The 57671-nt window shown below is 44.9% G+C and carries 58 protein-coding genes (2 of these 58 cut by a window edge); 2 read left to right on the top strand and 56 right to left on the bottom strand.

The window, feature by feature from the left end:
• The 56 genes from OCV24_RS04470 to OCV24_RS04195 all read right to left on the bottom strand — a co-directional run.
• On the bottom strand, nucleotides 1-927 hold the 5' portion of the coding sequence (locus tag OCV24_RS04470) for a heme lyase CcmF/NrfE family subunit (RefSeq protein ID WP_017056902.1). The gene continues 1044 nt to the left of window position 1, outside the view; the window shows 927 of its 1971 coding nt (coding positions 1-927); the start codon lies at nucleotides 925-927; its stop codon lies off the left edge, out of view.
• Nucleotides 924-1406 carry a cytochrome c maturation protein CcmE gene (ccmE, locus tag OCV24_RS04465; protein WP_046224369.1) on the bottom strand — a complete coding sequence of 161 codons (483 nt, stop codon included), beginning with the start codon at nucleotides 1404-1406 and terminating at the stop codon, nucleotides 924-926. The genes OCV24_RS04470 and ccmE overlap by 4 nt, the downstream gene beginning before the upstream one ends.
• A complete protein-coding gene (ccmD, locus tag OCV24_RS04460; RefSeq protein ID WP_017056900.1) occupies nucleotides 1403-1609 on the bottom strand; it encodes a heme exporter protein CcmD in 207 nt (68 codons plus the stop codon). The genes ccmE and ccmD overlap by 4 nt, the downstream gene beginning before the upstream one ends.
• A gap of 14 nt (nucleotides 1610-1623) precedes the next feature.
• Nucleotides 1624-2364, bottom strand: a complete 741-nt coding sequence (locus OCV24_RS04455; protein WP_017056899.1) for a heme ABC transporter permease — start codon at nucleotides 2362-2364, stop codon at nucleotides 1624-1626.
• A gap of 147 nt (nucleotides 2365-2511) precedes the next feature.
• A complete protein-coding gene (gene ccmB / locus OCV24_RS04450; RefSeq protein ID WP_017056898.1) occupies nucleotides 2512-3180 on the bottom strand; it encodes a heme exporter protein CcmB in 669 nt (222 codons plus the stop codon).
• A gap of 1 nt (nucleotide 3181) precedes the next feature.
• Entirely contained in the window at nucleotides 3182-3799 is a 618-nt protein-coding gene (gene ccmA, locus OCV24_RS04445; protein WP_102506086.1) for a cytochrome c biogenesis heme-transporting ATPase CcmA, read from the bottom strand.
• Nucleotides 3800-4078: 279 nt separating this feature from the next.
• Complete coding sequence (locus tag OCV24_RS04440) at nucleotides 4079-4591, bottom strand: DUF2802 domain-containing protein (protein ID WP_150878086.1); 513 nt, start codon at nucleotides 4589-4591, stop codon at nucleotides 4079-4081.
• The gene (locus tag OCV24_RS04435; protein ID WP_017056895.1) at nucleotides 4591-5085 is read right to left on the bottom strand and encodes a chemotaxis protein CheW; all 495 of its coding nucleotides are present in this window, start codon (nucleotides 5083-5085) and stop codon (nucleotides 4591-4593) included. Before OCV24_RS04435 ends, OCV24_RS04440 begins: the two co-directional genes overlap by 1 nt.
• Before the next feature lie 70 nt (nucleotides 5086-5155).
• The gene (locus tag OCV24_RS04430) at nucleotides 5156-6283 is read right to left on the bottom strand and encodes a chemotaxis protein CheW (RefSeq protein ID WP_150878084.1); all 1128 of its coding nucleotides are present in this window, start codon (nucleotides 6281-6283) and stop codon (nucleotides 5156-5158) included.
• Complete coding sequence (locus OCV24_RS04425) at nucleotides 6270-7052, bottom strand: ParA family protein (RefSeq protein WP_017056893.1); 783 nt, start codon at nucleotides 7050-7052, stop codon at nucleotides 6270-6272. The genes OCV24_RS04430 and OCV24_RS04425 overlap by 14 nt, the downstream gene beginning before the upstream one ends.
• Before the next feature lie 10 nt (nucleotides 7053-7062).
• The gene (locus OCV24_RS04420; protein ID WP_150878082.1) at nucleotides 7063-8169 is read right to left on the bottom strand and encodes a protein-glutamate methylesterase/protein-glutamine glutaminase; all 1107 of its coding nucleotides are present in this window, start codon (nucleotides 8167-8169) and stop codon (nucleotides 7063-7065) included.
• Between the two features lie 13 nt (nucleotides 8170-8182).
• Nucleotides 8183-10384: a chemotaxis protein CheA gene (locus OCV24_RS04415; RefSeq protein ID WP_150878079.1), complete on the bottom strand. Its 2202-nt coding sequence runs from the start codon at nucleotides 10382-10384 to the stop codon at nucleotides 8183-8185.
• A 9-nt stretch (nucleotides 10385-10393) separates the two neighbouring features.
• Entirely contained in the window at nucleotides 10394-11125 is a 732-nt protein-coding gene (locus OCV24_RS04410) for a protein phosphatase CheZ (RefSeq protein ID WP_017056890.1), read from the bottom strand.
• Between the two features lie 114 nt (nucleotides 11126-11239).
• A complete protein-coding gene (gene cheY, locus OCV24_RS04405; RefSeq protein WP_008218307.1) occupies nucleotides 11240-11608 on the bottom strand; it encodes a chemotaxis response regulator CheY in 369 nt (122 codons plus the stop codon).
• A 42-nt stretch (nucleotides 11609-11650) separates the two neighbouring features.
• On the bottom strand, nucleotides 11651-12385 hold the full coding sequence (locus tag OCV24_RS04400; protein WP_017056889.1) for an RNA polymerase sigma factor FliA: 735 nt from the start codon (nucleotides 12383-12385) through the stop codon (nucleotides 11651-11653).
• On the bottom strand, nucleotides 12378-13265 hold the full coding sequence (locus OCV24_RS04395; RefSeq protein WP_017056888.1) for a MinD/ParA family protein: 888 nt from the start codon (nucleotides 13263-13265) through the stop codon (nucleotides 12378-12380). The genes OCV24_RS04400 and OCV24_RS04395 overlap by 8 nt, the downstream gene beginning before the upstream one ends.
• Nucleotides 13266-13278: 13 nt before the next feature.
• Complete coding sequence (gene flhF / locus OCV24_RS04390) at nucleotides 13279-14826, bottom strand: flagellar biosynthesis protein FlhF (RefSeq protein ID WP_102506090.1); 1548 nt, start codon at nucleotides 14824-14826, stop codon at nucleotides 13279-13281.
• A gap of 27 nt (nucleotides 14827-14853) precedes the next feature.
• Nucleotides 14854-16956 (bottom strand): flagellar biosynthesis protein FlhA, encoded by a 2103-nt coding sequence (gene flhA, locus OCV24_RS04385; protein WP_150878076.1) that lies wholly within the window; start codon nucleotides 16954-16956, stop codon nucleotides 14854-14856.
• Nucleotides 16957-17198: 242 nt separating this feature from the next.
• A complete protein-coding gene (gene flhB / locus OCV24_RS04380; RefSeq protein ID WP_017056885.1) occupies nucleotides 17199-18329 on the bottom strand; it encodes a flagellar biosynthesis protein FlhB in 1131 nt (376 codons plus the stop codon).
• 9 nt (nucleotides 18330-18338) lie between these two features.
• Nucleotides 18339-19121, bottom strand: coding sequence for a flagellar biosynthetic protein FliR (gene fliR / locus OCV24_RS04375; RefSeq protein WP_017056884.1), 783 nt, complete (start codon nucleotides 19119-19121; stop codon nucleotides 18339-18341).
• Nucleotides 19122-19126: 5 nt separating this feature from the next.
• Nucleotides 19127-19396: a flagellar biosynthesis protein FliQ gene (fliQ, locus tag OCV24_RS04370; protein ID WP_017056883.1), complete on the bottom strand. Its 270-nt coding sequence runs from the start codon at nucleotides 19394-19396 to the stop codon at nucleotides 19127-19129.
• A 12-nt stretch (nucleotides 19397-19408) separates the two neighbouring features.
• Complete coding sequence (gene fliP / locus OCV24_RS04365) at nucleotides 19409-20338, bottom strand: flagellar type III secretion system pore protein FliP (protein WP_170960253.1); 930 nt, start codon at nucleotides 20336-20338, stop codon at nucleotides 19409-19411.
• Nucleotides 20325-20765 (bottom strand): flagellar biosynthetic protein FliO, encoded by a 441-nt coding sequence (gene fliO / locus OCV24_RS04360; RefSeq protein ID WP_017056881.1) that lies wholly within the window; start codon nucleotides 20763-20765, stop codon nucleotides 20325-20327. Before fliO ends, fliP begins: the two co-directional genes overlap by 14 nt.
• Nucleotides 20765-21175: a flagellar motor switch protein FliN gene (gene fliN, locus OCV24_RS04355; protein WP_017056880.1), complete on the bottom strand. Its 411-nt coding sequence runs from the start codon at nucleotides 21173-21175 to the stop codon at nucleotides 20765-20767. The genes fliO and fliN overlap by 1 nt, the downstream gene beginning before the upstream one ends.
• Nucleotides 21176-21204: 29 nt before the next feature.
• Nucleotides 21205-22248, bottom strand: a complete 1044-nt coding sequence (fliM, locus tag OCV24_RS04350) for a flagellar motor switch protein FliM (RefSeq protein WP_017056879.1) — start codon at nucleotides 22246-22248, stop codon at nucleotides 21205-21207.
• A 7-nt stretch (nucleotides 22249-22255) separates the two neighbouring features.
• Complete coding sequence (gene fliL / locus OCV24_RS04345; protein WP_017056878.1) at nucleotides 22256-22744, bottom strand: flagellar basal body-associated protein FliL; 489 nt, start codon at nucleotides 22742-22744, stop codon at nucleotides 22256-22258.
• 53 nt (nucleotides 22745-22797) lie between these two features.
• Nucleotides 22798-24909, bottom strand: a complete 2112-nt coding sequence (locus tag OCV24_RS04340; protein WP_150878074.1) for a flagellar hook-length control protein FliK — start codon at nucleotides 24907-24909, stop codon at nucleotides 22798-22800.
• Nucleotides 24910-25091: 182 nt separating this feature from the next.
• Nucleotides 25092-25529 (bottom strand): flagellar export protein FliJ, encoded by a 438-nt coding sequence (fliJ, locus tag OCV24_RS04335; RefSeq protein ID WP_017631772.1) that lies wholly within the window; start codon nucleotides 25527-25529, stop codon nucleotides 25092-25094.
• A 19-nt stretch (nucleotides 25530-25548) separates the two neighbouring features.
• The gene (fliI, locus tag OCV24_RS04330) at nucleotides 25549-26868 is read right to left on the bottom strand and encodes a flagellar protein export ATPase FliI (RefSeq protein WP_017056875.1); all 1320 of its coding nucleotides are present in this window, start codon (nucleotides 26866-26868) and stop codon (nucleotides 25549-25551) included.
• Nucleotides 26868-27668, bottom strand: coding sequence for a flagellar assembly protein FliH (gene fliH / locus OCV24_RS04325; protein ID WP_102506093.1), 801 nt, complete (start codon nucleotides 27666-27668; stop codon nucleotides 26868-26870). The genes fliI and fliH overlap by 1 nt, the downstream gene beginning before the upstream one ends.
• A gap of 123 nt (nucleotides 27669-27791) precedes the next feature.
• A complete protein-coding gene (fliG, locus tag OCV24_RS04320; protein WP_046224360.1) occupies nucleotides 27792-28853 on the bottom strand; it encodes a flagellar motor switch protein FliG in 1062 nt (353 codons plus the stop codon).
• Entirely contained in the window at nucleotides 28846-30588 is a 1743-nt protein-coding gene (fliF, locus tag OCV24_RS04315; protein ID WP_017056872.1) for a flagellar basal-body MS-ring/collar protein FliF, read from the bottom strand. The genes fliG and fliF overlap by 8 nt, the downstream gene beginning before the upstream one ends.
• A 16-nt stretch (nucleotides 30589-30604) precedes the next feature.
• Nucleotides 30605-30916 (bottom strand): flagellar hook-basal body complex protein FliE, encoded by a 312-nt coding sequence (gene fliE / locus OCV24_RS04310; RefSeq protein ID WP_017056871.1) that lies wholly within the window; start codon nucleotides 30914-30916, stop codon nucleotides 30605-30607.
• 132 nt (nucleotides 30917-31048) lie between these two features.
• Complete coding sequence (locus OCV24_RS04305; protein ID WP_150878071.1) at nucleotides 31049-32458, bottom strand: sigma-54-dependent transcriptional regulator; 1410 nt, start codon at nucleotides 32456-32458, stop codon at nucleotides 31049-31051.
• A gap of 32 nt (nucleotides 32459-32490) precedes the next feature.
• Complete coding sequence (locus OCV24_RS04300; RefSeq protein WP_017056869.1) at nucleotides 32491-33531, bottom strand: sensor histidine kinase; 1041 nt, start codon at nucleotides 33529-33531, stop codon at nucleotides 32491-32493.
• Between the two features lie 184 nt (nucleotides 33532-33715).
• Nucleotides 33716-35182, bottom strand: a complete 1467-nt coding sequence (locus OCV24_RS04295) for a sigma-54 dependent transcriptional regulator (RefSeq protein WP_017056868.1) — start codon at nucleotides 35180-35182, stop codon at nucleotides 33716-33718.
• A gap of 228 nt (nucleotides 35183-35410) precedes the next feature.
• A complete protein-coding gene (gene fliS / locus OCV24_RS04290) occupies nucleotides 35411-35821 on the bottom strand; it encodes a flagellar export chaperone FliS (RefSeq protein WP_017056867.1) in 411 nt (136 codons plus the stop codon).
• Nucleotides 35822-35833: 12 nt separating this feature from the next.
• Nucleotides 35834-36139, bottom strand: coding sequence for a flagellar protein FliT (locus tag OCV24_RS04285; protein ID WP_102506095.1), 306 nt, complete (start codon nucleotides 36137-36139; stop codon nucleotides 35834-35836).
• 3 nt (nucleotides 36140-36142) lie between these two features.
• Nucleotides 36143-38152: a flagellar filament capping protein FliD gene (gene fliD, locus OCV24_RS04280; protein WP_150878069.1), complete on the bottom strand. Its 2010-nt coding sequence runs from the start codon at nucleotides 38150-38152 to the stop codon at nucleotides 36143-36145.
• Nucleotides 38153-38174: 22 nt separating this feature from the next.
• The gene (flaG, locus tag OCV24_RS04275; RefSeq protein ID WP_017056864.1) at nucleotides 38175-38600 is read right to left on the bottom strand and encodes a flagellar protein FlaG; all 426 of its coding nucleotides are present in this window, start codon (nucleotides 38598-38600) and stop codon (nucleotides 38175-38177) included.
• An 80-nt stretch (nucleotides 38601-38680) separates the two neighbouring features.
• The gene (locus OCV24_RS04270) at nucleotides 38681-39811 is read right to left on the bottom strand and encodes a flagellin (protein ID WP_017056863.1); all 1131 of its coding nucleotides are present in this window, start codon (nucleotides 39809-39811) and stop codon (nucleotides 38681-38683) included.
• A gap of 472 nt (nucleotides 39812-40283) precedes the next feature.
• Nucleotides 40284-41417 (bottom strand): flagellin, encoded by a 1134-nt coding sequence (locus OCV24_RS04265; protein ID WP_065311174.1) that lies wholly within the window; start codon nucleotides 41415-41417, stop codon nucleotides 40284-40286.
• Nucleotides 41418-42041: 624 nt separating this feature from the next.
• Nucleotides 42042-43178: a flagellin gene (locus OCV24_RS04260; protein ID WP_017056861.1), complete on the bottom strand. Its 1137-nt coding sequence runs from the start codon at nucleotides 43176-43178 to the stop codon at nucleotides 42042-42044.
• 417 nt (nucleotides 43179-43595) lie between these two features.
• Nucleotides 43596-44786, bottom strand: a complete 1191-nt coding sequence (flgL, locus tag OCV24_RS04255) for a flagellar hook-associated protein FlgL (protein ID WP_017056860.1) — start codon at nucleotides 44784-44786, stop codon at nucleotides 43596-43598.
• A gap of 9 nt (nucleotides 44787-44795) precedes the next feature.
• Complete coding sequence (gene flgK / locus OCV24_RS04250) at nucleotides 44796-46676, bottom strand: flagellar hook-associated protein FlgK (protein WP_046225002.1); 1881 nt, start codon at nucleotides 46674-46676, stop codon at nucleotides 44796-44798.
• A 221-nt stretch (nucleotides 46677-46897) separates the two neighbouring features.
• Nucleotides 46898-47815 (bottom strand): flagellar assembly peptidoglycan hydrolase FlgJ, encoded by a 918-nt coding sequence (flgJ, locus tag OCV24_RS04245; RefSeq protein WP_046225001.1) that lies wholly within the window; start codon nucleotides 47813-47815, stop codon nucleotides 46898-46900.
• Between the two features lie 10 nt (nucleotides 47816-47825).
• Nucleotides 47826-48917 carry a flagellar basal body P-ring protein FlgI gene (locus OCV24_RS04240; protein ID WP_017056857.1) on the bottom strand — a complete coding sequence of 364 codons (1092 nt, stop codon included), beginning with the start codon at nucleotides 48915-48917 and terminating at the stop codon, nucleotides 47826-47828.
• 94 nt (nucleotides 48918-49011) lie between these two features.
• Nucleotides 49012-49788: a flagellar basal body L-ring protein FlgH gene (gene flgH / locus OCV24_RS04235; RefSeq protein WP_017056856.1), complete on the bottom strand. Its 777-nt coding sequence runs from the start codon at nucleotides 49786-49788 to the stop codon at nucleotides 49012-49014.
• 86 nt (nucleotides 49789-49874) lie between these two features.
• Nucleotides 49875-50663, bottom strand: a complete 789-nt coding sequence (gene flgG / locus OCV24_RS04230) for a flagellar basal-body rod protein FlgG (protein WP_004739713.1) — start codon at nucleotides 50661-50663, stop codon at nucleotides 49875-49877.
• A 21-nt stretch (nucleotides 50664-50684) separates the two neighbouring features.
• Nucleotides 50685-51434 (bottom strand): flagellar basal-body rod protein FlgF, encoded by a 750-nt coding sequence (gene flgF, locus OCV24_RS04225; protein ID WP_009848571.1) that lies wholly within the window; start codon nucleotides 51432-51434, stop codon nucleotides 50685-50687.
• 253 nt (nucleotides 51435-51687) lie between these two features.
• Nucleotides 51688-52992 (bottom strand): flagellar hook protein FlgE, encoded by a 1305-nt coding sequence (gene flgE / locus OCV24_RS04220; RefSeq protein WP_046225000.1) that lies wholly within the window; start codon nucleotides 52990-52992, stop codon nucleotides 51688-51690.
• A 49-nt stretch (nucleotides 52993-53041) separates the two neighbouring features.
• Nucleotides 53042-53755, bottom strand: coding sequence for a flagellar hook assembly protein FlgD (gene flgD / locus OCV24_RS04215; RefSeq protein WP_017056853.1), 714 nt, complete (start codon nucleotides 53753-53755; stop codon nucleotides 53042-53044).
• A 17-nt stretch (nucleotides 53756-53772) separates the two neighbouring features.
• Entirely contained in the window at nucleotides 53773-54186 is a 414-nt protein-coding gene (flgC, locus tag OCV24_RS04210; RefSeq protein ID WP_017056852.1) for a flagellar basal body rod protein FlgC, read from the bottom strand.
• Between the two features lie 4 nt (nucleotides 54187-54190).
• Nucleotides 54191-54586, bottom strand: a complete 396-nt coding sequence (gene flgB, locus OCV24_RS04205) for a flagellar basal body rod protein FlgB (protein ID WP_017056851.1) — start codon at nucleotides 54584-54586, stop codon at nucleotides 54191-54193.
• Between the two features lie 255 nt (nucleotides 54587-54841).
• Nucleotides 54842-55669: a protein-glutamate O-methyltransferase gene (locus tag OCV24_RS04200; RefSeq protein ID WP_046224999.1), complete on the bottom strand. Its 828-nt coding sequence runs from the start codon at nucleotides 55667-55669 to the stop codon at nucleotides 54842-54844.
• A gap of 11 nt (nucleotides 55670-55680) precedes the next feature.
• Nucleotides 55681-56607 carry a chemotaxis protein CheV gene (locus tag OCV24_RS04195; protein ID WP_046224998.1) on the bottom strand — a complete coding sequence of 309 codons (927 nt, stop codon included), beginning with the start codon at nucleotides 56605-56607 and terminating at the stop codon, nucleotides 55681-55683.
• 78 nt (nucleotides 56608-56685) lie between these two features.
• Here OCV24_RS04195 and flgA point away from each other — a divergent pair, with 78 nt between their 5' ends.
• Nucleotides 56686-57432 (top strand): flagellar basal body P-ring formation chaperone FlgA, encoded by a 747-nt coding sequence (gene flgA, locus OCV24_RS04190; protein ID WP_102506098.1) that lies wholly within the window; start codon nucleotides 56686-56688, stop codon nucleotides 57430-57432.
• Between the two features lie 181 nt (nucleotides 57433-57613).
• Nucleotides 57614-57671, top strand: the beginning of a protein-coding gene (gene flgM / locus OCV24_RS04185; protein ID WP_017056847.1) for a flagellar biosynthesis anti-sigma factor FlgM. Its footprint extends 260 nt past the window's final position; only the first 58 of its 318 coding nucleotides appear in the window; the start codon lies at nucleotides 57614-57616; the stop codon falls past the right edge of the window.

The following is a 57671-nucleotide window of genomic DNA, read 5'->3' as shown; positions in this document are numbered from 1 at the left end:
AGGATCCGACGCGAATGCGTGAACCGATACCAAGATGCCCGAACGAACTAAGAATGTACCTAGTAAGCTTAGTGAGAATGCAGAGATAGCCAGCAATACTGTCCAAGCTTTGAATGTGCCACGCTTTTCGGTTACCGCTAGTGAGTGCATTAGAGCAGTCCCAGCCAACCAAGGCATGAATGAAGCGTTTTCTACTGGATCCCAGAACCACCAGCCACCCCAGCCAAGTTCGTAGTAAGCCCACCATGAACCTAGTGCGATACCTACCGTTAGGAATAACCAAGCTGCGATTGTCCAAGGACGCGACCAACGAGCCCATGCCGTATCAAGACGACCACTCATTAGAGAAGCGATTGCGAAAGAGAACGCAACAGAGAAACCTACATAACCCATGTAAAGCATTGGCGGGTGAATAATCAAACCCGGGTCTTGCAGTAGTGGGTTCAAGTCACGGCCATCTACAGGGAAGAAAGGTAATGTACGTAGGAAAGGGTTAGACGTTACGATAATGAACAGCAAGAAGCCGACAGTAATCAAACCCATGATAGCCAGTACGCGAGCCACAGACTCTTGAGGCATACCACGGCTAAACGTCGCTACTGCAACTGTCCAGCCCGCTTGGATAAGAACCCAAAGCAGTAATGAACCTTCGTGAGCGCCCCAAACCGCCGTAATTCGGTAGTACCAAGGCAGCTGGCTGTTCGAGTTACTTGCGACGTATTGAATCGTAAAATCATTGGTGTAGAACGCGTAGCACAAAATAACGAATGAAATAGCTAGGAATCCGAACATGCCCCACGACAACGGTCGTGCACTATTCATCAATAACGTGTTATTTCGAGAGGCTCCGTACAATGGGAGCACACTCAATAGCAATGCCAGCCCCAAAGACAGGATCATGGCAAAATGGCCGATTTCGGCTATCATTGAACACTTCCTTCTTTTTGTTCAGTTGTGTATTGCAAAGGCTCATGGGTTTTCTTCATGGCTTCGGCAACCTCTGAAGGCATATACTCTTCATCGTGCTTTGCCAACACCTCGAACGCTTCAATAGTCGTAGCATCTTTTAGAACACCCTGAGCAACAATCCCTTGACCTTCTCTAAAAAGATCAGGGAGGATACCATCGTATATAATTGTTACTTTAGGGCCTACATCAGCTAAATCGAAGCTTACACGTAATGATTCATTATCACGGCTTACAGAGCCGACTACGACCATGCCTCCAATACGTAGGCGTTGACCAACTTCAGGTTTTTTGCCGTCTTTGCCGTTGACCAGCTCAGTTGGTGTGTAGAACAGATCCATGTTCTGGTTGAGTGCGTAAACCATCAATCCAACAGTCGCACTGATACCAAAAAAGATCGCTAAAACAATGCCCAGTCTCTTTTTGCGTCTAGGGTTCATAGAGTGTTCTCCATATTTTTTGCTGCATCGATACGAGCTTGACGATCAATCTTAGCTTGTACTTCATTTAGTAATTGCTTACCACGACGAATACTTGTTACGAGTAAAATGGTCATCGCGAGGAATGTGATTCCAAATGCACTCCATACATATGAGGCGTAGCCCCCCATGGCAAGGAAATCACTCAAAGATTCAAAATACATAATTACCTACCCTACTACGCTTTTTCGGCCGCAAGCTTGCGAACCCATGGACGGTGACTTTCTTTGCTGATTATTTCGTTTCGGAAACGAATCATGGTCACAGCACCAAAGAAAAAGGCGAAGCCGAAAGTGTTAAGAAGAAGCGGCCATAGCATGTCACTTGAAATAGAAGGTTTGTCGAACTTAGTGATCGTGGCACCTTGGTGAAGTGTATTCCACCACTCAACAGAGAAGTGAATAATCGGTAGGTTAACCACACCTACGATAGCCAGAATACCCGCCGCTTTTGCCGCTGTTTTCTGATCATCAAAAGCGTGGTGCAATGCAATCACACCTAAATATAGGAACAGTAAAATAAGCTCCGAGGTTAAACGTGCGTCCCAAACCCACCAAGCACCCCACATTGGTTTCCCCCAAACCGCACCCGTCAAAAGAGCGATAAAAGTAAACACAGCACCAATAGGTGCCATTGCCAACGCCGCCATGTCAGATAACCTTACTTGCCATACCAAGCCAATAAAGGCCGCAATTGCCATAGACATATAAGCGCCCATAGACCAAATTGCTGACGGAACATGGATATAAATAATTCGGAAGCTATCACCTTGTTGGTAGTCGGAAGGCGCAAATGCTAGCCCCCATACCGTACCGGCGGATAGACACAATAACGCTAGGATAGAGAACCATGGCAGAAGTTTACCAGCAAGCTGATATGAGGTTTCTGCTTTGGCATAGGGATGGAGCCATTTCCACATGTTGTAATCTCACTCTTACTTCATATTGCTTACAGCTATCACAGCTATAATTATTATAATTTATTTGGTTTGGAGCTTCTTCCAGTCACTCTTTGAGTTTGAAATTTTGAAATCGTTCACCTTGAATATACAAAGTGGTAGTGGTCTTTAGTTAACACTTACTCTCAGTGCGGCACTAATAGCAAAAGGAGTAAGCGTCATTGCCCCCATTAGCATTGCCCCTAGTACTGCTAATTGTCCGTTATACGCAATGCCCAGCGCTGCCGCATCAATCGCTGATGTAGCAAAGATTAGAATTGGGATATACAACGGCAAAATAAGCAAACTTAAAAGTACGCCCCCCTTTTGAAGCCCTACTGTTAAAGCGACCCCAATAGCACCAATAAAACTCAATACAGGAGTACCAACCAATAACGTTAAAACAACCGACAACCAAGTATCGAAATCCAAAGACAGCAGCACTGCCAATAACGGACTGATCAAAATTAATGGTAACCCGGTCAATAACCAGTGTGCTATGACCTTGGACAATACTACCAACTGCAACGGGATGGGCATCAGCATCATCTGCTCAAGGGCGCCATCTTGAAAATCATCCCGAAAAAGGCGCTCTAAAGAGAGCAATGCAGAGAGTAAAGCAGCTACCCAAACAATCCCCGCCGCGATACGTGCAAGTAGGTTTGGCTCAGGACCAATACTCAAAGGGAAAAGAGTTATAACAATGATGAAGAACCACAGAGGGTTGAAGATATCCGCTTGACGTCGGAATGCGATAAGCAGCTCACGTCGGATAATCGTGGTCATTGAAGAGATCATATTATTCACCCAATTTTATTTTTCTTAGTTTCGGGCTATCAGCAAACATATCTTGGTGTGTGGTTAACAGCACAATGCCACCGTTGTCTGCATGCTGAGAAAATAGAGACTCCAGAACTTTTACGCCCTGCTTATCAATAGCAGTTAGAGGCTCATCGAGAATCCACAGCATTTGCTTACTCAGCCAAAGACGAGCCAATGCAACGCGGCGCTGTTGACCAGCCGACAGTTGCCCTGCTGGGACATCTTCTCTACCAGCAAGGCCAACTTGAGTCAGCGCATGGTAAAGCTCTTCCTTATTCGTTCCACCGCTGTGAATCGTTTGATAAAAACTAAGGTTCTCATAGGCACTAAGCTCACGCTTCACGCCAGTTTGGTGTCCAAGAAAAAGCAAATTCTGGTGGTAAGCATCTCGACTCGTTTCGATAGATTCACCATCCCAAGAGATGGTGCCTTCATCACGATCACCTAAGCCAGTAATAATCCTAAGGAGCGTCGTTTTCCCGGTACCGTTACGACCTTCAACTTGAACCAGTTCACCTGGTTTCAATTGAAAAGACAACGATTCAAACAGAACCCTGTCGTCACGAATAGCAGTTAAATTTGAGACTTCTAGCATAGGTAAATTTAGTCGAGTAAAGAGAGGGCTATAGTAGCACACCAATATGGTGACAAAATAGGACTAGGCGTTTTCGATAGAACAAACTCCGTAAGAAACTGTTACCGCTGCATCACAATTTACACATTTTTATTTACCAGGCGGATACCCTCTTAGATACAAGTACTTATAAACATCGTTCTATAAATAAATGCTAGGTATGAAAAAAGAAGCCGAAGCTTCTTTTTAAGAGGAGTGCGTGGTAAACATCAACAGTTAAATACGCAATGAGCGCTCAATTTAACGACGTCGGGGGCTATCTCTACGATCGCGAGAGTCTGCTGGCTTTTCATCAAACAATGTAGGATCGCTTCTTAAAGAAGGAATTTTTTCTTTACCTGCCAGCTTATTTTGCAGAGACATCATCAGCTCAGCTTCAGCTTTTGGTAATTCGCACTCTTCAATAAGTTCGTTAATCCCAGCGCCAAGCTGAACCATTTTCGTTGCACGTGTGTACAAACGTCCATCGTTGTCCGCATGCTCCAACTCAACAATACGTTCATTCAAGTGCTTTATCAGGTCTTGCTGTTCTGTCACTTTCTGGCCCAAGCCAACCACAACAGAGCGAACTTCAAGTAGCTGCTTACTCGATTTTTGAAGCTCCTTGTCCAAGTTACGAACTTGCAGACGTGACTGCTCGAGTTGTTTTTGAATCGCACGTTTTACTTTGCTAATCAAAAGCACGACAAATAACGTAAAAACCCCAACTCCAGAGAGAAGAACAACAGGGGTTAAAGAAAGCGCTTCAAACATTACAGGTGAGCCATCTCATCCCATTCGTCTTCGCTTAGTAGCTTATTCAGATCTACTAAGATAAGCAGCTTGCCATCACGGTTGCTTACACCTTGGATAAACTTAGCACTTTCATCGGTACCAACACTTGGTGTCGTATCGATCTCAGAAGAACGTAAGTAAACCACTTCAGCAACGCTATCCACTAGAATACCGATCACTTGACGCTCAGATTCAATAACGATAATACGAGTGTTATCTGTGATTTCACCTTGCATCAAACCAAAGCGAGAACGAGTGTCGATCACGGTAACAACATTGCCACGTAGGTTGATAATACCTAAAACATAGTCTGGAGCACCTGGTACTGGGGCAATTTCGCTATAGCGTAGTACTTCACGAACCTGCATTACATTAATGCCGTAAGTTTCTTCTTCCAGCTGGAATGTTACCCATTGAAGTACTTCATCATTGGTTGGATCTTTTCTTACTTCAACTTCACTCATATGAGACATAGATAATCCTCTTGTCGTCGTTACCGACCACTATTATTAACTTGATGCGTTTATTGTACCAATCGTAGTACTAGCTCAATGCTTTTACATCTAGCCCTGCGTTTAACATGGCGACTAATGCTTCGACATGGATCAAAGCACACATTTTTTCTTTAACCATACCGGCGAGCCATGGACGTTTTCCTGCCATTTCTCGCCAACGTACTTTATCTGCGTTCAACAGCTCTGTGCCTTTAAGCTCGGTACTCGCAAGTCCCCATAAGCTATCTCCAAGCATCACTATATATTGATAGTTTTCTTTATATTCGTCACCCGATAGTTTCTCAGGCATCACCCATTTTGCGGTATCGACCACATCTAGCTGATTTTCACGGTTGGTTTGCAACCCTAGATACCAGGCAGGCTTACCAATAATGTGACTTAACTCTTCAAGGCGATGGATACCACCTAGCTCATCAAGCGGCACGGCGAAGGTCACACCATTAACTTCAAAATACAAGGCTTGGAAATCTTCCGTTCGAGCCGTGCTTTCCCACGAAGTAAACTTGTCAATACCTCTGGCTTGAGTTTCAAGTTCAACAGCCGTCTCAATTTTAGGAGATTCAAGGTCAGTCTCTTCAGACTTAATTGCTGGTTGTTCAGCTTCAACTTGTTGCTGTTCAATTTGCTGTGATACAACTTGAGGTTCGACAGCAATGGATAATTCAGGTTCTGGAAGGTTCCAATCTTGAATTTCTGGTTCTTCAAACAATTGAGCAGATGCCACCGTGACGTCAAACACCTGCATGTCTTCTTGCTGGGCGATTTTCTGAGTATTTTGATCCATCAATTCATCTAGATTCAGATCTTCTACTACATTAGTTGCCTCTAAACGACTCAGGAGTTTTTGAACATCCTCAAGATTCGGAACTTCAAACTCAGCCGCGCGTATTTCTGCATAGCTTGAATGATGGCTCGAAAGTTGTGGCTCTGGCTCTGGCTCTGGCTCTGGCTCTGGCTCTGGCTCTGGCTCTGGCTCTGGCTCTGGCTCTGGCTCTGGCTCTGGCTCTTCAGATTGTGATTCGTCGCTAGATTCGTCAACAAAAAAATCATCAGATTCAAAACTCTCATCACCTAATAGCGCAGTAAAATAGTCGTCTAGCGCTTGTTCACTCGATAGACTTGGGGGCGCCATTGTTAATTCTTTATTCGCGCTCATTTATCGCCAACCTCTCGAGATAAATAAGCAGCTGTTTGTAAGCAAATACACCACGGCTACCCGATGCAAAGTGAGATGCTGGTAAGCGCTTTAGGCTTGCATCTCGAAATTTAGTATCAATCGGCACAGCTGACGTCCAAACTTGGTTCGGATAGTCATCTTTGAGTTGCGTTAATGTTTGCAATGAAGCCTTAGTTCGCTTGTCGTACATCGTCGGGACAATTGTCACCTTAAACGGGGTTTTGCGAGACTTTTGCATGATAGTCAAAGTACGGATCATGCGCTCTAAGCCCTTCATCGCCAAAAACTCAGTCTGCACCGGAATCAATATACGATCACTAGCAGCCAATGCATTCACCATCATCACACCAAGAATTGGCGGGCAATCGATCAACACATAGTCATAGTCGTCTTTCAAAGCGGCTAAAGCACGCTTCAAGATCAACCCCATGCCGCTTCGATTTCCCATTACACGGTCTAATGTAGCCAAAGACATGTGCGCAGGAATAATATCGATACCTTCAACTTCCGTTTGTAAAAGCAAAGGTCTTACCGTTTGTGCGTTAAACTCACGCAACTGGAACAGGTCAAACAGGCTCGATTCCACCGTATCAGAGTCGTAACCCAGATAGGTGGTCAGTGATGCATGTGGGTCAGTATCAACCAACAACACACGGTTCCCCTTTAAGGCAAGTAAGCCTGCTAGAGTCACGGTCGTGGTCGTTTTACCAACACCACCTTTTTGGTTTGCAACACTCCAAACAATCATTTCGATTTACCTAAGCTAACCCAACTTCAACCAAGATCCTTTCCGCGATGCGGTCTAGAGGTAGGTCTTCAGTAGAAATGCCAGCTTTTGCTACAGCTTGAGGCATACCATATACAACACAACTATCTTCATCTTGCGCCCAAACCGTCGAGCCCGCTGCTTTTAACATACGCGAACCTTCTCGACCATCAGCTCCCATACCGGTCAGTATCATAGACAAGACTTTGTCACCGTAAATCTTCGCAGCAGAGCCGAATGTGACATCTACACAAGGCTTGTAGTTCATTCGATCGCCGCCATCGATAATTCTCAAACGAGCAGACCCTGCACGACCATCAACCATCATCTGTTTACCGCCGGGAGCAAGGTAAGCCACTCCAGGTTTCAATACATCTCCATCTTGTGCTTCACGAACTTCAATCTTACACAAGGTATTCAGTCGGCTTGCAAATGCAGCGGTAAAGGTTGCTGGCATGTGCTGAACTAACACGATCGGATGTGGATAATGAGCAGGAATGCGAGTCAAAATCTTCTGTAGTGCAACAGGGCCGCCAGTCGAAGTACCAATTGCAGTTAACTGGTATTTCTTACCCGAAGCTCTAAATTTTGCTGTCGATACAACAGCAGGCTTGGCTGTTGAAGTTGTTTGACGCAGTGATGAAGGTGCCGACGCCGTCGCTGTTGCTCGAGGAGCAACAGGTACACGGCGCATGAATGCACGCTTAGCGGCTATTTGAATCACACGTTGCTGAAGCAAAGCTACAGCATCATCACGATTACGCGCAATATCTTCGAACTTCTTAGGTAGGAAGTCGAGAGCTCCGGCATCTAAAGCATCTAATGTGGCTCTTGCACCGTCATGCGTTAACGATGAGAACATTAAAATTGGCGTGGGTGAAGCTGCCATAATCTCACGAACGGCTGTAATACCATCCATAACAGGCATCTCAATGTCCATCGTAATCACGTCAGGCTTCAGTTGCTTGGTTTTCTCAACCGCTTCTTTACCATTTACCGCTACATCGATGACTTCGAGACGAGCCTCTGAGTTAATGATTTCGCTAACGCGACGACGAAAAAAGCTCGAATCATCAACGACTAATACTTTAATCGCCATATTTATCCTTAAATTAAATTCTTGATGCAGCTGCGTACTGCTTCAACAAGTCAGGCACATCTAAAATCAATGCAATGTGTCCGTCACTTGTAATTGTTGCGCCCGCCATTCCTGGCGTGCCCTGCAGTAGTTTATCAAGTGGCTTAATAACAACTTCTTCTTGACCGATAAGCGTATCGACAACAAAACCAACACGTTGACTACCAAGCTGCACAATCACAACATGGCCATGGCCATTACGCTGTTCGACAATTCCCGCTTTAGGTGTAAGCCAATTTTGTAAATAGAACAACGGAATAGACTTATCGCGAACGATAATAGTCAGTTGACCATCAACCACATTTGTACGGCTTAAATCTAAGTGGAAGATCTCATTTACAGAAGCTAATGGCAATGCAAATGGGTGACTTGCTACACCGACCATCAAGGTTGGTAGAATCGCTAGCGTCAATGGAACCTTGATCGTGATCTTGGTGCCTTTGCCCATTTCTGAGTCGATGTCAATTGAGCCATTCAGTGTGTTGATCGCTGTTTTAACAACGTCCATACCCACGCCACGGCCAGATATATCCGAGATCTGCTCTTTGCTTGAGAAGCCAGGTGCAAAAATCAAATTGAAGCACTCTTTATTAGATAAACGAGATGCTGCATCTTCATCCATCAGGCCACGTTTAACCGCGATAGCACGAAGCTTATCAGGGTCCATACCGCCACCGTCATCAACGATAGCCAGCTCAATGTGATCACCTTCTTGAGAGGCAGACAGAATCACTTTACCCGTTCTAGATTTGCCTTCAGCAACACGGTCGTCCGGCATTTCAATACCATGGTCGACAGAGTTTCTCACCAAGTGAATCAGGGGATCAGCAAGTGCTTCTACTAAGTTTTTATCAAGGTCGGTTTCTTCGCCACGCATTTCAAGAACGATGTCTTTCTTCAAGCTACGAGCAAGGTCCCGGACAACTCGTGGGAAGCGACCAAATACTTTTTTGATCGGCTGCATACGAGTCTTCATTACCGCACCTTGTAGGTCTGCGGTAACAACATCTAAGTTAGAGACAGCTTTCGACATTTCTTCGTCGTTGCTGTTTAGCCCTAAACTGACAAGTCGGTTACGAACCAATACTAACTCACCCACCATATTCATAATGGTATCAAGTGTTGATGTATCGACACGAACTGTTGCTTCAGCTTGTTGCTTCTTCGCTGGCGCTTTAACTTCGGCTTTTACCGGTGTACTCGGTTTAGGCTCTTCTTTAACAACAACTGACGCTTCAGACTGCGGTTTAGGTGCAGCTTGTGGCTCAACTTGCTCTGGCTTCACTGCTGCCGGCTTAGTTGCCGCATCCAGCTCTTCAATAGTTGGTCCATTACCTGAACCGTGTAACTGATCCAGTAACTTCTCGAACTCTTCGTCGGTCATCAGATCATCGCCTTCAGACATCGCCGACGCTGGTGCTGTATGAGGTGTTGGCGGTGGCGCTGTTGAATTTGTTGCTGTTGGGCTCTTACCCGCGCCGTGCAGTTCATCTAACAACTTTTCAAATTCGTCATCAGTAATATCACTACTGTCAGCAACAGGTTGAGGTGCTGCTGGTGCTGGCGGCGGCGTTGATGCAGAAGCAGCTGTTGGTGAACCACCTTTACCGTGAAGTTCATCAAGCAAACGCTCGAATTCATCTTCAGAGATATCATCCACAGAAGAAGCACTAATGCTTGAACTTTCTGTGACAGGATCTACTGACACAGGTTCAGCAGGTGTTTCAACAACTGATTCAGCAATAACGGGGGCAGGGGCCTCTATTGGTGCAACTTCATCGGCAGACTCTGGTTTACAAAGGCGGTGAAGCTCATCCAATAAAGCTTGATCAGCTCGCACTAAAGGCTCCTGATCTTGCACGGCTCGAAACTGTACATTTATTGTATCTAGAGCCTGCAACATCGTATCCATCAAACCAGAGGTTACGCTGCGTTGGCCGTTTCTTAGAATGTCGAATACATTCTCAGCACCATGACAAGTATCCACCAGCTCAGTCAATGCTAGGAAACCAGCACCACCTTTTACTGTATGGAAACCACGGAAAATAGCATTTAATAGGTCTTTGTCTTCAGGATTATTCTCAAGCTCTACCAGTTGTTCTGATAGGAGTTCAAGGATCTCTCCTGCTTCGACTAAAAAGTCCTGAAGAATATCTTCGTCTAAATCGTAGCTCATACGTTACCTTTAAAATCCAAGACTGGATAACAAATCGTCGACTTCATCTTGAGATGCAACGGCGTCTTTTCGCTCTTCTGGGTTCATAATTGGACCTTCAGGCGCAATAGATACTTTCTTCTCTGACTCAGGAGTTGGCTCTATTTGATTAGCTCCGAATACGGTGAGAATCTCTACCAAACGTCCTTCAACCTCATTTACCAAGGTAATAACTTTGCTAATAATCTGCCCAGTTAAATCTTGGAAATCCTGAGCCATCAAGATTTCAGTCAGTTGTCCACGTAGTTCAGTACTGTCGCCTTCTACTTGGACAAGTAATCCATCAATGCGGTGACATAAAGCTTTAAATTGTGCTAGCTCAATGCGGCCATGCATCAGTTCATTCCATTGAGGCCTTACTTGAAGTAAACACTCGTGTAGGTTATCTGCAATTGGCATACAGCGATCGACAGCGTCCATCGTTTTATTTGCCGCAACTTCCGTTTTATCAATGACATACTGAAGGCGATCCCTAGCGTCAGGGATTTCATCATTTGCGATAACGCTAATGCGCTCGTCAAAGTTGAATTGTGTCAAAGAGTCATGGAGGTCGCGTGTCAGACTACCTATTTCTTGAAGCATTGGATTGTCTTGAAGACTAAAATTATCTTCATAAATACTTCTGACAAGAGAATCAGCACTTTGCTGCTCATCGTTTTCAAGCAGGTCTACTAATTTTTTTGCTTGTTCTAATGAAATCATCCTGAGTTCAGCCTTACTCCGCATATTTGTTACGCTTCAGCTGCAGAGATAAACGGGAAACTAAAAAGTTAATGCATCTCTAGAAGCGCCTAAAACAGGTTATATTGTCAATGCTTATAAGCGCTCAAAAATCTTATCAAGTTTCTCTTTCAGAGTTGCAGCAGTAAAAGGCTTCACAATGTAACCATTAACACCGGCTTGCGCTGCTTCTATGATCTGTTCACGCTTCGCTTCTGCTGTGATCATAAGTACTGGTAGGTGCTTAAGTTCTGCGTCTGCGCGAATGTGTTTTAGCAGGTCGATACCTTGCATGCCTGGCATATTCCAGTCAGTTACCACGAAATCAAATTCGCCTTTTTTCAGCATAGGTAACGCGGTCAAGCCATCATCTGCTTCTTGTGTGTTGTTGAAACCTAAATCACGAAGTAGGTTTTTAACAATTCGGCGCATCGTTGAAAAGTCATCAACAATGAGAATTTTCATGTTTTTGTTCAAATTAGCCTCCACTGAATAAAATCAGTGTTGTTAGTCGTTCTGTGTCCAAGCACTTAACTTAGTGCGTAAACGCTGCATAGATTGGCTCAGTATTTGGCTGACGCGAGATTCGCTGACACCTAGTACTTCCCCTATCTCTTTTAAATTGAGTTCTTCGTCGTAATAAAGCGAAAGCACAAGGCCTTCTCTTTCTGGAAGCTGTTTTATTGAATCGATCAAAGCTTGGCGGAATGACTCATCAGCAACCCCTTGAAAAGGTGTGTTATCTTGAGAGTCTTCATTCGGAGATATTACATCATCTGAGACCCCCAAATCTTCGATCCCAACCAATCTTGAGCAATTAATATCAGTTAAAGCACTATGATACTGCTCTAAAGTGAGTCCCATGTGTTTTGCTACTTCGGCATCACTTGGATCGCGGTTGAGTGTACCCTCTAAATCCGCAATTGCACTGCTGATTTCTCGATTATTTCTATGAACCGATCTCGGCACCCAATCCCCGCGGCGAATATCATCCAACATCGCCCCACGAATTCGAATACCTGCATACGTCTCAAAACTTGCGCCTTTGGTACCATCATAATTTTGTTGTGCTTCAATCAAACCAATCATGCCAGCTTGAATCAAGTCATCAACCAATACATTAGGCGGTAATCGCCCCAACAAATGATGAGCGATACGTTTTACCAACACAGAGTACTTCTCAAAAAAAGCCTGCTGGCTATTATGATTAGCATGTTGGTCGTAAGTAAGCGCTTTATTCACCAAATGGTTCCTCTATAAATTCAGTACGGTTCAGTAGCCTTTCAACAAAAAATTCCAAGTGTCCGCTTGGTGTTTTTGGTATTGGCCAGGTCAATGCTTTACTCGCCAATGAGCTGATAGCCAATGCCGCAGGAGAGCGAGGAAACGCATCAACTACGATTTTCTGTCTCTTAACTGATTGACGTACTTTATCATCTAAAGGAATACATGCTACGAGTTCGAGGCTCACATTCAAGAAGCGCTCTGTGACCAAAGTCAACTTTGCAAATAATTCTCGGCCTTCACGGTAGCTTCTGACCATATTTGCAACAACTTTGAATCGCTGAACTTGATGTTCTCTACTCAACAATTTGATTAAGGCATATGCATCAGTAATCGAGGTAGGTTCATCACAAACGACGACAACAACATCCTGCGCCGCTCTTGAGAAGCTGATCACCATGTCTGATATACCCGCAGCGGTGTCGACTAATAAGATATCCATCTCATCTTCAAGCGAACCAAAGGCGCGAATCAAACCTGCGTGCTGAGCATGTGAAAGTTCAGTCATGCTTTGTGTACCTGAAGTCGCTGGAATTATTTTAATTCCGTGCGGCCCTTCGACAATCGCATCTTTTAACTCACACTCACCAGCCAACACATGGCCAAGGTTTCGTTTAGAACGAATACCTAACATAATATCAACGTTAGCGAGTCCTAAGTCGGCGTCCAGCACCATGACTTTTTTGCCTTGGCGTGCCATGCAAATAGCCATACCTAACGTCACATTAGATTTACCGACCCCACCCTTACCACCCGTTACAGCGATAACTTTGGTAAGTGAAGGCTTAGTTAAGCGACGGAGGCCGCTAGCTTGATCATGTATCATATTTTCATTCATATTTATCCGCCGCCTAGAGCCCTTCAGAATCGCTATTCCAGTAATGAGGTTCATTCTCTGTAGATTTCTCTAATAGCTCATTGGCCTTAGCCATCATGTACTTTGGCTGAGCTATGACGATATCTTCAGGAACTCGTTGACCATTTGCTATGTAAGCAACTGGTAATGCATTTTGTATCACTACACTGATGAATTCACCTAAACTGAGGGACTCATCAAGCTTAGTCATGATGCATCCCGACAATGGGATTCTTCTAAAGTGTTCAATTGTTTCTTGTAGCACTTTACGTTGCGCTGTTGCGGGCAACACAAGGTAACTATTGATAACGGAACCACTCTCTTGCATCAATGTGTCTAACTGCTCAGATAGGCGAACATCTCGTTGCCCCATACCTGCAGTATCGACCAGAATTAGGCGACGATTACGTAACTGATATATTACATCGGCCAATTCGCTAGAATCTTTAGCAACTCTTACCGGGCAACCCATAATTCGACCATAAATAGATAACTGCTCGTGCGCACCTATACGATACGTGTCAGTTGTCACTAATGCGACGTTGTCGGCGCCATACTCCATGGCTGCGCGTGCCGCTAGCTTAGCAACGGTGGTGGTTTTGCCTACTCCTGTTGGGCCCAATAAGGCCACAATACCGCCACGTTTTAGAATATCTTTTTGTGTGACCGAGATTTGGTCTGCAACCAACGCAAGCAATGCCTTCCACGCTCGAGCCGGCTTGGTGTCTTCTGGGATATAGCACGCCATTTGATCAGCCAGTTCTGCTGAAACACCCATTCTTTCAAGGCGCTTAATCAACATGGCTCTTAAAGGCTCTCGGCGTTCAACCTCTTGCCACATCAGGCCAGATACTTGATGCTCGAGTAAACGACGAATTGAAGTCATCTCGTCACGCATCGTTTCCATTTCAGTATCTGAGCCTTTGGATGGAGCACTTTCACGGCCACGATCATAACGCGTAGGATCAAGACGAGGAGTTGGGCGATCGACTCTGCGATCTTCAGCAATCAGTTTGGATAAACCCGTTTCGCGAGCAAATGCTGAATCTACATTACTGCGCGGCTGCTGGTGACTATTAGAACCTTGATGGCGATTAGAACCTTGATGACTATTAGCGTGATGGCTACTGCCTGATTGACGATTCAGCAACGCAGACAATGAATCTTCATTTTCTGCTCGGTGTTGTGGCTCATCATCGGCCCCATGACTGTATTGCTTAAGCATATTCGCAAAGCGCTTAGTCATTGAACGTCCACCTTCAGCATTCGATTGCAGGTTCACCTTATCTTCATCTAATTGACGAGAACCAGTTGACACCGCGGGCGCTGCCATTTGCGTGTACTGACTTTGCGCCGGTTTCTGAGGTTTATTGATTCTTGGGCTCGCTGTCGACTGGCTTGATTCACCATCGATAGCGGCAACAATTTCCACGCCACCTGCGACCTTTTTGTTAGACATGATGACAGCCTCTGCTCCAAGTTCTTCTTTAACTTGGAGCAGAGCTGTTCGCATATCTTTTGCAAAAAATCGTTTAATTTTCAATTCGATCGTCCGTTCTAATTAGGCGGCTTAATTACCAACAGCTTGTACTATACGTATCTGCTTTTCGTCCGGTATTTCTTGGTAAGATAACACTCTCAAGCTTGGGATCGTGTTTTTCACAAACTTAGCGAGAGTGGAACGCAATACACCAGAGGTCAATAACACCGCTGGCTCCCCTTTCAACTCTTGCTCTTGTGTAGCATGACTAAGAGAGGTCTGTAAGCGCTCCGCTAAACCAGGCTCAATACCTGCAGATTCTCCGCCAGATGCTTGCATGGTTTGGTGCAAGATCTGTTCCAATTCTGGTATTAAGGTTATTACCGGTAACTCTGTCTCTATACCATTGATTTCTTGGACAATTAGCCTTTTCAAAGAGATACGAGCAGCCGCTGTAAGTATGTCAGGTTCTTGACTCTTACCGGAGTACTCTGACAAAGTTTGGACTATCGTTCGAATATCACGAATTGGAATGGCTTCATTTAGTAGGTTTTGAAGCACTTTCACAACCACGCCAAGCGGCAGTTGATCCGGTACAAAACCTTCGATCAGCTTAGGCGTTGAACGACCAAGCATTTCCAGTAGATTCTGAACTTCTTCATGCCCAATTAACTGCGAAGCATTATTGGTCAACAGTTGACTAAGGTGTGTCGCCAGTACAGTTGAGGAGTCCACAACCGTGTAGCCCAAAGCTTGCGCGTGCTCGCGCTGCTCTTCGCGAATCCACACGGCCTCGAGACCAAATGCAGGGTCAATGGTCGGCTCACCTTCGATCATTCCATAGACTTGGCCAGGGTTAATCGCCAATTCCATATCAGGTTTAATCTCGGCCTCGCCAACCGCGACTCCCATCAGAGTGATTCGGTAGCTGTTTGGCGTCAGTTCTAGATTATCGCGAATATGTACAGCGGGGATCAAAAAACCGAAGTCTTGGGACAGCTTCTTACGCACTCCTTTTACCCGTTCAAGCAGTTCACCACCTTGATCTCGATCAACTAACGGAATCAGGCGGTAACCCACTTCTAAGCCGATAATATCGACGGGTTGAACATCGTCCCATGAGAGCTCTTTTTGCGATGAAGGTGTGTCACCATTAGCATCGACGGTGGCTGGCAGGTTTGTATCTTCAGCCTTTGCCTTGTTCTTTTTATCGATAAAGTAGGCACCAGCCCCTGCCACAGCAGTCAAGCTTAAGAAAGAAAAGTGCGGCATACCAGGAACAATACCCATCACCCCAAGGATACCGGCGGTGATCATCAAAGCCTTTGGATTATCCAACATTTGGAAGACGAGCTGCTGCCCCATATCTTCATCGGTATTTTGACGCGTTACCATCATCGCTGCGGCGATAGACAGCAATAGAGACGGAATTTGTGCAACCAAACCATCACCGATGGTCAATAGCGTATAGATTTCGATAGCTTCACCAAAACCAAGGTCGAATTGAGCCATACCAATGCTCAAGCCACCTATGATGTTGATGAATAAGATTAGGATACCGGCGATAGCATCGCCTTTAACAAACTTAGACGCACCGTCCATCGAACCGTAGAAGTCGGCTTCTTTGGTCACTTCAAAACGTCGGGTTCGAGCCTGATCTTGGTCGATCAAACCCGCATTCAAGTCGGCATCAATTGCCATTTGTTTGCCAGGCAAAGCATCCAGCGTGAAACGTGCACTTACTTCCGAGATACGGCCCGCACCTTTGGTGACAACCATAAAGTTGATGATCATCAGAATCAAAAACACCACTAAACCAACCGCATAATTACCGCCTATAACGACGTTACCAAAGGCTTCAATAACGTTACCAGCGGAGTCACCACCTTCGTGACCGTGGAGTAATACCACACGTGTCGAAGCAACATTCAAGGCTAATCGAAGTAGCGTCGCAATCAGAAGAACGGTAGGAAATGCCGCGAAATCTAACGGCCTACGGGTATAAACCGAAACCAGTAGCACAACCATAGACAAGGCAATATTGAAGGTGAAGAACATATCCAACAAGAAAGCAGGAATTGGCAACACCACCATAGCAAGCGTTGCAAGTACCATAACTGGTGCTCCAATCGCAGGCATAGCACGGTTAGGAATTTTCGGCAACTTGTCCGCAAAAGGCAGGGAGAATTTCATAAATCTAGACAGTTTCGCTATGTTGTAGCTATCTCACCAAGCGGATTGAGGCTCAGGTCTAAGCTATGTTTCTATGGTTTGTAATGTACGGGTTTATAATACACGGGCTTATTATGTTCGGAGTTGATATAGCAAACACTGTACCAACATCTTACGTCAAATTATCGCCATTACTTCTTAGAACAGAGTAATAGCCAGCCTCCTATTATCAGGGTTCATCAAGCTAAGCTCAAGCAATTGATCTAATGACGTAAATCGGGTGGGATCGGCATATTGGAATCTTGCAGTTTTGGCCTCTCTCCCCCGCGTTTTCGATACTGTTTCAGTTGGAAAACATAGGCAAGTATTTGTGCTACCGCTGTAAACAGACCGTCAGGAATTTGTTGTTCGAGCTCTGTGGTGTGATAAAGCGCCCTCGCCAAAGGTGGTGCTGGAACAATATAGATATCATTTTCACGGGCAATTTCACGAATTTTCATCGCCATATGATCAACACCTTTAGCGACCACAATCGGTGCCTTATCTTGATTCTGCTTATAGCGCAGAGCCACCGAAAAGTGCTCTGGGTTGGTGACAATCACATCTGCTTGAGGCACATCTGCCATCATTCGACGCTGAGCCGCTTCTCTTTGCAACATGCGAATTCGTCCCTTAACTTCCGGTTTACCCTCGGTGTCTTTAAACTCGTCTTTCACTTCTTGCTTAGTCATCTTCAACTGATCGGCGTGTTGCCAAATCTGAAATGGGATATCAATGGCGACCACGATCAGCAAGGAGCAACTGATTAGGAGAATAAAGTTAAGCAAGATATCCAAAGCGTGGAAGATATTCTGCGGGTACACGTCCATGCTCAACTGCATCAAGTCATGCTGAGAGGCTTGGATAAGATAGATGGCCATGCCCGACACAAGTGCCACCTTCAGAATAGACTTCAGCAGCTCAACCCAACTTTGTAGGCCAAACATACGCTTGATACCACTCAGTGGGTTTAACTTAGACGCTTTTGGCATCGCCGCTTGCATTGAGAAATTAATACCACCAACACCCGCCGCACCAATGACTGCCGCTACGAACAAAGTTATCAGAATCAAGAATAACGGAAACAACAAGTTCACCAGTGCACCACCGGCGATTTCAAGGAGTTTATTGGTGTCAAATATCTCGTCGCGACTCAATGAGAACAAGCGTTGCATAGCCTCGAATAAAGCCTTCGCCATCGATTCGCCAAACCACATTAAGGCAATCGCACCAACTATCAGTACCGACGCCGATGCCAGTTCTTTTGACCTTGCAACCTGCCCTTTCTCTTTGGCCTGTTGCAAGCGTTTGGGCGTGGCGTCTTCTGTGCGTTCTTGACCGTCTGACTCTGCCATTTCAGTCTCCTAGCAATCTAACCGGATTAGACGACATATCTGTTGCTCACTTTGCAACCAGAATAGCTCATAATGGCTATACAAGCTGCCAAGGATATACCAACAAAGTAACAGACCTACGAGTAGCGCAAATGCAAAACCCAAAGAAAATATGTTTAGCTGAGGTGCCGCACGTGTCATCACACCAAATGAAAGGTTAATCGTCAGCAGCGCAATAATACCCGATAACGACATCGCTAATGCCGTTTTAAACATGATGCCCAACCACAATGCGAGCTCTCTAAAGTCCACAGCAGTCAAAGAGCCACTACCAATCGGCAAGGTTTTAAAACTGAACACGACCAACTGTAACATCTTCAAATGCCCATCCGTCGCCAAAAAAAACATGGTCGCTAACAGCATGAAAAGTTGACCAAGTACTGGCGTATTTTGACCGTTCGCTGGATCCACCATAGAAGCGAAACCCAAGCTTGATTGCATACCCAGAATTTGGCCGAGCATAACGAAGGTTTGGATCATGAATTGGGTAACAAACCCCATTGAAACGCCAATCACAATTTGCTCAAAGACCGTCAAGAACCCTTGAAACGACAGCAGTTCGATCTCTTTGGGGACCGCTGGAATCGCAGGCATCACAGCCAAAGTAATCGCCAAGCCTAAATACAGACGAATACGCGGCGACACAAAGCGTGCACCGGTTACCGTCATCACCATCAGCATGGCTGAGATGCGAGTGTATGGCCAAAAATAATTGGCTAACCACTCTAGTACAAGGCTCGTTGGGTATTCCATTTGGTCTAGTACAATACTTGAGGCAAGCGTTCGATGAGTTCAAAAAAGAACTCCATCATCATCTGAGTCATCCAGTGAGCAAACATCATCAACGCTAGTAAGGTCACGATTAAACGTGGTAGAAAACTCAAAGTTTGTTCGTTGATAGACGTCGCAGCTTGGAAAATGGCTACGACTAAACCGATTAACAGGCTAGGAATAATAATGGCACACACCATGATCAGAACCATCCAAAGTGCGTCTCGGAACAACTCTACGAATATTTCAGGATTCATTATTCCCCCCAGCTACAAGGCAAAACTGCCGGCGAGTGTGGAGAGTATCAAATTCCAACCATCAACCAGGACAAACAGCATCAACTTAAACGGCAACGATACAATCATCGGAGATAACATCATCATACCCATCGCCATCAGCACCGAAGCCACCACCAAGTCGATGATCAAAAACGGTAAAAACAACATAAAACCGATCTGGAAAGCCGTTTTTAGCTCTGATGTGATAAACGCTGGAATCAGAACAGCCATAGAAACATCTTCAGGATTGGTTACTTCCGCTCCAGAGATCTCAACAAAAGTCTCGAGATCTTTAATTCGAGTCTGTTTCAACATGAATGATTTAATTGGGCCTTGGGCAACATCAAACGCCTGTCGCGCCGATATCTGTTCATTCAAATAGGGCTGAACCGCTTGTTCGTTAACCTGATTGATCACCGGTGACATGATGAAGAAGGTCAAAAATATCGCGATACCAATGATCACTTGGTTTGAAGGCGTTTGCTGTAAACCCATCGCCTGACGCAAGATGGACATCACCACCACAATACGAGTGAACGAAGTCATCAAAATCACCATTGCCGGCAAGAAGCCAAGCATGGTCATTAACGCTAGGATTTGCAGGTTAATAGAGTAATCTTCACCGCCATTGGCGTTGGTTGTCATGGTGAAGGCTGGAATCCCTCCTCCATTCCCCGTCAAACTACCTGTAGTCATGGTTTGCGATTTGGCTTGATCTTGTTCCATCGTGCTGATGGTGACCGACTCTGAGCCAGCGGTATTCGCAGGAATCACAGTGTCGTCTTCAGCTTGTGCAAATACCGACACACTGAACACGAGCGAGCAGAGTAAAATGAGCTGAACCAAGCACACTTTCACCAATCGGAAAGATCCGGTTTGGCAAAAGTAAGAAGATTCCAAAAATCCGTTACTTGTTTGCATCTTTTTTTATTAGCTGGGAAAGCTGACTTGAAAATGTACTTTTTTCCAGCATCTCCTGAGTAAGAGGTTTATCGAGCTTAGAGATCAGCTGAATTGACTGCGTGGTAATGCCCACTAAGAACTGCTCATCACCGGCTTGAACAATAGCAATACGCTCTTTGGTGCCGACAGGTATTTGCCTAACAATCGCCAAACCTTGTTGATTCGACATCGCCGGAACTTGCATTCGCTTCAGTAGCCAAGCAATAAATAAAATGAAGGCTATAACGAAAATTAGCGACCCAAAGGTGGTCGCTAAATCGAGAGAGGGAGGTGCCGCGGCAAAGGCTATGGAAGGAATAGAGAATAGCCCTACTCCTATCAGCCCACGAACGACACCTGTCAACCCGCGAGGTAAACCTGTCACCCTTTGAGGAAGAAGGCCCATCAACGCAGCTTCTTAATTCGTTCTGTTTGGCTAATAACGTCAGTCAAACGAATACCAAATTTATCGTTCACCACAACCACTTCACCGTGAGCAATCAAGGTTCCGTTAACCATCACATCTAGAGACTCGCCAGCAATTCTCTCTAGCTCCACCACTGACCCCTGATTCAATTGAAGTAAGTTACGAATGCTGATCTTAGAGCGTCCAACTTCCATTGAAATGGTGACAGGGATATCCATGATGGTATCCAGTTTACGGCGCTCATCTTCAGAAATCGGAGACGATGAATCGGTTAGCTCGTCGAGTGGTGCCGCTAGAACATCATCAACATCAATTGACGGTGCAGAAGGGTCTTCACCAAGTGCTGCAGCCCATTCATCTGCTAACTTTTGATCTTCACTAGGTTCCATTACCAATTCCTATACTTTTATCTATTTTACTATTCGTTATCATCGTCGTTTTCTAGCTCAGACATTAAATCCTTGCCTAAAAATGCGAGATCAGTTTTGACCACATGCGGTCTTTGAATTTTTTCAGAAATCTGTACCGCGAGCTTTTCACCCGAACGCCCCATTTTCACACGATACGTAGGCAAATCTTCAACAAACATAGTCGCATTTTCTGGCATATTTATGGGGATAACATCACCAGGACGTAACTCCATTAAGTCACGCAGAGAAATGTCTTGCTCTAGTAGGTTTACACGAAAATTGACCGGTACGTCCATAATTTCATCACGCAGGGCTGAACTCCAACGAACGTCGGTTTCCATTTTGTCTGATTGAACACCCGCATCCAGCAATTCACGAATCGGCTCAACCATCGAATAAGGCATCACCACGTGGAAGTCACCACCACCGCCATCCACTTCAATGTGAAATGAGCTCACAACAATTACTTCTGTCGGGCTCACAATGTTGGCCATACTTGGGTTCACTTCCGAATCCAAATATTCAAACTCAACCCCCATAACTGGAGACCAAGCTTCTTTGTAATCTTCAAACACAATTTTTAGTAATAGCTGAATAATTCGCCTTTCGGTAGGCGTAAATTCACGACCTTCAATCTTAGCGTGGAAACGACCATCACCACCAAAAAAGTTCTCTACTAAGATGAAAACAAGGCGCGCTTCCATCGTTATCAGTGCTGTACCTTTTAATGGGCGGAAACGAACCATATTCAAACTAGTGGGTACATACAATGTGTTCTGGTACTCACCAAACTTCATCATTTGTACGCCGTTAATCGACACTTCAGCCGTTTTTCGCAACATATTAAACAAGCTGATCCGCATATGACGTGCGAAACGCTCGTTAATAAGTTCAAGGGTCGGCATTCGACCACGAACGATTCGATCTTGAGATGAGAAGTCGAAATTGACCGCACTGTCATTCTCGGTTTCTAAGACATCTTCAACTTCTTCAACATCATCAACGCCATGCAATAGCGCATCAATTTCGTCTTGGCTTAATAAATCGGTCACAAATTACCTATTGAATTACGAAATCAGTGAATAACACTTTTTCAATCACAGGCTGGCCAACAGCTTGAGCCAGACTTGCTTTAATATCTTCAGTTGCCTTGTTTCGCAGTTCAACCCGCCCCGTTGGAGAGCGCAATTGATCGACCGTTGCCGAAGCGAACGTTGCTAATAGCGTACTTTCTACTAGCGGAGAATGATAACGAGCTAAATCTTCATTCTTACTGCCACGTACCATCAACTGTGCTTTTATCTGGACAAGACGATCTTTCTTATCACCCGAAACATTGAACAAGAAAGGCTGTGGAATATTAACATACATGACGGGTTCTACAGCGACCACTGCAGTCGCTGGTTGGGACTGAGACTCGGAACCAGCATCATCGGATCCTAAGAAAAAAAACAGCGCCGCGCCGACACCAAGCAATATTACGATTACGGCAATAATAATGATAAGGAGCTTACTTTTCTTTTTAGCTGGATCTTGTTCTTCAATCATACTGCTCTCTAGTTTCCTGTTGTTTCCACTAACTAACTGGGATAGGGCTGATATTAGGCATAATAGCTAATTCCATCACGCTTTGATGCGACATTCAATTCAAGATTGCTGCTGCTATCAAGATTTTCATCACCTTGACCATCATTTGTGCGGTTAGGACCTGATTGCTGTTCACCATTGTTGTAACTCTCTTGGCCCTGACCAGAACTCTGTTGTTGAACTGATGAATCAGCAAGCTGCATCCCTTGTTGAGCTAACATCTCTCTCAAGCGAGGTAATGTTTGTTCAATCACATCTCTCGCTTGCTGATTACTCACCGTAAAGTGCACGTTTGCCACGTCATTATTCATGGTCATGCGAATTTTCATCTGACCCAGCTCTGGTGGGTCGAGACGGATGTCCAAGTTTTTGAGGTTCTTAGACATCATCATTTGTACTTTTTCAGCCACCTGCTCATTGGCTAGCTCTTTGGTGAGCTGTAAGGGCGCTTGTTGAGCAGCTTGAATTTCAGCTCGCGTAGGTCCTGAACCCACCGTTGCCGTACCTTGTGCACCAGCCGCAGAAGCGATCTGCTGAGCAAAAGTCGAATCTTTAGAATCTTCTTTAGCACCCGCTTTACCCAAACCAGACAGTGCTGCTGCACCGGCGCCCGCTTTAAGAAGCGTATCAGTCGAGCCTGCTTTTGTAGCGGCTGGCATTGCATTCATCGCCATACCTTGCGCGGTTAAAGCTGGATCCAGCGTTGCTTGCTGCTGAGGTGAAGCAACATTAGCTTGTTGAGCTGCGGCCTGTTGGGCTGCATGTGCATTATTGGCGTGCAGCATTGCCGCCTTGTCCGTAAGAGCATTGTTTGCTGACTGAGAAGCGGTCTGCGCTGACACTTGTTGTGCCGCCGTCGCTACAGCTGCTGTTGATGCTGCCGCAGCTAAGGCTTTAGTTTCGCTTGAATCCGTATTATCCCAATCGATAGCAGCGGGTTCACCAGACGCACTGTTCGCAGCCGGAGCTTGACTTAGCAAAGCTGTTGCTTGTTGTTGAACGTTAGCGAGCTGTTGATTCAACAGGTCTAGGTTAGAGGTCACTTCAGCTAAGGCGGCTTGCTCGTCGACCGTCAACTTAGCGCCACTTTGTTGCTTCTGAAGCAAGCTATCGACAACAGACTGCTCTGATTCGATTTGTCCATTCAATTGGTTTAGCGCTTTGGTATGGGCATCCACCTGCTTTGCAAGTTCAATATCCGCGGCTGACAATGCCGGGCTCTGCTCGGCAGTAACCGCACTAGCCGCATTCTTTTGGCTCAGCTCTCGGCTCATACTGGCTTCAATTTGTTCTGGAGTGACGCCTTTCTCCATCAACTGTCGAATTTCAGCATCAGTCAGCTGAGAAACACCCTTACCGCCGGTAAGTACAGCGATTTCAGAATCGACTTCAAGGCTCTTCTCTTGATTTGCAGCCTTGGCTTGTGGTGTCGCCTTATCCGTAACGGAAGCTCCTGCAACAGATGCACCAGTGATATTACCTTGGGCTTGTTCTACCTGACCTTGCTGAGGCAAGCCTTTGCCGTTTGGTGCTTGATTTAGAGTTTTGTTTGCCTCATCCAATTGACCAAGCAATTTATTGCCTTCACTCATCGCTGCATTGGCTTGCGATGCCTGCGTAGCACCATCTACAGCTGATGAACCCTGAGTTTGGGATTGAGCAACCTGCTCTTTAGAATCGGTCTCAGCCTGAGCATCTTTACCGTCAGCCTTATCTGCGACAGTTTTATCAGTGCCCGAATTGGCTTTGAGCTGATCCTCAGATCCAGACGCAGCCTCTGCAGATGTTTTATCAGCTGCTTTCTCGCCTTCTACTTCTGAAGCTGCTTGCTTGCTTTGCGCTTCGCTCACTTCGTCAGTAGCCTTTGATTCAGCTGAATCACCTTTGTTCGTTTCGGCTGACGCTTCACCTTCGGTAGATGCCTGTTTAGCATCAGATTTCGCTGTGATTTCTGTGTCTTTTGCTGCGGATTTACTGTCACTTTCTTCAAAGCCGAGCGCTTCTTTAAAGGACTCAAAGAAACCTTTAGAGTCGCCGGTTTCTTCTACCTTGGAAGAGGCAGAACCGGTGTCCAACAACGATGACGTTTTGTTGGTCGCTGAATTTGAGGAAAGACTAACATTCATATATACAAGCTCTATCTACTAGCTTTGCTGCCATGAATCAGACAACAAAAAGAAAGTCGGATGCTTTTCATGCCTTTGGTGGGCATAACGCGCAATTTTATATAAAACGGAGCAAGAAACATGCCTATAAGTTCAGTTCTCACAATATCGAGAACAGCACTTACGTCATTCGTGGCTTAGGATCACATCTTCTTTCGGCTGTATAACAGAGTCGAGAACTCATCCATTTGCTTTTGTTCTCTTTGATCTTGCAGCTTTGCTTTCTCTTTCTGCTTTTTCTCCATCAACCACTCGTAGGATTTACGTTTTTTGCGTAACTCCATCCAGTAGTTTTGGCAGTTATCGACTTGATTTTTAAAGTGGTGCTCGGCTTCTCTCTGTTTGGATAATGTCTCATCCAACTGAGTTAAGAAGCGGTTCAAGTGACCATATTGGCTCGCCGTTAAGCCTGCCTTACCGCGGTCAACGAGCTGCTGACAGTAATCCAGTCGATACTTTTCAATCTGCGCAACTTGCTCATAGTAACCTTGCAGCTCCGAGTTCGCTTTGTTGAGCGCAAGTACAGCTTGGTTCTCTTGATCTTTGGCTTGATCGAGCAAAAATTCTAATGCGTTATCCATGACTAACCTTATTCACTCGTTAGCCACCCAATACATGTTTCAACATGTTGACGCACATGTCGTATGGGACAGTTTCTTTCATCTTCTGCTGCAAGTACTCATCCAGTTTTGGTTTCAACGTGAAGGCACTATCGATTGCTGGATCCGTTCCTGGCTTGTATGCACCAATCGACACCAAATCTTGGTTTTTACGGCAGATAGACAGCACTTGCCTTACCGCTTTCGACATCAAGACATGTTCTTCAGTGGTAATTTGCGGCATAACACGACTGACGGATTTCTCAACATCAATCGCAGGATAATGACCGGCATCGGCCATCTCACGCGACAACACAACGTGACCATCGAGAATCGCTCGCGACGCATCCGCAATCGGATCTTGTAAGTCATCGCCTTCGGTTAACACGGTAAAGAAAGCGGTAATTGAACCTTGTTCATCATTGCCGTTACCTGCTCGTTCCACCAGCGCAGGAAGCTTAGCGAAGACTGATGGCGGATAACCTTTGGTTGCTGGTGGCTCACCCACAGACAGAGCAATTTCACGCTGAGCCTGAGCAAAACGGGTCAATGAATCCATTAGTAACAGAACATCTAAACCTTGGTCTCGGAAGTACTCGGCGACAGCCAACGCGGTTTGACAGCCTTTTAAACGCATCAATGGTGATGAATCTGCAGGAGCGGCAACAACAACCGAACGTTTACGGCCATCTTCACCAAGAATCTCTTCAATAAATTCTTTAACTTCTCGTCCACGCTCACCAATTAGCCCGACTACCACCACTTGTGCCGTTGTGCCTCGAGTCATCATGCCGAGCGTAACCGACTTACCCACACCAGAACCCGCAAATAGGCCGATACGCTGCCCTTTCCCCACCGTGAGCAAACCATTAATGGCTTTTAATCCTACATCAAGTGGTTCAGAAATCGGTTTACGAGCTAGAGGGTTGATTGGCTCAGCATTAAATGAAGCGCGTTGCTCAGTATAAATTGGACCTAGCCCGTCGAGTGGATTACCGACACCATCGATCACTCGACCAAGCAACTCCATCCCAACCGGAATACCGCTCTCTGAGGTCATTGGCGTGACACGAGCGCCAGGTAATATCCCAGTGATTTGCTCACTTGGCATCAAAAATAGATTATCGCCAGAGAAGCCGACCACTTCTGCTTCCATATGACCAGACATGGTTTCAACTAAACACAGGCTGCCGATGGGTGCTTTACAGCCCGTCGCTTCCAGCGTTAAGCCAATTACTCGTACTAACTTACCTGATGCAATTGGTCGCGATTTTAGCCCTTCGACTTTGTATTGGCTAAGACGGTTCGCTAACTCAAGCATTACTCATGGCCTTGGTGACGGTTTACGCCGCAGAAACTATGAAGCACGTTCTTCACACGCTCTTCCATGCGGTAATTAACACTCGACTCACCCGCTTCGATTTGTACGTCACCACGATTGAGTGCAGGCTCTGCCACCAGCGTCCAATTACGGCAATCCAATTCAGTCTCGCCATACGCAGAGCGAATAATCGCGACGTCTTCAGGGTTAAGCTTCAATGTGATCGCGTGACCAGAGATCGGCAATGACTCTACCGATTCTTTGACGGTATCTAATATGATTTGTGGATTGGTTTGCACTTCAACATGAACCACTTCTTTGACCATGGTAAGTACCATGTCGACCAATTGTTTCTCCACCTGAGCGTTCATTAGCTCTAACGGTTGAGCGAACTGGTTTGCCAGCCCCATGAAGACGGCCACCTGCTGTTGAATGTACTCTTGACCCGCGGTTACGCCTTCAAGCTTCCCGGCTTCGTTGCCTTCTTCATGACCTGCGGCAAAACCTTCTTCTTTTCCTTTTTCATAGCCTTGCTTAAAGCCCGCCTCTTGGCCTTGATGCAGTCCTTCCTGAAAAGCGCCTTGTTTAATCAGCTCTATTTGCTCTTCAGTCAGAACCAGCTCTTCATCTTCAATGGCTTCTTCAACCGTTGGCATCCAACTAGGGTCGTAGTTAAAGGCGGTTTCTTTAGCTTGTTTGCTCACATCAGAGGTGTAGTCAGGCAGCCCCCATTTCTGAGGTTGGGCAACCGTATTATCTTCTTCAGGGCGAAGGAAGCCGCGTTTTCTATCACCTGACATATCAGTACCTATCTATGAGTAAGTCAAACTGCATTGTAAATTCAAGCAGTTAAACTTCATTAATTTATGGTTCGAGATTGGATAAAAAAAGCCCCAGCAGTGTGGGGCTTTGAGGTTTCTGTATTAAAGGAACTCGTCGGCGCCACCAGACAGCATAATCTCGCCACTGTCTGCCATTTTCCTAGCAATCCCCAAAATCTCTTTCTGAGCCGCTTCAACGTCAGAAACTTTCACTGGCGGCATCGCCTCAATATCGTCTCTCATCATATCTGCTGCACGTTTCGACATGTTCTTGAAGATCTTCTCACGTAAACCTTCATCAGCGCCCTTAAGGGCTTTCTGTAGAACGTCTTGTGGAACATCACGCAGCAACCTCTGGACACCTTGATCATCAACTTCAATAAGGTTTTCAAAGACAAACATCAAATCTTGAATCTGCGTTGCCATGTCTTCGTCTTGGTCACGGATTTGATCCATCAAGACGCCTTCCACGTTGTTGTCCATGTAGTTCATGATCTCAGCCGCGGCTTTCAGGCCACCAATTTTGGCAGCTTGAGCACCCGCTTGACCCGCGAACTGTTTCTCCATGATTTCGTTCAGTTCAGCAAGCGCCGAAGGTTGTACTTCTTCAAGGTTGGCAATACGCATCATCAGATCCAGACGAACGCGTTCTGGGAACTGAGACAATATTTCTGCCGATTGGTCAGAATCGAGGTACGACAACACAATGGTTTGAATTTGAGGGTGCTCGTTGATGATAATGCTCGCCACCTGACGAGGATCCATCCACTTAAGCGAATCCAAACCTTTCGAACCTGTGCCGAGGAGGATTTGGTCAACAAGGTTATTCGCCTTATCTTCACCAAGGGCAGCCACCAGCGCATTACGCATGAAGTCTTCGCTGCCCATACCAATGTTGGTATACTTCTGAATATCATCCAAGAAAGCACGGTGCACTGCGCCTACTTTCTCTTGGGATAGGTCTGTAGCTCGCGCCATCGCACTACCCACACGCTGAACCTGCTTTGGCTCTAGGTGACGAATAATGCCAGCAGCATCTTCTTCATTTAAACTTAGCAATAAGATCGCAGCGCGTTCATCGCCTGAGATAGAGTCGATATCCACGCTAGAGACATCAAGCACTTCACCGCCTTCCGTTTGTTGTGGAGCTATTTCGTTAGCCATCTACCATCCAATTTTTAACTACTTGAGCTGCTAGCTCTGGTTCATTCGCTACGAGTGCACGCACTGCTTTCAGCACGTCTTCGTCTTTATGAAGGTTTGGTAAGTCAATACTTGAACCAAACTCAAACAGTTCGCCACCTTCGATATCTCCACCAATTAAGCTGGTTTCGCCATCAGCACCAATTGGCATACCGTCAGGACCATACATCTGTTCATCGTTGTCCGCTGCAGGATTAAGCAGTTTTTTCATTGCTGGACGAACAAGCACCAACACCACCACAATGATGACCAACGCACTTGCGAACCAACGTACCCAATCATTAAAGTTTGGATGCTCCCAAATTGGGACATCTGGGACAATGTCAGTGACTTGTGGTGCAAACTGCATGCTTAATACGTTGAGCAAATCGCCACGGGTTTCATCAAAACCCACAGTGCCAATCAAAACCTGGCGAATCGCGTTGATCTCGCTCACAGGGATTGGCGTGTGGACCACTTCACCCGTATCTGGATTCAATGATTGACGGTCTTTTATCGCGACAGATACTGTCTGACGGTTAACCGTTCCACTCTGTTTACGTTCGTGGCTAATGGTTGTGTCTAACTCGAAGTTTCGGGTCGCTTCTTTATGAACCGAACCTTGGCCCGTCAAAGAACCATCTTTCATTTGGGCAACATCTTGTGGAATTGAGGCATCAGCAGGTGGCTGATTACTCAAAGCACCTGGAATTCCGGCAACCGTATTGCCATTATTGTAGTCTTCTAGCGTGTACTCACTTCGAGTCGCGGGGGTATTTGGATCAAAACGTTTTCTCGTTTGCTCCACCGCACTAAAATCGAGCTGAATATCCACCTGAGCGGTATAGTTACCAAACCCAAGAATAGGAATCAGAATAGAGTCAATTTTTTCACGCAGCGCTTGCTCTTGGTTACGCTCTAATTCATGTTCTTTACGACGCGCCGCTGACATAGGGTCTTGAGAGCCTGAGCTCAACAATCGACCATGCTGATCGGTTACGGTAATACGTGAGGTTTTCATTCCCGGAACGGCACTCGCCACCATATCCACAACAGAATCCACCTCTTGCTGCTTAAGGTTGGTGCCCGTTTTAAGAGTTAGGAATACAGAAGCAGAGGCTTCTTGATTGTGACGCACGAACACACTTTGCTTTGGCAAGGCCAATAAAACCTGTGCTTTACGAACCTGTTTCATCTGTTCAATGGCTTTCGCAAGCTGTCTTTCACGGCTTAACTTAAGGCGCTCTTGCTCCAAACGTTGTGACACACCAAAACCCATATCTTGCATGAGAATGTCATCACCCGCGTTTCGCTCTTGGTTCAAACCAGCTCGAACCATATTCAACTTCAGAGAGTTGTACTCGCTGGCAGGAACAGAGATAGTGTTGCCTTCAAGAGAGTACTCGATCTTTTGCAGATCTAAGTAATCCAGAACGGGGATCAACTCTTCTGTTTCGTAAGCCCCTAATGGACGCATTTCTGGCTCTTTTACCCAGAAAAAAAGCATAACAATAAGCGCTACACAAATAGAGATGGAAAGAACTAATACAACCTGACGAAGTAAATCGAGATCGCCCACGGCCATATCGAATTTCGATGAACTGCGTTCACCCAGATCGGGGTTTTGCCCTTCTCCGTCAAGCTCAGAACCTGCAATAAGTGCGTGATCGTTACTATCGTTTACGGTTAAATCTGTTGTTTGACTATTATCTGCCACTATTTAACTACCTAAATTATACCGGCATATTCATCAGCTCTTTGTACGATTCGACCAATTTATTTCTAATTTGGATCGTCGCCTCAAAAGCCACACTAGATTTATTACGAGCAATCATCACATCGGATAGAGACACGCTTTGGTCACCACTATCAAAACGTGCTTGAAGATTACCTGAGGTCTTTTGTAATGAGTTCACATTATTGATGGCTTTCGTAAGCATGTTGCCAAAATCTGCACCGACCGCTTGCCCTGTTACTGTAGGACGCGCGCTAGCAGCTTCAACCATCATTGCCTGCATTTCGCCTTGTAAACCATCTATTTTCATCTACCACCTCAGGAGTCAAAATTATGACTATCTATTTCGCTGTATTATTGACTGAGCAATTAGCGTGCCACACATTATTTTGACTAGACATCGTACTACAACAATCAGAAAGCTGGCACTACTAATCTATCCTCAGTTTGGGATATCTATTCCAGCATCACGCATTTTCGCCAACTTATAGCGCAATGTACGAGGACTAATGCCCAGTTTTTCGGCCATATCTTTGCGTCGACCATTACACGCGATCAAGGTTTCAAGAATTATCGCATACTCTTGATCTCTAAGTTCATTACCAAGTCCTTCACTACTAGCTACTACTTTATTGATTGGGTTTGCTTCAGAAATAGGTTTAAGTTCTGGCGCCATAACATCACTGCCTTCAACAATTTGTTGGAGACCACTCGCATCTTGCCAATCAACACCTTCAAGAAGGATATGCTCACCAGATATATGCTCTTTCTCACTCAATATTAGAGCACGCTGTATTACATTATCCAATTCACGCACATTTCCTGGCCACGGATAATTGACGAGTTTGTTAGTGGCTTTGACTGACAGAGTCGGTACTGGCATACCAAGTTTGGTGCAATGGCGCTCGATCAGATGCTTAGCTAAAGGCTCAATATCCCCTTTACGTTCACAAAGTGGTGGCCAAGAAATAGGGAAAACATTCAGTCTGTAGTATAGATCTTCACGAAAATTCCCTTCAGAAACATACTGTTTAAGATCTCGGTTACTGGTCGCCAACACACGAACATCTAACTTGATGCTCTTACGACTACCTAGGCGTTCAACTTCGCGCTCTTGCAACACGCGCAGTAGTTTCGCTTGTAGGCTAAGATCCATTTCACTGATCTCATCCAACAAAATAGTACCACCTTGCGCCTGTTCGAATTTACCCGGACACGCCTGAATAGCGCCAGTAAAAGCGCCTTTTTCATAACCAAACAGGGTCGCTTCCAACATATTATCGGGGATCGCAGCGCAGTTAATCGCGACAAACGGTCCATCCTTACGACTGGAAGCATTGTGAATATAACGAGACATCACCTCTTTACCAGAACCACTAGGCCCAAGCACCATGACATTGGCGTCAGTTTTCGCTACTTTATCAGCCAGCATCATTAACTTGATGCTCTTTTCATCGGCAACGATAGCATCACCATTGTCATCCGACTTAACGGGAGCATAGCGGCTCACCATGTTTAGCAGTACTTCTGGCGCAAATGGCTTCGCCATATAGTCGATCGCGCCCTCTTTCATTGCCGCCACGGCATCTTCGATGTTGGCATAGGCAGTCATCAACAGTACCGGTAAATTTGGCCAATGCTGCTTGATGTTTCGCAATAGTGCCAAACCACCCATGCCCGCCATTTGAACGTCAGACACAACAATATCAACAGAGTTGGATTTTAATTTTACCAGAGCATCTTCCGCACTATCCGCTTCCAGCCATTCATAGCCAGCAAGCGCGAGAGTATCGACAAGGGCTTCGCGTAGACCTTCATCATCTTCGACGATTAACACTTTGCTTTGAGCCATAGGATTCTCCAGTGTAAATTCAGTTCAACTTATTAGTCTTCAGTAGAAGCGCTTCTTTCAAGTGGCAAGCACATGGTAAAACATGCGCCATCACCTTCTTCTGAGATCAATTCCAGCCGGCCTTCATGGGCTCGACATACCATTTGTACAACCGCTAAGCCTAAACCTGTACCTTGAGAACGGGTGGTAAAGAAGGGTTCCATAATTTTACCTTGAAGCTCCTTGGGTACACCGGGGCCACTGTCTTGTACTGATATCTTAAGTTCACCGTTTACCGGTCTAAAAAACACATCAATCTGCGATTCCTTACCAGCAATTTGAACCGCATTCAAAACCAAGTTGCTTAACGCCGAAGCGATCGCATTAGCATTACCAAACATTTGAGTCTCTTCGCCTTCAACTTCTTGGCAATAATCAATCTGGTTGGTTTTTAATGCCGCTTCAACCATGGGATGGAATTCATTGATCAATTCAGCCACAGTAAATGGCTTAACTACTTTGTTGTCGCCACCTTTAGCAAACAACAGCATATCATTAACTTGCTTCTCTAAGTCATGCAACCTGTCCATAAGCTTAGATTGAAAACGCGTCTTTGTTGCCGACGGTAGGTTTGGCGCGGCAAGGTTTGATGCATACAGCATCGCGCTAGAAAGTGGAGTGCGAACCTGATGCGCAAGCGAAGCTACCATTCGACCTAACGACGACAAGCGCTGGAGATCACTCACACGAGATTGCAATAGGCGAGTCTCAGTCAGGTCGGTAATCAATATCAGTTGACCTGTCGTAGAAGCTGAAATCGCTAAACGCACTTTTCGTCCGTTCTTTAATGAGATCTCATGACCATCATCGTCTTTTGGGTCGAAGGCACTTTGAATCACCGAAAACCACTTCTCACCAACTAACTCAACACTGAGAATACGGTGCGCTTCTGGGTTGGCTTCTCTCACTTCACCATGTGTATCTAACAAGATAACACCAGCGGGCATCACATCGAGCACTTGTTTATAGCGCTCAACTTGCTGCTCAACAGAATCTAGATGTGACTGATTTTCTGGTTCGTTAGATACGTGCATATCAAAAATTTGCCTCAAATACTAAAACAGCCTGGCACGTACAATACGAGTCAGGCTATTTGCTATATTTATCACATAGTTAATCAAGCAACAACTCGGCTATGTTTTATCGATTCAATTAGTTAAAGTTAAAATTTAGCTAAAAGTATGTACTATTTTTTGTGTTTTCGTCTAAAGCTAAATACTAACGCTGTAAGTTATATTTACGCATTTTTTCAACCAGAGTGGTTCTTCGCATTCCAAGCATGTCGGCAGCACGAGCAACGATCCCCCCCTGAGCCTCCAAGGCTTGACTAATCATGTTCACTTCCATATCAGCGAGCAGCTCTTTCAGATTAACCCCTTCAGCGGGTAACTCTTGAGGCGCATTCACATTATCGGCAATATCATCTTGCTGATCAAAACTGAAATCTTCGGAAAACAAGTCCGCCAATGCATCGCGCTCTTGTTCTTCTTCAGAGGTAAAGCTATTAAATTCAGGTTGGAACTCAGGAATATCGCTGTATCTGTACTTCGTTGGAAGATGATTAACGTCGACCAGACTATTCGGATAGAGGATCAACATTCGTTCAATGAGGTTAGCAAGTTCACGAACATTACCTGGCCAATCATGTTCCATCAAAGAGTTGATGGCACGCGGCGTAAAGCAAATAGGCATGCTACCTTCCGCTTCCATTCTGGTCATTAGCTCTTGAAGCAACAGTGGAATATCTTCTTTACGATGTTGAAGTGCCGGCATTTCAATCGGGAAGACATTCAAGCGGTAGTAAAGGTCCTCACGGAAAGATTCATCGTCGATCATATCTTCGAGGTTGCGGTGTGTGGCTGCTATCACACGGACATTAGCTTGAATGGTAGTGTTGCCACCTACGCGTTCAAAGCAACGCTCTTGTAAAACACGTAACAGTTTAACTTGCATCGCCATTGGCATATCACCAATTTCATCAAGGAACAACGTGCCACCTTCGGCTAACTCAAAGCGGCCTTTACGTGCGGTAATTGCGCCGGTAAACGCCCCTTTCTCGTGGCCAAATAGTTCACTTTCGAGCAAATCGGCTGGAATCGCGCCACAATTCACAGGCACAAATGGTCCAGTACGACGCTTAGAATGGTAGTGAATATTACGCGCTACCACTTCTTTACCCGTACCCGATTCGCCAAGAATCAATACGTTAGCTTCCGTAGAAGAGACTTGTTCAATTAAGTGACGTACTTCTTGAATGCCTGAACTTTGCCCCACTAGGCTACGAAACAGCGTGTTCTTACGTGCCGAAGACACAACTTGCCCCCCTTTTCGGCCTAAGAAGTCTTTACAGTGCCTTAATGCATCACTTAATTGAGGGTAGTTGAGAGGAAGCTCGAGTTCGCCAACGAAGTTAGTTAGCTCATCAACCGAGTAATTGTTTTTGCTAATCACAAGTAAAGGAATGTGATTGGCGTGAACAAGCTGTTCATTCAATAATATGTTGAAGCCTTTACCTTTAATTGAGCCGATAATACAGCCTGCCCACGGTAATGACCAGTCAACTTTGCGCGCTTGTTCAGAGCTGATAACTTCACAGCTCTCTCCTACAAACTCTAATATTGTGCTTAAATTGTGACGATCTTGAGCGTTATCGTCGACGACAAGCAGTTTTGCCAAACCTTGCATAAGTAGGAATTATTGCCTTTATTTTGGTGCGATGCGGAAAAACGGTGAGCAACGTAATCGATAAAAACAGAAAAAAATATCAATGATTATGTTTACGTGAACAAATTAAGGAAATCAGCAACGAAAAAAGCCATTAGGCTATCTAATGGCTTCTATTTTATTTGATTAAAAAAATAAGGCAACCAACCAATTAAAGGATATGAGATTGGTTTAAACTGCAATTTTTCGTTAAATACCTACCTCAGTAGAGGTCAAGTTGTGATATTCATTCGGAATTTGGTCCCAAGCGCCCTTAATTTCGCGGATAATATCAACAACATCATCAATGGGTTGTGGATCATTTTTGTGATTTGCCGCAGAAATTTGCGTGATCATGAACTCATAAAGTTGATCTAGGTTTTTCGCTATATCGCCGCCGTCATCCATAGACAGGCAACTACGTAGGCTAATAATGATATCTAAAGCTTTACCAAGTCGCTCACCTTTCACTGGGATATTACCCGCCTGCATTGCCGCCTTGCCTTGGATCAAGCGCTCAATAGCACCTGCCATTAACATTTGCACAATTTTATGCGGTGAAGCAGCCGTTAGCTGACTATCCACTGATACCTTTTTATATGCCTGTAAAGAACCGCGCATAGTAAACCTCTTCTATAAAAACTTTTTGTATTGTTGAACTGATTTAGCACCGTGACGATACTTGTGTAGGTTTTCACCTATTCGATTCGTCTCAGACTGCATCAATTCGACCAATTTTCTGGTTCTGGTAATGGCTTCAAACCATTCAGAACTTTGCTTAACGTCAGGATGTGAGTCGATTAATTGAAACACGTTTTGCAATAACTGATCTCTGTTATCGACAAGCTGTGTTATTTCTTCAGCATTAATTTCACTTAATTCGAGCTTAGAGATAATTAGTTGATCTAGTTCACAAAGCTTTTGAAGTTGTCCATTCATCTACTAGCCCAACGCATTCATCATACTGCCCAACTGAGATTGCATCTTACTGGTCGCATCTTGCATCGCAGTGAACTTAGAGTGAGTGCGGTTCTCTAGGCTATCCATGCGGCGGTCGAGCGCGCTTTGGTCATCCGCTAGACGATAATTTTGCTCGACTAAGCTCTTTTCTCTCGTACGAATTGAGCCAGTGACACCAGTGATGCCTTGAATCGCATCTTCGACTTTTTTAGCGAAACCGTTGTTGCCCCCGAAGAACTCTCCCAACTTGTCGAAGTTGTTGTTCAGTTGGCGGTCGAGCATGTCGTAGTTGATCTCTAACGAGCCTTGTCTTGTGGTCGTGATACCAAATTCAGTCAAAGATTTTAGGTTATCAGGCGCGCCTTCAATGCTTGATGAGAACACACCTTTTAATCGTGAGTCAGCGTTACGCACGGTACTGTCGCCAGAAAGAGGGCCTTTTTGCCCAGTCGTTGGGTCAACGCCCGCCAAGTTTTTAGACACTTGGTAAAACTGATTGTAAGAATTAACAAAAGCTTCAATGTCTTGACGAACACTATTACGGTCGTACTCCACACCAATTTCTGCTGGCGGCTTATCTTTTGGTGTTTTTCCTTTTACCGTAATATCGATCCCTTCCACGGCATCTTCAATCACATTGTTATTACTAGAGAGCTGAGCAACGCCATCCAACACCACCATTGAGTCTTGTCCAGCTTGAACTTCAGCCATACCACTGTAGGCATCAAAAGCCTGTTGAGCCTGAACCAAGTCAGCTTGTGCTTTATCGACCTTCTCTAAATGCTCACGCTCTTCCGGTTCTAATTTGGCACGTTCAATCTTTTTAGCTTGTTCAGCCGTCAATTCGCCTTTTTGAACTTTCTCAGCCAGATCCGCTTTTTCTTGTGAAATTTTTTCTTCGATACGCGCTTGTTCAGCCTCAAGCTTTTGTTGGGCTTCTTTTGGTGTCACGTAGGAATCGGTCAGCGTACCTGATGCGGCATTGGACCACCCCGGCACATCGGGTGCCTTCTCTATCGCCTTTTCATCAAGCTCAAGTTCTGGAGTGTAATAAGAGTCCAATAACGTACCAGAGGCCGTTTCCGTCCAGCCTGGAATATTATCTTCAGGCATCACCGATTTTGCAGCCTGAGCAGCGTCTAGAGCTGCTCGACCATCGGCTGCAGCCTGCTCGCCGTAGCTAAGGCTATCACTCTTAGCAGAATTACCCTTTCCACCTTCTTGTGGCGGAATCTGATTGCCGTCAGCATCAAGTTGAGACTTATTAGCCTCACTAAAGGGTTCTAAGACTGCAACTTCTTGCCCTGGTGCAGGCTTAGAAAGGATCTCTTGAGCGGAAAGACGAGCTTTCTCCAACGTTTTAACACGCTCTTCAAGAGTCTTGTATTCGAGTTTTTTGAGAGGATTGGCAGTATCAGATTCAACATTGATACTGATCTGCTGATCGGAACCGGACTGGTTCGAGGCAACAATAAGTCGTGGGCCTTCAACATCATTGATAACCGATGCGCGAACGCCTGGGTTGCTATCTGCGCCGTTTATGCTGCGAACAATATCGATAAGTTTCGATCTATCGCCAACTTGTACATCAAAACTATTGTCGCCAAGCGAAATCTGCAGCTTACCTGGGCCAAACTTCATATCCTCTGATAGTACATCAGAAGCCACTTTATGGCTCTGGGCAAGCTGCAACACATCGATGGCATATTTGCCAGCGATCGCTTCAGTAGTCGCGGTCGCAGAAACAAGACCTTCATCGGTACTTTCCACTGTTCGCACAGCAAAAGCTTTTTCCTGACGAAAGTTTGTCATCAGGTTTTTCATCGAGTCAAGGGATTCTCTGAGTCTTCCATAGGCACTAATGCTGGTATCGATTCGCGTTCGTTCATTGTCGATTCGTTGCTGTTTAGGTACGCGCTCCGAATCAACAATTTTGCTGACCATGGAATTGATATCCATGCCAGACGAAATCCCCATTGGGCCAAAACTCATTAAATCACCTCAATAATACGACTTAAACCTTCACCTCAAATATTCGACTATTCGAGTTTTGGGCTGCTAGGCGTCTTAGAATTTCAAGCATTTCTTCATCGGGTATTTGGCGAATAATATCACCGGTTGTGGTCTCATAAATGGTCACCACATCCCGACCTGACTCTTCATCGACTTTAAAAGCAACACCCTTGTTAAGAGAGGAGATAAACTCGTTTACCTTCTCCACCATCTTGACTCGCTCTTCATCATTTAGCTCTTGTCTATCTTGAGCTAATTGAATCGCTGCTGCGGTAGCCTCTTCTTTTGATTTATCTACCTTGTCATAAGATGTTGCTTCTTTCAGTCGTGAAGTGCTCGACGCACTACTACCTTCATCGCTTGCAAATTTAATGCCATTGGGTGAGCCATAAGGCTGGATGTTCGATGCGTTGGATGGTATTTCCATAACACTCTCCCTCCCTCCTTTATGAGCCATACAGTAAAACTCTACAAGAGTAGAGTTTACTGCTACTTACCGAAGTAAGTTTAGCCCAATAAGCTTAGAGCTGCTGACGGTGACTGCTTCGCTTGCGCTAAGATAGAAGTACTCGCCTGTTGCAGAATTTGAGACTTCGTCATTGCCGTTGTTTCTTTCGCGTAATCGGTATCTTTGATACGGCTCTTAGATGCATTAACGTTTTCGTTGATGTTGTCTAAGTTGCTAATTGCGTGGTCAAAACGGTTTTGGAAAGCACCAAGAGAAGCACGGTTACTATCAACAGATTTTAGTGCGCCATCAATAATAGATACTGCTTCGTTTGCACCCGCAACCGATGTTACGTCGATGTCGTTAACAGTAACGTCTTTACCAGCACCAATACCTAATTCACCAGCAAGGCTGCCCCCAAATTCAACATCGCCTTCAACTTTTTGGCTTGAAGCGAAAAGTTGCAGTTTGCCACCTTCACCTACAGACGCTTTAACATCTTGGCTTTGACCATTGATGTAAGTTGCTAGCTCTTCGATGTCGTTGCCTTCCTTCGCAGAAATAGACAATTCTTGTGCTTCACCAAACTTATCGTTGTATTTGATCGTTAAGTCAGCACCAGCACCTACACGCCAAGAAGCATCTTTGCCTTCTTCTACGCTGTAGCTCTTACCACCCATATCTTGAGTGTCAGTACGCATGTTATTCATTGTGAGCATTACTGCTTCACCAGAATCTGCACCGATTTGGAAAGATTGACTGCCGTAAGTACCGTTAAGAAGCTTGTTACCACCAAAAGAGGTCGTTTCAGCGATACGGTTAAGTTCTGTATTTAGAGCAGAAACTTCTTCTTGGATCGCAACACGTTCAGATTTGCTGTTCGAACCGTTTGAAGATTGAAGAGAAAGGTCACGCATACGTTGCAGAATGTTGGTTGACTCATTCATTGCACCTTCAGCTGTTTGTGCAATAGAGATCCCGTCATTCGCATTTTTCACAGCCATATCTAGGCCACGGCTTTGCGACGTTAAGCGGTTAGAGATTTGTAGGCCCGCAGCATCATCTTTTGCGCTATTGATTTTATAGCCAGAAGACAAACGCTCCATTGATTTTTGAGTACCTTCAGCCGCGCTATTTAGGTAGCGCTGAGCCGTCATTGCAGACACGTTAGTGCTTACATTAATCGCCATAGTTGATCTCCTTTAGGCATTTTTTTTAATGCACCTATGTGACTCTCACCTCACACAAATACATATCAAATTGTTTTATGTACCATTGTCTCTCTCACCTTACATTGGTACATATCATTTCTCTCAATCCCTTTAACGGCCCCTTAGTTAGAAGCTTTAATAAAAAATGTGCTTTTTTTCGTATTCTTTTCAACAACAAAGAAAAGTGTGACCGAACTTCAACTAATAAAACATCATTTCCCGCTCCCGTGATTCTCTACGACGAGGAATGAAAGTGATGGGACTCGCTTTACTCCCACTCCTCAGCTCCGCAATTTCCCAGCCCCTTCCGATACCAAACAACAGGCAATAAAAAACCCAGCCGAAGCTGGGTCTGTTTAGCGCTCATCTCTCACCACGAGCTAATTTGTGGAAGCCTAACGTTAACGCTTATGCTCAACAACGCTTATAGTCAACGTGGCCTTTCAATCGATTAACCTAGTAGGCTAAGTGCCGAGTTCGGTGCTTGTTTCGCTTGAGCAAGAATCGAACTTGAAGCTTGAGAAAGGATCTGAGACTTAGTCATCTGAGTCGTTTCTTTCGCGAAGTCGGTATCTTTAATACGGCTCTTAGAAGCATTAACGTTTTCGTTAATGTTGTCTAAGTTGCTGATAGCGTGGTCGAAACGGTTTTGGAAAGCACCCAGTTCAGCACGGTGGCTGTCTACATACTTAAGTGCCGCATCGATTACTGCTACAGATTCTTGTGCGCCACCAACAGACGTTACGTCGATAGTATCAACCGTGACTTCTTTGCCCGCTTGGATGCCTAGCTCACCAGCAAGACCGCCAGAGAAAGACACATCGCCGCTCACTTTGTTATTGCCTGTGAACATTTGTAGCTTGCCGTCTTCAGTCACAGATGCTTTAACAGAATCTTGTTGACCGTTGATGTACGTTGCTAGCTCTTCGATGTCGTCACCCGCTTTTGCGTTGATGTCGATTTCTTGTGCTTGACCGAAGTTATCAGTGAACGACAGTTTCAGGTCGTTAGAGCCCGCTTGAACGTTCCAATCTTTGTCTTTTGCATTCTCAGTTTGGTAGCTCTTACCACCCATCTGAGCGTTATCAGAGCGCATGTCTTTCAGTTGAAGCATTACCGCTTCACCGTTATCCGCACCGATTTGGAATGATTTAGTCCCGTGAGTACCGTTAAGCAGCTTGTTACCACCAAAAGACGTCGTTTCCGCGATACGGTTCAGTTCATCGTTCAGTGCGGTTACTTCTTCTTGAATCGCTACACGCTCAGATTTTGAGTTTGAGCCGTTTGAAGATTGTAGAGACAAATCACGCATACGTTGCAGGATGTTGGTTGTCTCGTTCATTGCACCTTCAGCCGTTTGTGCAATCGAGATACCGTCGTTCGCATTACGTACAGCAACATCAAGACCACGACTCTGAACATTCAAACGGTTCGAGATTTGTAGGCCCGCAGCGTCATCTTTTGCGCTGTTGATTTTAGAACCTGAAGATAGGCGCTCCATTGATGTTTGTTGTGCGTTGTTTGCATTATTTAGGTAACGTTGCGCTGTCATCGCTGAAACGTTGGTATTTACATTCACTGCCATGGTGATTTCTCCAATTGATTTTCCGGTATAGCGGTTTCCGACGTCTCGGAAAACCAAGTAGTTCTCTCAAAGTTACTTTTAATAACGGCTCGAAAACACGAAGCTTTAGAAAAACTTTTGAAAAACTACAAACAAAATAATAAGTCTTTATTTTTCAGTATTTTATTTTTTATGTTTTTCTAAAATAACCACTCATATCGACGAACAAAAGATTTCAATGTGTTCATAAAACATACAAAACGTTCTTCAAATGAATCAACGCATAGAAATGCTCCATCACCTAACATTTCATACTGCCGTGAATCTGGAGATCCAGGCGAATGATTGGACATAAAGTCGATCGATAACAGAATAGGCAAAGAAGCTAGTGGGAGCCCAAGAGGCAGAAAGCAGAAAGGAAAAAGCCCCTTTTCCTTTGAGAGAACCGGGGCTAGTTGGCGCGTCAGAGCCTGTGTGGAGATCATCGAGAAATGAACACATTTCCGACTTGCCGTTGCATTCTTACTGTAAAAATGGATAGCAGGTGAGAGATGAGAGAGCTAAACATTCAATAGTAAGTATGCTTGCCAGTTTCCCTTGCTGCATGGCTCACGTCTGAACACGAGCAGCAAGTTCAACCAATAACTATTGCAATAGTGACATTGCAGAGTTAGGCAACTGTTTTGCTTGAGCAAGTATCGAAGTACCTGCTTGTTGCAGAATTTGTGATTTGGTCATTTGCGTCGTCTCTTTCGCAAAGTCCGTATCTTTAATTCGGCTGTTAGAAGCGTCTACGTTCTCTTGTACGTTTGCCAAGTTATTAATACTGTGGCTTAGACGGTTCTGTTTCGCACCTAAATCAGCACGCTGTGAATCTACGTACTTCATTGCAGAGTCAATCACGCTGATCGCGTTCTGTGAACCTGCAACACTAGTTAAGCTAACGTCTTGCACTGATGTAGGACGACCTTCGCTCTTAATACCTAGCTCAGAAGCTAGACCACCAGAGATCGACATTGCACCTTCGAGATCAGGTTCAGCAACGAATAGTTGCAAACGGCCTTCATCAGTCACCGATGCGTTCACTAAATCAGACTGACCATTAATGTAAGTCGCTAGCTCTTCTATATCATCACCCGCTTTGGTATTGATATCTAAAATGATGTCTTCGCCCGCTTTAGTCTTGAATTCGAACTTAAGGTCGCGAGCTTGTGCAGGCACTTCCCAGTTCTTATCTTTAGCGTTTTCAGAATCAAATGTAGTGCCCCCCATGCGGAAGTCATCAGCACGGATACTCGTTAACCCCATGATCATGGCTTCACCGGAGCTAGCACCGATCTGGAATGAGGCTTCACCAAATGAACCGTTCAATAGGCGGCGGCCACCAAAAGAGGTTGTTTCAGCGATACGGTTAAGCTCATCTTGAAGTGCCATTGACTCTTCATTCAGTGCAGTACGCTCTGCCGGCGAGTTGGTACCGTTTGATGATTGAATCGCCAAATCACGCATACGTTGTAGTACGTTGGTTGATTCGTTCATCGCACCTTCAGCGGTTTGAGCGATCGAAATACCGTCATTGGCATTACGCATTGCCACATCAAGACCACGAGATTGAGCTGTTAAGCGGTTCGAAATTTGCAAACCCGCTGCATCATCTTTTGCGCTGTTGATCTTGTGACCCGATGACAAACGCTCCATTGAAGTCGCTAAGTCATTCGACGCTTTATTCAGGTAACGCTGTGCTGTCATAGCAGATACGTTAGTACTTACATTAATAGCCATTTTGCTCTCCTTATGAGTCCGCAAACTTTCTGCGAAGCGGCCAGCTTTACTCTCATATGGATAAGCACTGACCGTGTATTACTCGATAAACCCTATACAAGGTTTAAGATCTGTATTAATCATTTATAACCAACACAGATACAAGTTGTATGCCAAGTTTAATCTCATATGAATAATTTTTTAATTATCTAAAAATCAAAAACTTACAAACAACACTGCGCAACTATGATTTTCTACTATTAGAAGGTAAAAACATTCACCTTCCTTATTGCCGTTTTTTGCCGCTATTCTAGAAACATCAGACTTCGTACAAAAAAGCGGCAAACTATGTCGTCATTCGCACGTATGGCATAGCACATACGGCAAGGAATCAACGCCATGGTGATCGACAAGTCACCACTAAATACCGATTAATTATTAAATATAGTTAAACAAGGTCAGGTCTTTGGTTTTGCCAAACGCTTGTTGAGAAGCTTGCAGTGCCCGAGAGTTTTCATTGAATTCAATGATTGCTTTCGAATAATCCAAATCTTCAAAGTTGCTTTTTGCTTTTGCTAAAGACAACTTAAAATCTTCATGTTGTTGTTCTTGAATATCCAAGGTATTCAAACGCGCACCGACATCGGTTCTTGCCTTCGTCAAATGAATAAACGCAGCATGGAACTCTTCGGTCACTTGATGCAGTTTCGCGGTCGCCGACGCATCTGAAACCGGATGTTCTGCTTGCTCTGCCGCCTCTTTGAACGTATCAAAAATAGAGAATGTCTCTCTCGGCTCTAAGGTGATTGAGTCCCCCTTAGTGATCTGGCCTTTGATTTGAATATTCAGCCCTTCGTAAACAATGCCTGTCGAAGGATCAAAATCTTCTGCCGCAACCACTGCGCCATCTTTTTCAAGTTGATAAGCGAACTTACCCGTCTGCATGTCGACGAAAGTCACTTTATAGGTAGAACCATCTTCAGCGCTGTTAGTCGCACGCTCGAGTAATAACTCAGAGGCAGGCTCAAGCTCATATTGGGGCTCGTAATCACCAAACGGGTTATCTATTTCCATAAATAACTTGCTGCCCGGATCATTCATTGCCATCTCAAAGCTACTTGCCACACGCATCTTGCGTTGGTAATCATCACCTTGATACGTCACGTTCCCTTCGTTATCTCGAAAGAAAGGCTGGTTCTTCGGCTTAGTGCCCGCAAATGTATAGTTACCCGACTCATCTTGAGAGTTGGCCAAGTACAAAAAGTTATTCGCCAGTTCTTCAATTTCACGCTGCTTAGCTAAACGGTCTTCCGGTGAAAGCGCGCCGTTGATCATTTCCATTACGGTTCGTTTGGCTTCATCAGCAAACCCTTCCGAGTTAGACATCATAACTTCATGATGCTCTAAACGATTTCGAACCAACGTAATAGCATCAACATATTGTTTCAGTTGCTCAGATTGCTGACCAATATTTTGTAGATAGTGGGTCGCCAACGGGTCATCACTTGGTGACTGTAACTTCTTACCAGAAGCGAGTTGCGCTTGGTTGTGATGCACCTTGTTCTCTTGGCGGCGCAAGTCATTTTGTACTGACTGATAGTTATGGAAGCTAGAAATACGATTCAACATTTACACTTCCTATCTCAGAGCCAAAATAGTGTTAAACGTATCATTGGCAGCTTGCATGATGCGTGAGGAAGCCATGTACGCTTGCTGAAATTTCATCATATTGGCTGCTTCTTCATCGAGATTGACCCCGGATACCGAAGCAATACGCTCTTGAGCTGACTGTTTTTCTAAGGTCGCAATATCACTCAAGCGATTGGCCGTTGAAGACTTCAACCCCATATTGGTATTCAAGTTATGGTAAAGGTCTAAAATCGTAGACTCACCATCGTTCAAAATTTTTCCGGTTTGTAGATTTTGCATCTTACGTAGATTACCGTTGTCACCTTCTGATGGGACAAGGTTTGCCGTAAATTTATCGTTTGCCACCGCTCCCGGAGTTAACTCAAACGTGGTGCCGTTAATAGTGACCGGTCCTTCAGGCGGATAAGGTTGCGGCTGCATTAAAATATTGCCTTTCGGATCCGTCACCGCAAACTGCTCACCCTTGGGTGACACAATAACTTCGAACTCGCGCAGTTGACCCGCTTGTAAAATTTTGAAACCGGCCGTGCCTTTGGCAAACGTGGTCGATGCTTCATAACTTTGCGCAGTAATGTCTTTTGGATCTTTGGTTTCCATCTGAATCTGTGCGGCAAAATTGCGAGTTGGACGCAACAGCAATTTCTCTCCAAGCTCAGGAGGGTTGCGAATTTCTACTCGCATACCATCAAGATTAAAAGCGTTGCCACTTGAATTAGTGCTGACTTTTACCGTTTCACCGTTAGGCTTGGTTACGACATAGTCGCTGCCATCATACTTAAGGCCATACTCTCCGCCTTTTAAAGCAGAGGTGTCATCTATATAAACCGCAACATCAGCCTTTGACTGGCTGCTCGCCGTCACGCGTGATTTTGCCACCCGCTCAGAATTCACATCGGTGAACAGGTTTTTACCCACGTTGCCATTAAGATCTAAACCTTGCGATTGCAACTCATTTACTTTGTGTGAAAACGCCGTCGCCAAACGACCCAGTTCATCCATGACTTCTGGAATGTGGTCATCTCGCATGTCTAACATGGCACCGATTTTTCCATCGATATCACTGCTAGTGATCGGTTTTAGAGACTTTCCTTCAATAATCGCTAAGCGACGTTGATGTACATCTGGCAGGCCATCGACCATTTTTAATTGGCTCGCTTCACTACCAGAAACTAAGGTATGGCCATTACCGATATGGACATTAAAACCTTCAGCATTAGAGCGTGGCGTCACCGTTACTTTGGTGTACCCAGACAGCTCATTAATCAGTTTCTCATGCTGATCTCGTAAGTCATTATGAGGCCCAGGAGTTCGCATCATTAAGCGTTGAACATCACGAATCTCGATCGCGAGTTGGTTAACTCGCTCTATACCCATGTCTAGTTTTTTATTCGTAGAATCAGATTGTTGGCGCACCGTTTCATGAAATTCATTCAGTGTTTTGCTTAACAGCTCGGCTTTTTCTAACACCACTTTTCTCGCACCTACATCATTAGGTGTATCAGCGAGTGTCTTAACCGAATCAAACCATTCATTAAGGTTTTCTGGGATCTTCTTTGAAGCGACCGATGACAACATACTCGACAGCATGTCGAGGTTGGCTTCGGTATCGCCTTTGTTGGCGGCATTGGTTGTCGATAAGTTAAGTTCTTTAACGGCAAACTGATCCCAAGAGCGGCGAACATTTTCCACGTGCACACCCATACCATAGGACTGGCCACCGTACTGACGCGGGTCATTCACACCTTGAATTACAGATTGGCGGCTAAAGCCCTCTGTATTGGCGTTAGAAATGTTATGACCTGTGGTGTTTAACTGTCTCTGAGCAGTAAGAACACTTTGTGCCCCTACATTCAGAAGATCCGACGCCATAATGCCCCCAAAAAACTTAACAAAATCAGAATGAACTGATTAACTACAACCGTATATCACTAAGATAACAAGCAATATATGTGCCAATAGAAATAACGGAGAGTTAAAGACAATAATTTATTGAAGTGTAAGGAGATAACTATGGACAACGTGGCAAGGTTTGAGGTGACGGATAAGAAAAAAGCCTGCCAATGGCAAGCTCTCAATGCTAGTTGATTGCGCTAATTCATCTCATCAATCTTCGCTTTAACGCGCAATACTTTATCGGCATAGTTAGGGTCAGTTGCATAGCCAGCTTGGTGGATACCTTTGATGAAGTTCTCTGAGTTACCTTGATGCTTCAATGCCGTTTCGTATCTTGGATTTTCATTCAAGAACTTCACATAGTCATTAAAGCTGTCTTCGAAGTTTGAGTAAGAACGGAAAGACGCTGACTCTTTGACTGCTGTTTTACCATGGAACTCAAGAGTTTGCGTAGCAACCTTATCGCCCTTCCAACTTCTATCGGCTTTGATGTTGAATAGGTTATTACTATTACCCAAAGAGTTTTTAACCATTTTAGAACCCCAACCTGTTTCAAGAGCGGCTTGTGCTAATAGCAACGATGAATCGACACCGAGCGCACTTGCTGCTTTCTCAGCATAAGGCTTCATTGAGGTAACAAACGATTCTGGAGAATCAAAAGAGACTGGTTGTTTAACAGCGGAAGCAGATTGAACTTCAGATATTCTGTCTTCTGAACGGCCAGAGAACTGAGGTCTTTGCAGTGAAGTATCAAAGCCTTCACTACGAACCTTATCTTCTGCCGCATCGCTTGCTTGACCAGCACTTAATTGAGCCACGATCATATCCGCTAGGCCTAGAGAACCTGAAGCACTCAATTCACTCGCCATTTGGTCATCTTGCATCTGACGATAGAACTGCTCGTTCTGGCTGTTCAACATATCCGACTTAAAGCTTGAGTTCGCGTCGCGCATCGACTTAAACAACATAGAGGTAAAAATCGATTCAAACTGTTTTGCCGCAGCCGTCAGTGCTTCTTTTTCGCTGCCCTCTTCACCATTTACCGCTTGTTGACGAAGGCGGTCTAAGCTACCGATGTCGTGAATAAAGCCGATGTCATTGTTATTCTTAATCATGCTTTATTCCTTAGATAATGATCAATTGGCCTTCAATTGCACCGGCTTGTTTCAGTGCTTGAAGAATTGCCATTAAATCAGAAGGCGCTGCGCCTACTTCGTTGACGGCTCGAACCAAATCATCCAACGTTAGACCCGGTTCAAACTTAAACATCTTTCCATCGGCTTCGGTGACTTCGATATCAGAATCAGGAACTACCACTGTTTGACCGCCAGAAAATGCATTCGGCTGACTCACATTCAAGTTTTCTTTGATTGCAACCGTCATACCACCGTGTGTGACCGCAGCCGCTTTTAAGCGAACGTGCTTACCAACCACAATCGTACCAGTACGAGAGTTAACGATGATTTTTGCAGATCCTTCTGCAGGGTCGAATTCGATGTTTTCGATAGCCGATAAGAACGCCACACGTTGGCTGATTTCACGTGGTGCGCGAACTTTTACTGAAGTCGCGTCTACCGCTGAAGCCATTTGTGGACCTAGGAAATTATTAACCGCATCAGCTAAACGCTGAGCCGTTGTGAAATCGGATTGGATTAGATTAAAAGTGATGTAGTCGCCACGGCCAAATGGCGTTGGGATCTCTTGTTCAACTGTCGCACCGCTAGAGATAATACCAACGTTAGGATTGTTACCGACAAGCTTTGAACCGTCGTTACCTTGTGCACTGAAGCCACTTACCACCAAGTTACCTTGCGCTACTGCATAAACTTGACCATCAAGACCTTTTAGGAAGGTTTGTAGCAAGGTACCGCCACGCAAGCTTTTTGCCGAACCGATTGAAGAGACCGTTACGTCAACTTCCTGACCTTGCTTAGAGAAGGCTGGCAATTCAGCGGTAACAATAACAGCCGCTACGTTTTTAGTTTTTGGCTTAGTGCCGGGCGGCAATTGGATGCCAAAATTTTGCAGCATCGCGTTAAACGTTTGATCGGTAAAGGGAGTTGTCTCACCTGTACCCGGCAAACCCGTGACCAGACCATAACCGACAAGTTGGTTACTACGAACACCCGCCACTTTTGCCACGTCTTTAATACGCGCAGCATGGGCACTGGTGGCAAGAAATAGCATGCCGAATAGTACGAGCGTTAGTTTTTTCATTGAGTAACCTGTCTGTATTACTTTAATTTAGAATAGCTTAGCTAAATATGGCTCAGTGATAGAGGCTGTCAGTATGTCGACACCCTCTCAAGCCCTACAGTGATACATTAAAGAATCGTGCCAAGAATCCAGGCTCTTGCATATCTTTTTGTACGCCGGTCCCTGAGTACTGAATTCGTGCGTTAGACACCCGGTTTGAAGCGATGGTATTTTCGAAGTCAATATCATCAGGACGGATGGTGCCGCTTAGGCGGATGTACTCATCGCCCGTGTTCAGTGTCATCCACTTCTCACCTCGAACCACTAGGTTGCCATTGGCTAATACTTCGATGACTTCAACGGTAATGTAGCCGCTGATGCTGTTACTTTGGTTGGCTGATGCATCACCGGCAAAGGTATTGGTGTTACTCAAATCGTAAGAGAAATTGTACTTATCGATAGCTAACTCTTGACCACCGACAGCCAGAGGTTCCATCGTTGCGTCGTTCGACTTAGACATGTCAGCATTGGCTTTTTTGGTCGCTCGCGTATTTTCATCTAACGCCACAGTAATAATATCGCCAATACCACGAGGTTTTGAATCATCATACATGCTGCCAATATGGTTAACATTAAACAAAGATCCCGTTGCCGCTGCGTAATGTTCTGGTTTTTGCTTTGGATTAATCGGTGCCCATGCAGGGTCACCAGCAACGGGATCGGTTCGACCACGAAGCGTATCGATAATGCCGGAACTCTCTTGAGTCGACTTATCGCCTTCCACCGCATCAACCACAGTGGTCGCGTTTTCTTCTGCCGGTGTTTCAATTGGGTCCAGCATGCTACAGCCCGTCATGGATACAAACAGAGCTAAACAAAAAATACGTTTCATGGCGATATACTCTTAGTTGGCCGTTGTAAATAGTAAGTCGTGACACACGTCAATGAGTGCGAAACAAGTCAGCGACAAATAACCAATTACAGCTGTTGGTTAACAAAGCTCATCATCTTGTCTACCGACGAGATAACTTTCGAGTTCATTTCGTAAACACGTTGAGCTTCGATCATATTCACTAGCTCTTCGGTTACGTTTACGTTCGATGTTTCTAGCATCGACTGGCGGATGTTACCCAAGCCATCAAAACCCGGAACACCTTCTTGTGGGTCGCCACTCGCACCTGTCGGCAAGTAAAGGTTTTGACCGACTGGCTCTAAACCACCGGGGTTCACGAAGTCAGTAATGGTGATTTGGCCAACTACGACGTTGTTTTGCTCACCGCGCAGACGAACCGAAACTTCACCATCGTTGCCTACTGTCACCGAGATCGCGTCTTCAGGAATCACGATTTCAGGTTGTAGCGGGTAACCCTGACCCGATGTTACAATCGCACCGTCACCGTTCAGTGTGAACTGACCATTACGGCTATAACCTGTCTCACCGTCTGGCATTTCAACTTGGAAGAAGCCGTCACCTTCGATCATCATATCTAGGCTGTTCGATGTCGTTTGCGCGTTACCGTGAGTGTGAACTTTTTGAGTTGCTACTACCTTAGAACCAGCACCCAACATCAAACCACTTGGCAACTCAGTGTTCTGAGACGATTGGCCACCCGGTTGGTTGATGTTCTGATAAAACAGATCTTCAAATACCGCGCGGCTCTTTTTAAAACCAATGGTCGAGGCGTTGGCAAGGTTGTTCGAAATCGTTGAGATATTGGTTTGTTGGGCGTCTAAACCTGTTTTACTTACCCATAATGCTGGATGCATAGCAAATTCCTTTAAATTCTATTAGCTCATACGAAGCAGTGAATCAGACGACTTGTCCATTTCCTCTGCCGTACTCATCATCTTGACCTGCATTTCAAACTGACGTTGTAAGTCAATCAAACTGGTCATTTCACCGACAGCATTTACGTTACTGCCTTCGATAGCACCTTTTAGCAACGTTACCGCTGCATCCGCTTCGTATGCCTGATCTGGGTTTTTCGAACGGAATAGACCATTCGTATCTTTAAACAAACTTTGGTTATCTGGACGTACAAGCTTAATACGATCAACTACGGCCAATTCTTCAGCTGGAGCGCCTTGAGGAATGACTGAGATCGTACCATCTGTACCAATTTCTACTTTACTGATTGGGATTGGCAGCGTGATTGGTGCGTCGTTTTCACCAAGCACTAAATGGCCACTTGCGTTGGTTAGCAAACCGTTTTGGTCAACCCGTAGGTTACCGTTACGTGTTAAACCTTCACGGCCAGTGTTGTCCATAACTGAAATCCAACCATCACCTTGAATGGTGACGTCTAGATCTCGACCAGTGGTGACCACGCTACCTTGCGCGAAATTATGACCCGGGCGCTCTGTCATACTGAAAACACGAGTAGGCATGCCTTCGCCATACGCTTGCATTGAACGAGCTTGTGCTAAATCAGCACGGAAACCCGTGGTACTTACGTTGGCAAGGTTGTTTGAACGCAACTGCAAAGCTTGCATATTTTGCTTGGCGCCACTCATGGCAAGAAACAGGGCACGATCCATAATTTTGCTCCAAAAATCATCTTCTGTGACTAATAAAGCAAACTCTGTGCCAGTATTTTTACTTGTTATTTATCAGCAATTTAGAAATAAAACAAACAAAGAAGGTGAGCATTAAAGGGTCACTCAGGAAGAATTGTTGCCAGTGGCACTACCGGGCGGCAATAGGAGTGGCAAATAGTAAGGCAAGCAACAATACCCAATTCAATAACATTAAATTGGGTATTCTCAGATAACTTAGACTCTATAAAAACGATTAACGAATTTGCAGAATATTTTGCTGTAGTTGGTTATGTACTTCTAGAGAACGAGAGTTCGCTTGGAAGTTACGTTGAGCAGAAATCAAGTCAACTAACTCTTGCGTCATGTCGATATTCGATTGCTCTAGCGAGCCGTTGTTAATCCCACCAAATGAACCTTTATTCGATTCACCCCAGATTTTATCACCAGAGTTGTTAGTAGAATCCCACTGAGTACCGCCTTTCTTATCTAAACCTTGCTCATTAGGTACACGAACCAGACCTACACGGCCAAGCATCACGTTTTCACCATTTGAGTAAGTACCTAGAACACTGCCGTACTCATCGAAATCGATTTTGGTTAAGAAACCTGTTGTCGCGCCATCTTCATCAAACTTAGTCAATTCAAACGGTGCAGCAAACTGAGTTGAAGAATCGAGACCGAACTTAAGTACTTGCGTTGGATCGGCACCATTTAAATCAACAGGGTTCGCACCAGCACCTAATGGATCAGAATTAATTGGCTGACCATTGTTCAGGCTTGCTAACGTACCGTCATTGTTGAACTTCATTGTATGGCCAACATGACCTTGTGCATTCGTCGCATCACCACCTGTAATGTTTACCGGCTTTTCGCCGTTCTCATCTGACATGGTGTAGTACGTCTGCCAAGTGTTTGGTTGAGTCTGATCTTTGAGGTAGTAAGTCGTTAACTTGTAAGACTGACCCATAGAATCGTATACCGTCGAAGATGTCGCACGGTTATAGGTGTCCGCATCTTCGAAGTTAAATGCAGCCGGATCTTTAAGATCACCATTTGCAGGCAGGTTAACCCCTACTTCAATGTTTTCTGTCTGTTTTGGCTTACCAAACTCAGCAGGAATGTCGAGAGGCTTTGGCGCGTAAGAAAGAACTTCACCCGAATTAGGATCGACATCATAACCCAAAAGAAACTCATCATTAGCTGTAACCATGTAGTTGTCTTTGTTTAGGTGAAATGCACCATTACGCGTTAGTTCATTGATCTCTGGTACCATGCGGTCTTTCGATACGGCAAAGAAACCTGTACCACTGATACGCAAATCCATTGGGTTATTCGTATAAATACTTGAACCTTCATGGAACTGTTGCGCCACTTGGCTAGCTTGCGCACCGCCGCCTGCCGCCGTTTTTGCGTTAGTGAACAACGAGTTTGAATAAACATCACCAAACTCGGCACGAGACTCTTTAAAGCCAAATGTGTTTGAGTTCGCAATGTTGTTACTGGTTGTATTCAGGTCTAATTGTGCAGCGGACAGACCGCTTAAAGCTACATATGACATTCCAATATTCTCCTAATCTATCTAGCTAGCATAGTCACTTTGCAAAAAGCTACGCTTTACCAACTTCTAGTACTTCAGCAAGTCGTACTGGCGATGTAAAACCAGCCAGATTGAGTAGTACGTTGCCATCACCCTTACCAAGAAGCACACTGTTCACGTTCGCATAACTCGACACCTGGAACTCTGTACTCTCGCCATCCAATAAACCCGACGCTTTCACGTTGTACTTACCGGCCGGCAATGGGTTACCGTCTTCGTCTTTTCCGTCCCATTCAACACGTGTATCACCTGATGGTTTAGAGCCGATATCAAAAGTGCGAACCAATTGGCCTACTTCGTTCTCAACACGGACCATTACATTGTCCATTGCCTGAGGAAGTTTAACCATTGCCGCCATACCGCCATCACCGGGTTTCACACCTGCCGCACCAGGAACCAATACATCACGGCCAACCAAAGAGGATGCCTGCAGTGCTTGGTTAGAGGTCATTGATGAATTCAAGCTTTCAAACTGTGTATTCATTTTGCCAATGCCATCTACGGTCGCAAATGAAGCCATTTGCGCAATCATCTGGTCATTGCTAACCGGCTTAAAAGGGTCTTGTTGTGCTAGTTGCTTAGTCAACAAAGATAAGAAATCTTCTTGTTTAAGATCCTGCTTACCTGTTGTTTCATCGGGCTTCTTAGCGCCATCTTGAAGACTCTTCAGCTGGTCAACATAGGACAAGCCGCTTTGACCAACATTGTTGTTGATTCCAGCCATGTGCTACCTCCTTATCCTTATTGACCCATCTGCAGCGTACGCAGCAGCATTTGTTTACTAGAGTCAGCAACCTGTACGTTTGTTTGGTACGCACGTGATGCCGAAATCATGTTCGCCATTTCTTCCATAACGTTCACGTTAGGCTTGTAAATATAGCCCTCGTTATTCGCTAATGGGTGATCCGGGTTGTACTCCGCGCTCAGCGGCTTATCGCTTTCCACAATACCTAATACTTTCACAGGCACAGTGTGACCACTGTTGCGTGCTTTATTTAACTCAGCGCCGAACACGGCGTGACGAGCTTTGTAAGTTTCTTTAGCAGAACTACTTACACTATCTGCGTTCGCCAGGTTGCTCGAGGTCGTATTTAGACGAACAGATTCAGCACTCATCGCAGAACCAGTCACATTGAATACATTAAATAAGCTCATCTAATTATTCCCCTTTAATCGCTTTCGTTAAATTCTTGAACTTACTTCCTAGGAAGTCGAGAGAGGCTTGATGCCTAATTTGGTTTTGCATGAAAAGGTTTCTTTCCAAATCCAAATCAACCGTATTGCCATCTCCTGTATCAGGTTGGGTAGGAATTCGATACTTCGTTTCCCCGTTCACCGTTGTTGAGGCAGAAATGTGCCGACCATCTGTGCGGCTAAGACCAATGCTTGCCCCAGAACTTGCCGCTTGCAGTGATTTCTCAAAGTCTAATCCCTTTGCCTTATACCCAGGCGTGTTCGCTTGCGCGATATTGGTGGAAAGCACCTCAGCGTTACGCTCACGTACACCAACTGTGTGCTGGTGAATGCCTAAAGCATTGTCAAAAGAAATAGCCATGTAAACCTCAACTCAAGAACTGACTGTTATGAAATAACCAAAGCAATATATATACCAACTTTTAAAACAAAGTGGTCTATCAATACTTTCACAGGTTACTCGTGGGTAAACTTGCAATATACAAGCCAAAAAATAGAGTAAATTGGAATGTCACTCTGACTTAAAGATATAGATTAAACAGGAAAAAGAAAACCCAGCACTTGGCTGGGTTTTGAAATTAAACAGTAACGCCGCACCTTATTCTGGTGCCAACCATTACTTTAATTTGTAGATGATGCCTGGATTACAACGAACCATTTCAAAACGATCCGTTAAGCCTGTTAACGATTCAGACGCCCCCAATAACAGGTAACCACCAGGGTTCAGGCTGTTTGCCATCTGGTTAAGTACCTTTGACTTCATTTCAGGCGAGAAGTAAATCAACACGTTACGACAAAAAATAATGTCGAACTTGCCTAACAATGCATAGCTTTCCATTAAATTTTGAGGACGGAAGTTCACCATGCGCTTTACGTTATCTTTCACTTTCATACGGCCATCGCCCGCATCTTCAAAGAAGGTACGGCGACGCTCAGGAGAAAGGCCCCGACCTAACGCCAAATTGTCATATGCGCCTGTGCGACACATATCCAACATACTTGCTGATATATCCGTTCCCGTGATCGATACGTTCGGCAGCATACCTGGCTTACGAGCTTGAGTTTCAAGAATCGTCATAGCCATTGAGTATGCTTCTTGGCCTGAAGAACTGGCCGCTGACCAAATCTTAATAGGACGTTTATTTGCCGCTATTTCCGGTAGAAGTTTATCCGCAAGCACAGCAAACGGGTAAGTATCACGGAACCAAAGTGTCTCGTTTGTCGTCATGGCATCGACTGCAGCCACACGCAGTTCACGGTTTCGACCTGTTACTACGTCCTTCAATAGATCAGATAACGAAGTCAAATTAAACTTCGCTACTAATGGGCTTAGACGACTGCGCACCAAATATTGTTTGCTGTCACCTAATACAATGCCACATTGAGATTCTAAGAAACGGCTGAAATCGCGATACTCTTGATCACTTATTGTTATAGCAGTCATTAATGTCTCTTTTAGTTAGTTAACGCAGCTTTAACTGCTGCACCAAGCTCATCAGGATTGAATTTAGCGATGAAAGAGTTAGCCCCCACGCGCTCAACCATAGCTTGGTTAAATACACCACTCAGTGAAGAGTGTAAAATTACGTATAGATCTTTAAGTTCAGCGTGACGTCGAATCTCGGCGGTTAGCGTATAGCCATCCATCTCTGGCATTTCAATATCAGAAATAACCAATGAGATTTGATCGTAAATACTGCCTTCTGATGACATCTGTACTAGCTTCTCATAGGCTTCTTTACCATCCTTCACCGAGATAACTTCAAAACCAATCGACTCAATAGCACGCTGAACCTGCTTACGAGCCACCGTTGAATCATCAGCAATCAAGATACGGCGAACTAATGGTTTCTCTTGCTCTACTTTCGCAATATCTTCAGCAATTTTACTGTCCATTGTTTCATCAACAGGCGAAATTTCCGCAAGGATCTTTTCAACATCAAGAATTTCTACCAATTCATTATCAATATTGGTTACCGCGGTCAAGTAGTTTGCTCTACCCGCCCCATCCGGCGGCGGAAGAATAGATTCCCAATGCATGTTAATAATGCGCTCTACTGAGCTGACCAAGAATCCCTGAATGGTTCGGTTAAACTCAGAGATAACCACAAAACACTTTTCAACATCCGTTGTAGGACGGCCACCAGTCGCTAAGCTCAAATCGATAACAGAGATCGTCTGACCACGAATGTGCGCTACACCTTTAACTAGTGGGTTTAAGTTTGGCATCTTTGTCAGCTTAGGGCATTGAAGCACTTCTTTTACTTTAAAGACATTAATGCCGTAACGCTGACGCCCCATTAGGCGAAAGGTTAGTAATTCTAATCGGTTTTGACCGACGAGTTGCGTACGCTGATTCACTGAATCAAGAATACCCGTCATGAGCTCATCTCCATATCAAACTTTTTTGGATAAAAAAGTGTTAGTCTACTGCAAGCTACGAACTACTAGAGAAACAGAATGACGAATCGTAAAACAAATCTGCCTGCTTTTTCCATAGCAATGTGTAGAGCTACTTTTAAAACTGTCGTTAAGTTTATCGGCATTTTATCAATATTGTTTAGTTTTTTTATACAAGCTGCGACTCCAGAACAAATTGAAATGATTCAGTCTGCGGCAGAGCAACACATCCTTGATACCGTTGAGCAACCACAAGGTGGCGAACTCTTTGTAAATTCAGCAAATGTTGATTCAAGAATCAAAGCAACAGACTGCCCTATCCCACTTGAAACCAGCGCCTCGACGACTACCAATACCCGCAGCAGTATTACGGTTTTAGTGCAATGTATCCCTGATGAGTGGCGAGTTTATGTCCCGGTACGTATTTCGATGTCAGTACCACTCGTCACCACTACTCGTTTAATCGCAAGAGGTGAAATCGTCGGCCAATACGATGTCACCACAGACATGATCTCCCTAAACAAATTTCGTCGTCAAGGCTTTACACTTCCAGAGCAAGTCATCGGGGCGAAAGTGAAAAAGAACTTACGCCCAGGCGATGTTGTCGAAAGAAGCGATGTCTGTGTCGTCTGCCGAAACGAGAAGGTTATCATACAGGCAGTAAAAGGTGGCATGACCATTACCACTAAAGGTACAGCATTGACCGATGGTTCGATGGGCGATCAAGTAAGAGTGAAAAATGATAAATCACAGCGTATAATTGAAGGTATTGTTACCAGCATGTCTGAAGTCACGGTTTATTTTTAACTCTTTACTTCTAAAGTGACGGTATCGTTAGCTAATTTGACTCTCAACACTTAACGCCAAATATAACGGCAGTGGTGTGGCGTCCCTTTTCGACTATTGAGCTAAAAATTTGCTAAAGTATTCGAACCCTTGGTCGATATTGACTGTACAGGTTCCCATTTTTGAAGAAAAAGGCTTAACGATGGCAGGTATTGATAATATACGTTCAGGGCATACCCTAACGACCACTAACCGATCAG

The organism is Vibrio kanaloae (genome assembly GCF_024347535.1).
In the GTDB taxonomy this organism is placed as follows: Bacteria; Pseudomonadota; Gammaproteobacteria; order Enterobacterales; family Vibrionaceae; genus Vibrio; species Vibrio kanaloae.
This window is presented reverse-complemented; position numbering and strand designations above follow the sequence as displayed.

What these genes read in the sequence shown, in the direction of transcription:
- ccmE (WP_046224369.1), bottom strand. Translation starts at nt 1,406, where the DNA reads ATGAACCCTAGACGCAAAAAGAGACTGGGCATTGTTTTAGCGATCTTT.
- ccmD (WP_017056900.1), bottom strand. Translation starts at nt 1,609, where the DNA reads ATGTATTTTGAATCTTTGAGTGATTTCCTTGCCATGGGGGGCTACGCC.
- OCV24_RS04455 (WP_017056899.1), bottom strand. Translation starts at nt 2,364, where the DNA reads ATGTGGAAATGGCTCCATCCCTATGCCAAAGCAGAAACCTCATATCAG.
- ccmB (WP_017056898.1), bottom strand. Translation starts at nt 3,180, where the DNA reads ATGATCTCTTCAATGACCACGATTATCCGACGTGAGCTGCTTATCGCA.
- ccmA (WP_102506086.1), bottom strand. Translation starts at nt 3,799, where the DNA reads ATGCTAGAAGTCTCAAATTTAACTGCTATTCGTGACGACAGGGTTCTG.
- OCV24_RS04440 (WP_150878086.1), bottom strand. Translation starts at nt 4,591, where the DNA reads ATGTTTGAAGCGCTTTCTTTAACCCCTGTTGTTCTTCTCTCTGGAGTT.
- OCV24_RS04435 (WP_017056895.1), bottom strand. Translation starts at nt 5,085, where the DNA reads ATGTCTCATATGAGTGAAGTTGAAGTAAGAAAAGATCCAACCAATGAT.
- OCV24_RS04430 (WP_150878084.1), bottom strand. Translation starts at nt 6,283, where the DNA reads ATGAGCGCGAATAAAGAATTAACAATGGCGCCCCCAAGTCTATCGAGT.
- OCV24_RS04425 (WP_017056893.1), bottom strand. Translation starts at nt 7,052, where the DNA reads ATGATTGTTTGGAGTGTTGCAAACCAAAAAGGTGGTGTTGGTAAAACG.
- OCV24_RS04420 (WP_150878082.1), bottom strand. Translation starts at nt 8,169, where the DNA reads ATGGCGATTAAAGTATTAGTCGTTGATGATTCGAGCTTTTTTCGTCGT.
- OCV24_RS04415 (WP_150878079.1), bottom strand. Translation starts at nt 10,384, where the DNA reads ATGAGCTACGATTTAGACGAAGATATTCTTCAGGACTTTTTAGTCGAA.
- OCV24_RS04410 (WP_017056890.1), bottom strand. Translation starts at nt 11,125, where the DNA reads ATGATTTCATTAGAACAAGCAAAAAAATTAGTAGACCTGCTTGAAAAC.
- cheY (WP_008218307.1), bottom strand. Translation starts at nt 11,608, where the DNA reads ATGAAAATTCTCATTGTTGATGACTTTTCAACGATGCGCCGAATTGTT.
- OCV24_RS04395 (WP_017056888.1), bottom strand. Translation starts at nt 13,265, where the DNA reads ATGAATGAAAATATGATACATGATCAAGCTAGCGGCCTCCGTCGCTTA.
- flhA (WP_150878076.1), bottom strand. Translation starts at nt 16,956, where the DNA reads ATGAAATTCTCCCTGCCTTTTGCGGACAAGTTGCCGAAAATTCCTAAC.
- flhB (WP_017056885.1), bottom strand. Translation starts at nt 18,329, where the DNA reads ATGGCAGAGTCAGACGGTCAAGAACGCACAGAAGACGCCACGCCCAAA.
- fliR (WP_017056884.1), bottom strand. Translation starts at nt 19,121, where the DNA reads ATGGAATACCCAACGAGCCTTGTACTAGAGTGGTTAGCCAATTATTTT.
- fliQ (WP_017056883.1), bottom strand. Translation starts at nt 19,396, where the DNA reads ATGAATCCTGAAATATTCGTAGAGTTGTTCCGAGACGCACTTTGGATG.
- fliP (WP_170960253.1), bottom strand. Translation starts at nt 20,338, where the DNA reads ATGCAAACAAGTAACGGATTTTTGGAATCTTCTTACTTTTGCCAAACC.
- fliO (WP_017056881.1), bottom strand. Translation starts at nt 20,765, where the DNA reads ATGGGCCTTCTTCCTCAAAGGGTGACAGGTTTACCTCGCGGGTTGACA.
- fliN (WP_017056880.1), bottom strand. Translation starts at nt 21,175, where the DNA reads ATGGAACCTAGTGAAGATCAAAAGTTAGCAGATGAATGGGCTGCAGCA.
- fliL (WP_017056878.1), bottom strand. Translation starts at nt 22,744, where the DNA reads ATGATTGAAGAACAAGATCCAGCTAAAAAGAAAAGTAAGCTCCTTATC.
- OCV24_RS04340 (WP_150878074.1), bottom strand. Translation starts at nt 24,909, where the DNA reads ATGAATGTTAGTCTTTCCTCAAATTCAGCGACCAACAAAACGTCATCG.
- fliJ (WP_017631772.1), bottom strand. Translation starts at nt 25,529, where the DNA reads ATGGATAACGCATTAGAATTTTTGCTCGATCAAGCCAAAGATCAAGAG.
- fliI (WP_017056875.1), bottom strand. Translation starts at nt 26,868, where the DNA reads ATGCTTGAGTTAGCGAACCGTCTTAGCCAATACAAAGTCGAAGGGCTA.
- fliH (WP_102506093.1), bottom strand. Translation starts at nt 27,668, where the DNA reads ATGTCAGGTGATAGAAAACGCGGCTTCCTTCGCCCTGAAGAAGATAAT.
- fliG (WP_046224360.1), bottom strand. Translation starts at nt 28,853, where the DNA reads ATGGCTAACGAAATAGCTCCACAACAAACGGAAGGCGGTGAAGTGCTT.
- fliE (WP_017056871.1), bottom strand. Translation starts at nt 30,916, where the DNA reads ATGAAAATAGATGGTTTACAAGGCGAAATGCAGGCAATGATGGTTGAA.
- OCV24_RS04305 (WP_150878071.1), bottom strand. Translation starts at nt 32,458, where the DNA reads ATGGCTCAAAGCAAAGTGTTAATCGTCGAAGATGATGAAGGTCTACGC.
- OCV24_RS04300 (WP_017056869.1), bottom strand. Translation starts at nt 33,531, where the DNA reads ATGCACGTATCTAACGAACCAGAAAATCAGTCACATCTAGATTCTGTT.
- OCV24_RS04295 (WP_017056868.1), bottom strand. Translation starts at nt 35,182, where the DNA reads ATGCAAGGTTTGGCAAAACTGCTTGTCGTCGACGATAACGCTCAAGAT.
- fliS (WP_017056867.1), bottom strand. Translation starts at nt 35,821, where the DNA reads ATGCGCGGTTCTTTACAGGCATATAAAAAGGTATCAGTGGATAGTCAG.
- OCV24_RS04285 (WP_102506095.1), bottom strand. Translation starts at nt 36,139, where the DNA reads ATGAATGGACAACTTCAAAAGCTTTGTGAACTAGATCAACTAATTATC.
- fliD (WP_150878069.1), bottom strand. Translation starts at nt 38,152, where the DNA reads ATGAGTTTTGGCCCAATGGGGATTTCGTCTGGCATGGATATCAATTCC.
- flaG (WP_017056864.1), bottom strand. Translation starts at nt 38,600, where the DNA reads ATGGAAATACCATCCAACGCATCGAACATCCAGCCTTATGGCTCACCC.
- OCV24_RS04270 (WP_017056863.1), bottom strand. Translation starts at nt 39,811, where the DNA reads ATGGCGATTAATGTAAGCACTAACGTGTCTGCAATGACGGCTCAGCGC.
- OCV24_RS04265 (WP_065311174.1), bottom strand. Translation starts at nt 41,417, where the DNA reads ATGGCAGTGAATGTAAATACCAACGTTTCAGCGATGACAGCGCAACGT.
- OCV24_RS04260 (WP_017056861.1), bottom strand. Translation starts at nt 43,178, where the DNA reads ATGGCTATTAATGTAAGTACTAACGTATCTGCTATGACAGCACAGCGT.
- flgL (WP_017056860.1), bottom strand. Translation starts at nt 44,786, where the DNA reads ATGTTGAATCGTATTTCTAGCTTCCATAACTATCAGTCAGTACAAAAT.
- flgK (WP_046225002.1), bottom strand. Translation starts at nt 46,676, where the DNA reads ATGGCGTCGGATCTTCTGAATGTAGGGGCACAAAGTGTTCTTACTGCT.
- flgJ (WP_046225001.1), bottom strand. Translation starts at nt 47,815, where the DNA reads ATGATTAAGAATAACAATGACATCGGCTTTATTCACGACATCGGTAGC.
- OCV24_RS04240 (WP_017056857.1), bottom strand. Translation starts at nt 48,917, where the DNA reads ATGAAAAAACTAACGCTCGTACTATTCGGCATGCTATTTCTTGCCACC.
- flgH (WP_017056856.1), bottom strand. Translation starts at nt 49,788, where the DNA reads ATGAAACGTATTTTTTGTTTAGCTCTGTTTGTATCCATGACGGGCTGT.
- flgG (WP_004739713.1), bottom strand. Translation starts at nt 50,663, where the DNA reads ATGCATCCAGCATTATGGGTAAGTAAAACAGGTTTAGACGCCCAACAA.
- flgF (WP_009848571.1), bottom strand. Translation starts at nt 51,434, where the DNA reads ATGGATCGTGCCCTGTTTCTTGCCATGAGTGGCGCCAAGCAAAATATG.
- flgE (WP_046225000.1), bottom strand. Translation starts at nt 52,992, where the DNA reads ATGTCATATGTAGCTTTAAGCGGTCTGTCCGCTGCACAATTAGACCTG.
- flgD (WP_017056853.1), bottom strand. Translation starts at nt 53,755, where the DNA reads ATGGCTGGAATCAACAACAATGTTGGTCAAAGCGGCTTGTCCTATGTT.
- flgC (WP_017056852.1), bottom strand. Translation starts at nt 54,186, where the DNA reads ATGAGCTTATTTAATGTATTCAATGTGACTGGTTCTGCGATGAGTGCT.
- flgB (WP_017056851.1), bottom strand. Translation starts at nt 54,586, where the DNA reads ATGGCTATTTCTTTTGACAATGCTTTAGGCATTCACCAGCACACAGTT.
- OCV24_RS04200 (WP_046224999.1), bottom strand. Translation starts at nt 55,669, where the DNA reads ATGACTGCTATAACAATAAGTGATCAAGAGTATCGCGATTTCAGCCGT.
- OCV24_RS04195 (WP_046224998.1), bottom strand. Translation starts at nt 56,607, where the DNA reads ATGACGGGTATTCTTGATTCAGTGAATCAGCGTACGCAACTCGTCGGT.
- flgA (WP_102506098.1), top strand. Translation starts at nt 56,686, where the DNA reads ATGACGAATCGTAAAACAAATCTGCCTGCTTTTTCCATAGCAATGTGT.